Origin of the sequence: Streptomyces sp. HNM0575, assembly GCF_012726265.1 — a bacterium.
In the GTDB taxonomy this organism is placed as follows: Bacteria; Actinomycetota; Actinomycetes; order Streptomycetales; family Streptomycetaceae; genus Streptomyces.
Genome location: NZ_JAASAG010000001.1, coordinates 517,161 through 574,831, shown reverse-complemented (window position 1 = coordinate 574,831; position 57,671 = coordinate 517,161). Strand labels below are relative to the sequence as shown.

Annotated in this window: 44 protein-coding genes and 2 tRNA genes (2 of these 46 cut by a window edge); 15 read left to right on the top strand and 31 right to left on the bottom strand. The window is 72.6% G+C overall.

Annotated elements, in window-relative coordinates; genetic code table 11:
* A protein-coding gene (dnaJ, locus tag HCC61_RS02320; RefSeq protein ID WP_169133497.1) for a molecular chaperone DnaJ crosses the window boundary here: on the bottom strand, nucleotides 1-964 show its 5' portion. The gene continues 173 nt to the left of window position 1, outside the view; 964 of the gene's 1,137 nt are visible here — the first part of the coding sequence; the start codon lies at nucleotides 962-964; its stop codon lies off the left edge, out of view.
* A complete protein-coding gene (gene hrcA, locus HCC61_RS02315) occupies nucleotides 965-1,981 on the bottom strand; it encodes a heat-inducible transcriptional repressor HrcA (protein ID WP_169133496.1) in 1,017 nt (338 codons plus the stop codon).
* Between the two features lie 271 nt (nucleotides 1,982-2,252).
* Here hrcA and HCC61_RS02310 point away from each other — a divergent pair, with 271 nt between their 5' ends.
* The 3 genes from HCC61_RS02310 to hemW all read left to right on the top strand — a co-directional run bounded on the left by HCC61_RS02310 (nucleotide 2,253) and on the right by hemW (nucleotide 5,852).
* Nucleotides 2,253-3,194 (top strand): MBL fold metallo-hydrolase, encoded by a 942-nt coding sequence (locus tag HCC61_RS02310; RefSeq protein ID WP_169133495.1) that lies wholly within the window; start codon nucleotides 2,253-2,255, stop codon nucleotides 3,192-3,194.
* Nucleotides 3,195-3,205: 11 nt separating this feature from the next.
* A complete protein-coding gene (locus tag HCC61_RS02305) occupies nucleotides 3,206-4,108 on the top strand; it encodes a DUF3097 domain-containing protein (protein ID WP_169133494.1) in 903 nt (300 codons plus the stop codon).
* A gap of 505 nt (nucleotides 4,109-4,613) precedes the next feature.
* Nucleotides 4,614-5,852: a radical SAM family heme chaperone HemW gene (hemW, locus tag HCC61_RS02300; protein WP_169133493.1), complete on the top strand. Its 1,239-nt coding sequence runs from the start codon at nucleotides 4,614-4,616 to the stop codon at nucleotides 5,850-5,852.
* Nucleotides 5,853-6,348: 496 nt separating this feature from the next.
* On the opposite strand, the gene HCC61_RS02295 is transcribed toward hemW, so the two are convergent.
* From HCC61_RS02295 to lepA, 3 genes are all read right to left on the bottom strand, one after another.
* Nucleotides 6,349-8,415: a SpoIIE family protein phosphatase gene (locus HCC61_RS02295; protein WP_346776983.1), complete on the bottom strand. Its 2,067-nt coding sequence runs from the start codon at nucleotides 8,413-8,415 to the stop codon at nucleotides 6,349-6,351.
* Nucleotides 8,416-8,974: 559 nt separating this feature from the next.
* Nucleotides 8,975-10,894 (bottom strand): long-chain fatty acid--CoA ligase, encoded by a 1,920-nt coding sequence (locus tag HCC61_RS02290; RefSeq protein ID WP_169133492.1) that lies wholly within the window; start codon nucleotides 10,892-10,894, stop codon nucleotides 8,975-8,977.
* Nucleotides 10,895-11,162: 268 nt separating this feature from the next.
* A complete protein-coding gene (lepA, locus tag HCC61_RS02285; RefSeq protein ID WP_169133491.1) occupies nucleotides 11,163-13,040 on the bottom strand; it encodes a translation elongation factor 4 in 1,878 nt (625 codons plus the stop codon).
* 397 nt (nucleotides 13,041-13,437) lie between these two features.
* On the opposite strand from lepA, the gene rpsT reads away from it, so the two are divergent.
* A complete protein-coding gene (gene rpsT, locus HCC61_RS30435; protein WP_169133490.1) occupies nucleotides 13,438-13,704 on the top strand; it encodes a 30S ribosomal protein S20 in 267 nt (88 codons plus the stop codon).
* Between the two features lie 692 nt (nucleotides 13,705-14,396).
* On the opposite strand, the gene holA is transcribed toward rpsT, so the two are convergent.
* Nucleotides 14,397-15,389, bottom strand: a complete 993-nt coding sequence (holA, locus tag HCC61_RS02275; protein ID WP_169133489.1) for a DNA polymerase III subunit delta — start codon at nucleotides 15,387-15,389, stop codon at nucleotides 14,397-14,399.
* Nucleotides 15,390-15,444: 55 nt separating this feature from the next.
* Between holA and HCC61_RS02270 the strand changes: the two genes are divergently transcribed.
* Entirely contained in the window at nucleotides 15,445-15,693 is a 249-nt protein-coding gene (locus HCC61_RS02270; protein WP_169133488.1) for a hypothetical protein, read from the top strand.
* 137 nt (nucleotides 15,694-15,830) lie between these two features.
* Here HCC61_RS02270 and HCC61_RS02265 read toward each other — a convergent pair whose 3' ends face one another.
* The 5 genes from HCC61_RS02265 to HCC61_RS02245 all read right to left on the bottom strand — a co-directional run bounded on the left by HCC61_RS02265 (nucleotide 15,831) and on the right by HCC61_RS02245 (nucleotide 23,766).
* The gene (locus HCC61_RS02265) at nucleotides 15,831-18,971 is read right to left on the bottom strand and encodes a ComEC/Rec2 family competence protein (protein ID WP_240968351.1); all 3,141 of its coding nucleotides are present in this window, start codon (nucleotides 18,969-18,971) and stop codon (nucleotides 15,831-15,833) included.
* 20 nt (nucleotides 18,972-18,991) lie between these two features.
* Nucleotides 18,992-20,233: a ComEA family DNA-binding protein gene (locus tag HCC61_RS02260; protein WP_346776982.1), complete on the bottom strand. Its 1,242-nt coding sequence runs from the start codon at nucleotides 20,231-20,233 to the stop codon at nucleotides 18,992-18,994.
* 349 nt (nucleotides 20,234-20,582) lie between these two features.
* The gene (locus tag HCC61_RS02255; RefSeq protein WP_169133487.1) at nucleotides 20,583-21,467 is read right to left on the bottom strand and encodes a DegV family protein; all 885 of its coding nucleotides are present in this window, start codon (nucleotides 21,465-21,467) and stop codon (nucleotides 20,583-20,585) included.
* Nucleotides 21,468-21,487: 20 nt separating this feature from the next.
* Nucleotides 21,488-22,261 carry a hypothetical protein gene (locus HCC61_RS02250; protein ID WP_346776981.1) on the bottom strand — a complete coding sequence of 258 codons (774 nt, stop codon included), beginning with the start codon at nucleotides 22,259-22,261 and terminating at the stop codon, nucleotides 21,488-21,490.
* 242 nt (nucleotides 22,262-22,503) lie between these two features.
* On the bottom strand, nucleotides 22,504-23,766 hold the full coding sequence (locus HCC61_RS02245; protein ID WP_169133486.1) for an ROK family transcriptional regulator: 1,263 nt from the start codon (nucleotides 23,764-23,766) through the stop codon (nucleotides 22,504-22,506).
* Nucleotides 23,767-23,888: 122 nt separating this feature from the next.
* On the opposite strand from HCC61_RS02245, the gene HCC61_RS02240 reads away from it, so the two are divergent.
* The gene (locus tag HCC61_RS02240) at nucleotides 23,889-25,361 is read left to right on the top strand and encodes an APC family permease (RefSeq protein ID WP_169133485.1); all 1,473 of its coding nucleotides are present in this window, start codon (nucleotides 23,889-23,891) and stop codon (nucleotides 25,359-25,361) included.
* Entirely contained in the window at nucleotides 25,358-26,560 is a 1,203-nt protein-coding gene (locus HCC61_RS02235; RefSeq protein WP_206321939.1) for an ROK family protein, read from the top strand. Before HCC61_RS02240 ends, HCC61_RS02235 begins: the two co-directional genes overlap by 4 nt.
* On the opposite strand, the gene leuS is transcribed toward HCC61_RS02235, so the two are convergent.
* Both leuS and HCC61_RS02225 read right to left on the bottom strand, forming a co-directional pair.
* A complete protein-coding gene (gene leuS / locus HCC61_RS02230) occupies nucleotides 26,538-29,414 on the bottom strand; it encodes a leucine--tRNA ligase (protein ID WP_169133483.1) in 2,877 nt (958 codons plus the stop codon). The two genes, HCC61_RS02235 and leuS, sit on opposite strands and share 23 nt — an antisense overlap.
* Before the next feature lie 661 nt (nucleotides 29,415-30,075).
* Nucleotides 30,076-30,148 (bottom strand) — tRNA-Ala (locus tag HCC61_RS02225).
* Between HCC61_RS02225 and HCC61_RS02220 the strand changes: the two genes are divergently transcribed.
* On the top strand, nucleotides 30,116-31,798 hold the full coding sequence (locus HCC61_RS02220; RefSeq protein WP_169133482.1) for a glycosyltransferase 87 family protein: 1,683 nt from the start codon (nucleotides 30,116-30,118) through the stop codon (nucleotides 31,796-31,798). The two genes, HCC61_RS02225 and HCC61_RS02220, sit on opposite strands and share 33 nt — an antisense overlap.
* 19 nt (nucleotides 31,799-31,817) lie before the next feature.
* Here HCC61_RS02220 and HCC61_RS02215 read toward each other — a convergent pair whose 3' ends face one another.
* From HCC61_RS02215 to HCC61_RS02185, 8 genes are all read right to left on the bottom strand, one after another.
* Entirely contained in the window at nucleotides 31,818-32,051 is a 234-nt protein-coding gene (locus tag HCC61_RS02215) for a hypothetical protein (RefSeq protein WP_045863337.1), read from the bottom strand.
* Nucleotides 32,052-32,057: 6 nt separating this feature from the next.
* A complete protein-coding gene (locus HCC61_RS30430; RefSeq protein ID WP_240968350.1) occupies nucleotides 32,058-32,252 on the bottom strand; it encodes a hypothetical protein in 195 nt (64 codons plus the stop codon).
* A gap of 558 nt (nucleotides 32,253-32,810) precedes the next feature.
* Nucleotides 32,811-32,883, bottom strand: a tRNA-Ala gene (locus HCC61_RS02210).
* A 233-nt stretch (nucleotides 32,884-33,116) separates the two neighbouring features.
* Nucleotides 33,117-33,791, bottom strand: a complete 675-nt coding sequence (locus tag HCC61_RS02205; protein ID WP_346776980.1) for a histidine phosphatase family protein — start codon at nucleotides 33,789-33,791, stop codon at nucleotides 33,117-33,119.
* Nucleotides 33,788-34,261 carry a ribosome silencing factor gene (gene rsfS, locus HCC61_RS02200; RefSeq protein WP_169133481.1) on the bottom strand — a complete coding sequence of 158 codons (474 nt, stop codon included), beginning with the start codon at nucleotides 34,259-34,261 and terminating at the stop codon, nucleotides 33,788-33,790. The genes HCC61_RS02205 and rsfS overlap by 4 nt, the downstream gene beginning before the upstream one ends.
* Before the next feature lie 135 nt (nucleotides 34,262-34,396).
* Entirely contained in the window at nucleotides 34,397-36,145 is a 1,749-nt protein-coding gene (locus HCC61_RS02195) for an LCP family protein (protein ID WP_169133480.1), read from the bottom strand.
* Entirely contained in the window at nucleotides 36,142-36,768 is a 627-nt protein-coding gene (nadD, locus tag HCC61_RS02190; protein ID WP_169133479.1) for a nicotinate-nucleotide adenylyltransferase, read from the bottom strand. Before nadD ends, HCC61_RS02195 begins: the two co-directional genes overlap by 4 nt.
* A gap of 176 nt (nucleotides 36,769-36,944) precedes the next feature.
* Nucleotides 36,945-37,109 (bottom strand): hypothetical protein, encoded by a 165-nt coding sequence (locus HCC61_RS02185; protein ID WP_169133478.1) that lies wholly within the window; start codon nucleotides 37,107-37,109, stop codon nucleotides 36,945-36,947.
* Nucleotides 37,110-37,486: 377 nt separating this feature from the next.
* Between HCC61_RS02185 and HCC61_RS02180 the strand changes: the two genes are divergently transcribed.
* Nucleotides 37,487-38,641, top strand: coding sequence for a M48 family metallopeptidase (locus HCC61_RS02180; protein ID WP_169133477.1), 1,155 nt, complete (start codon nucleotides 37,487-37,489; stop codon nucleotides 38,639-38,641).
* A 132-nt stretch (nucleotides 38,642-38,773) separates the two neighbouring features.
* On the opposite strand, the gene HCC61_RS02175 is transcribed toward HCC61_RS02180, so the two are convergent.
* The 5 genes from HCC61_RS02175 to proB form a co-directional block, all read right to left on the bottom strand.
* Nucleotides 38,774-39,931, bottom strand: coding sequence for a hypothetical protein (locus HCC61_RS02175; protein WP_169133476.1), 1,158 nt, complete (start codon nucleotides 39,929-39,931; stop codon nucleotides 38,774-38,776).
* Nucleotides 39,932-40,207: 276 nt separating this feature from the next.
* Nucleotides 40,208-41,017 (bottom strand): hypothetical protein, encoded by an 810-nt coding sequence (locus HCC61_RS30425; protein WP_346777016.1) that lies wholly within the window; start codon nucleotides 41,015-41,017, stop codon nucleotides 40,208-40,210.
* A gap of 259 nt (nucleotides 41,018-41,276) precedes the next feature.
* Nucleotides 41,277-42,536: a glutamate-5-semialdehyde dehydrogenase gene (locus HCC61_RS02165; protein ID WP_169133475.1), complete on the bottom strand. Its 1,260-nt coding sequence runs from the start codon at nucleotides 42,534-42,536 to the stop codon at nucleotides 41,277-41,279.
* 278 nt (nucleotides 42,537-42,814) lie between these two features.
* Nucleotides 42,815-43,225, bottom strand: coding sequence for a hypothetical protein (locus HCC61_RS02160; RefSeq protein WP_240968420.1), 411 nt, complete (start codon nucleotides 43,223-43,225; stop codon nucleotides 42,815-42,817).
* 422 nt (nucleotides 43,226-43,647) lie between these two features.
* The gene (proB, locus tag HCC61_RS02155) at nucleotides 43,648-44,799 is read right to left on the bottom strand and encodes a glutamate 5-kinase (RefSeq protein WP_169133830.1); all 1,152 of its coding nucleotides are present in this window, start codon (nucleotides 44,797-44,799) and stop codon (nucleotides 43,648-43,650) included.
* Nucleotides 44,800-45,362: 563 nt separating this feature from the next.
* On the opposite strand from proB, the gene HCC61_RS02145 reads away from it, so the two are divergent.
* Nucleotides 45,363-47,471 (top strand): hypothetical protein, encoded by a 2,109-nt coding sequence (locus tag HCC61_RS02145; protein ID WP_169133474.1) that lies wholly within the window; start codon nucleotides 45,363-45,365, stop codon nucleotides 47,469-47,471.
* A 220-nt stretch (nucleotides 47,472-47,691) separates the two neighbouring features.
* On the opposite strand, the gene HCC61_RS30420 is transcribed toward HCC61_RS02145, so the two are convergent.
* Nucleotides 47,692-48,999, bottom strand: a complete 1,308-nt coding sequence (locus HCC61_RS30420) for an FAD-dependent monooxygenase (RefSeq protein WP_169133473.1) — start codon at nucleotides 48,997-48,999, stop codon at nucleotides 47,692-47,694.
* A gap of 102 nt (nucleotides 49,000-49,101) precedes the next feature.
* On the opposite strand from HCC61_RS30420, the gene HCC61_RS02135 reads away from it, so the two are divergent.
* From HCC61_RS02135 to HCC61_RS02125, 3 genes are all read left to right on the top strand, one after another.
* Nucleotides 49,102-49,974 carry a TetR/AcrR family transcriptional regulator gene (locus HCC61_RS02135; RefSeq protein ID WP_169133472.1) on the top strand — a complete coding sequence of 291 codons (873 nt, stop codon included), beginning with the start codon at nucleotides 49,102-49,104 and terminating at the stop codon, nucleotides 49,972-49,974.
* A 246-nt stretch (nucleotides 49,975-50,220) separates the two neighbouring features.
* The gene (locus tag HCC61_RS02130) at nucleotides 50,221-50,763 is read left to right on the top strand and encodes an ester cyclase (RefSeq protein ID WP_169133471.1); all 543 of its coding nucleotides are present in this window, start codon (nucleotides 50,221-50,223) and stop codon (nucleotides 50,761-50,763) included.
* Nucleotides 50,760-51,545, top strand: coding sequence for an MBL fold metallo-hydrolase (locus tag HCC61_RS02125; protein ID WP_169133470.1), 786 nt, complete (start codon nucleotides 50,760-50,762; stop codon nucleotides 51,543-51,545). Before HCC61_RS02130 ends, HCC61_RS02125 begins: the two co-directional genes overlap by 4 nt.
* Nucleotides 51,546-51,748: 203 nt before the next feature.
* Here the strand turns inward: HCC61_RS02125 and HCC61_RS02120 are convergent, their stop codons facing one another.
* Nucleotides 51,749-52,657 (bottom strand): LysR family transcriptional regulator, encoded by a 909-nt coding sequence (locus HCC61_RS02120; protein WP_169133469.1) that lies wholly within the window; start codon nucleotides 52,655-52,657, stop codon nucleotides 51,749-51,751.
* 237 nt (nucleotides 52,658-52,894) lie between these two features.
* Here HCC61_RS02120 and HCC61_RS02115 point away from each other — a divergent pair, with 237 nt between their 5' ends.
* Complete coding sequence (locus HCC61_RS02115) at nucleotides 52,895-53,629, top strand: type 1 glutamine amidotransferase domain-containing protein (protein ID WP_169133468.1); 735 nt, start codon at nucleotides 52,895-52,897, stop codon at nucleotides 53,627-53,629.
* A gap of 147 nt (nucleotides 53,630-53,776) precedes the next feature.
* On the top strand, nucleotides 53,777-55,384 hold the full coding sequence (locus HCC61_RS02110) for a S41 family peptidase (protein WP_169133467.1): 1,608 nt from the start codon (nucleotides 53,777-53,779) through the stop codon (nucleotides 55,382-55,384).
* Nucleotides 55,385-55,504: 120 nt separating this feature from the next.
* Here the strand turns inward: HCC61_RS02110 and HCC61_RS02105 are convergent, their stop codons facing one another.
* The 3 genes in view from HCC61_RS02105 to HCC61_RS02095 are tightly spaced (at most 23 nt apart) and all read right to left on the bottom strand, a layout consistent with a single transcriptional unit that may run on beyond the window.
* Entirely contained in the window at nucleotides 55,505-56,488 is a 984-nt protein-coding gene (locus HCC61_RS02105) for an ABC transporter substrate-binding protein (RefSeq protein WP_206321937.1), read from the bottom strand.
* A 23-nt stretch (nucleotides 56,489-56,511) separates the two neighbouring features.
* Nucleotides 56,512-57,432 (bottom strand): ABC transporter permease, encoded by a 921-nt coding sequence (locus tag HCC61_RS02100; protein WP_169133465.1) that lies wholly within the window; start codon nucleotides 57,430-57,432, stop codon nucleotides 56,512-56,514.
* On the bottom strand, nucleotides 57,429-57,671 hold the 3' portion of the coding sequence (locus HCC61_RS02095; protein WP_169133464.1) for an ABC transporter ATP-binding protein. Its footprint extends 687 nt past the window's final position; 243 of the gene's 930 nt are visible here — the last part of the coding sequence; its start codon lies beyond the right edge, outside the window; the stop codon is at nucleotides 57,429-57,431. Before HCC61_RS02095 ends, HCC61_RS02100 begins: the two co-directional genes overlap by 4 nt.

Below are 57,671 nucleotides of genomic sequence, written 5' to 3'. Positions count from 1 at the left end.
CGCGTCCACCGCCCCGCAGATGCGTGACGCCGCGCTCGTGCAGCGGGATCGACTGCCCGGACTGAGTGCCCGGTCTGATGTCGACCTCCTCCATGCCGTCCAGCGTCTCCAGCGGCACCTTCGTGCCGAGCGCGGCGGCCGTCATCGGGATGGTGACCGTGCAGTGCAGGTCGTCGCCGCGGCGCTGGAAGGTCGGATGCTGGGTCTCGTGGATCTCCACGTACAGGTCGCCGGCGGGGCCGCCGCCGGGGCCGACCTCGCCCTCGCCCGCGAGCTGGATGCGGGTGCCGTTGTCGACACCGGCGGGGATCTTCACCGTCAGGCTGCGCCGCGAGCGGACGCGCCCGTCGCCCGCGCACTCCGGGCAGGGCGTGGGCACGACCGTGCCGAAGCCCTGGCACTGCGGGCAGGGACGCGACGTCATGACCTGCCCCAGGAAGGAGCGCGTGACCTGGGAGACCTCTCCCCTGCCGCGGCACATGTCGCAGGTCTGCGCCGAGGTGCCGGGCGCCGCGCCCTCCCCGTTGCAGGTGTTGCAGACGATGGCCGTGTCGACCTGGATGTCCTTCGTCGTGCCGAACGCGGACTCGTCCAGCTCGATGTCGAGCCGGATCATGGCGTCCTGGCCGCGCCGCGTACGGGACCTCGGGCCGCGCTGCGAGGCGGTGCCGAAGAAGGCGTCCATGATGTCGGAGAAGTTGCCGAAGCCACCGGCTCCGCCGAAGCCGCCCGCTCCGCCGCCGGCACCGGCCGCCGGGTCGCCGCCGAGGTCGTAGACCTGCTTCTTCTGCGGGTCGGAGAGGATCTCGTAGGCGGTGTTGATCTCCTTGAACCGCTCCTGCGTCTTCGGGTCGGGATTGACGTCAGGATGCAGCTCGCGCGCAAGCCTGCGGAAGGCCTTCTTGATGTCGTCCTGCGAGGCGTCGCGCTGCACGCCGAGGACCGCGTAGTAGTCCGTCGCCACTTACGACTCCGCGAGGATCTGTCCGACGTACCGTGCCACTGCGCGTACCGCTCCCATCGTTCCGGGGTAGTCCATGCGGGTCGGTCCGACCACGCCGAGCTTGGCGACTGCTTCGTCGCCCGAACCGTAGCCGACCGAAACCACCGATGTGGAACTCAGTCCTTCGTGGACGTTCTCATGCCCGATTCGTACCGTCATGCCCGGGTCCTTCGCCTCCCCGAGCAGCTTCAGCAGCACGACCTGCTCCTCCAGCGCCTCCAGTACGGGCCGGATGGTGAGCGGGAAGTCGTGGCCGAAGCGGGTGAGGTTGGAGGTGCCGCCGATGATCAGCCGCTCCTCGGTCTCCTCGACAAGGGTCTCCAGCAGGGTCGCGAGCACCGTCGAGACCGTGCCGCGGTCGTCGCCCTCGAAGGCGTCCGGCAGGTCCTGCACGAGGGACGGCACCTCCGTGAAGCGCTCGCCCACCACACGGCTGTTGAGCCGCGCCCGCAGATCCGCCAGCGCCGAGTCGCCGATGGGCGACTGGCAGTCGATGAGCCGCTGCTCGACCCGGCCGGTGTCGGTGATCAGCACCAGCATCAGACGGGCGGGCGCGAGGGAGAGCAGCTCCACATGACGCACCGTCGAGCGCGTCAGCGACGGGTACTGCACGACGGCGACCTGACGGGTCAGCTGCGCCAGCAGCCGCACCGTGCGCCCCACGACGTCGTCGAGGTCGACGGCGCCCTCCAGGAAGTTCTGGATCGCGCGGCGCTCGGGAGACGACAGCGGCTTGACGCCCGCCAGCTTGTCGACGAACAGCCTGTACCCCTTGTCGGTGGGGATGCGCCCGGCGCTCGTGTGCGGCTGCGCGATGTAGCCCTCCTCTTCGAGGGCCGACATGTCGTTGCGCACCGTGGCCGGGGAGACCTGGAGATTGTGCCGCTCGGTGAGCGCCTTGGAGCCGACGGGCTCCTCCGTGCCGACATAGTCCTGAACGATCGCGCGCAGCACCTCGAGCCTGCGTTCGCTCAGCATCGCGCACCTCCCGTCCGGTCTTGTCCGCCCTGCCCGCGCCCGTGCGCCTGCGGCCTGCGCCACGTGGGCGCCGACGGGTCTCGCTTCCCCGTCGTCCCCGGCGTCTCCGGAACCTCTCGCGTCTCCGGCGTCTCCCTGGCACTCTCGCCGATGGAGTGCCAGATCCCGCTGGCTAAGTGTACGGCCGGTTGCCATGGCGTGGGCAAGAGCCGTAAGCACCGACCGTATCGCGGGGGCGCGATGCGGCGGTACGTCCCAGTAACGTCTTCGCATGGGCGGGAACAGCGACGGACACGGCGGATTCGGCGGGTTCGCCGGGGAAGGCGGGCGCCCCGTGGGCGACCGGCCGGAGGACCGCGAGGGCGCCGTCGAGGGCGCCGACCAAGGTGACGGTGAAGGTGACGGCGAGGGTGACGGCGAGGGCGAGAGCCTGTGGGAGGACCTCGCGCCCGGAGTCGTACGGCGCAGGCTGCCCCACTGGGACGCGACGGTCGGTGCGGTGCGCGGCTCGTCGGGCGTGCTCGTCGTCGACACCGGCTCGGGCGTCGAGGAGGGCACCCGGATCCGCGACGGTCTCCGCGGCCTCTTCGGGCGCCCGGTGACGCACGCCGTGCTCACCCACTCCCACTTCGACCACGTCCTCGGCACGGCCGCCTTCGAGGGTGCCCATGTGTACGGGGCGCAGGGCCTGGCCGCCCATCTCGCGGGCGCACGCGAGGAGTTGCGGCAGGACGCGGTACGGCACGGGATGGCCGGCGAGCGGGCGGAGGAGTCTGCGGCCCGGCTCGTACCGCCGCGGCACGGCGTATCGGAGGAGCTGACGCTGACCCTCGGGGAGCGCACGGTGCGGCTGGTGAACATGGGGGCGGCGCACAGCGCCTACGACCTGGCGGTGATCGTGGACGGGGGCCGTGGGGACGGGGGGCCTGGTGACGGTGACGGGGCTGAGGCCGGGGCCGGGGCCGGGGCCAGGCGGGACGGCCGGGCCCGTCGGGACCGCCGGGTCGTCTTCTGCGGCGATCTCGTCGAGGAGTCCGGGGAGCCGCAGGCCGGTCCCGACGCGAGCCCCGCGCGCTGGCCGGACGCCCTGGACCGGCTGCTGGCGCTCGGCGGCGAGGACGCGCTGTACGTGCCGGGCCACGGTGCCGTAGTCGGCGCAGATTTCGTACGCGCCCAACGGGACGTCCTGGCACGCCGGTTCGGAACGTCGTGAAGAATGCCGCCATGCGCAGCCGTTCTTACGACCCCGATCTGACCCCGCCCTGGAAGCGGCGGCGGCCGGTGCCCGAGGTGCCCGCCGAGGCCGATCTGGTGGTGGAGGAGATCACCACCGGCTTCTGCGGAGCGGTGATCCGTACGGAGAAGACCGCCGAGGGGCCCACGGTCACCCTGGAGGACCGCTTCGGCAAGCACCGCGTCTTCCCGATGGAGCCCGGCGGGTTCCTGCTGGAGGGGAGGACGGTCACGCTCGTACGGCCGGGGACGGGGGCTCCCAGCGCCGGAGCGGACTCCGCCTCCGGACCGGGCTCCGGAGCGGCCGGAGCCGCGGCAGCCATCGGGACCGGGACGGGGACCGCGCGGCGCACGGCGTCCGGCTCCATCGCCGTCCCCGGCGCGCGGGCGCGCGTGGCACGCGCGGGCCGCATCTATGTGGAGGGGCGGCACGACGCCGAACTCGTCGAGAAGGTCTGGGGCGACGACCTCCGCATCGAAGGTGTCGTCGTCGAATACCTGGAGGGCGTCGACGATCTCCCCGCCGTCGTACGGGACTTCGGGCCGGGCCCGGACGCCCGCCTGGGTGTGCTCGTCGACCATCTCGTGCCGGGCTCCAAGGAGTCCCGCATCGCGGCGGAGGTCACGGACGAGCACGTACTGGTGGTCGGCCACCCGTACATCGACATCTGGGAGGCCGTGAAGCCCTCCTCTGCCGGAATCGACGCCTGGCCGAAGGTGCCTCACGGGCAGGACTGGAAGACGGGCGTGTGCCGCGCCCTGGGCTGGCCCGAGAACACGGGCGCGGCCTGGCAGCGGATCCTTCGCGGCGTACGCGACTACCGGGACCTGGAACCGGAACTGCTGGGCCGCGTGGAACGGCTCATCGACCACGTGACGGTGGGCTTCTCGTAAGGGCCAGCGGGGACGCAGAGGCGGCGGCCGACGGCGGACCCGGGATACGGAACCGCCGCACGCTGCGGCGGACTCGCCCCGGGACACCCGCTGTGGCTCCGCACCATGCGGGGCAGCCGTCGCCGCCCGGGCCGCAGTTCCGCACAGGCCCGGGGTGCATGCCGGGTCCGTCCGCACGAGCCAACGTGCGCCCGGCGGGGCCGGGGCGGCGCAATCCCCGGTGCCCAGCCGGCACGACCGTGCCCCGCACACAAGCAGCGCCTCCCTCACCGCCGGGTGCCAGAGGGACGAACGACGGGCCGTACGGGCATGTCTCCCGCCCGCCCGTACGCGGAGACCACGCAGGCCGCGTCGGGCAGCCGCTGCGGGCCTGAGCACTGGGTGCAAGCGCACGGGAAGGCCGGAGACGTACGCTCACGCCCTGCCCCGCGGCGGCAGCCGCACACACCGGCCGCCCGAAGCCCGGCGCCGTGAGGCGCCCACCGCATCGCGGACAATGGGACGCATGCCCTCCGCACTGCCCGACGGCGAGCCCGTGCCCGAAAGCGGCGCGCTGCCGCCCCACGCCCTCGTGGGCCGCGAGTCGCGTCCGCTCGGCTTCTACCTGCACGTGCCGTACTGCGCGACCCGTTGCGGCTACTGCGACTTCAACACCTACACGTCGGCCGAGCTGCGCGGCTCCGGCGGCGTACTCGCCTCGCGGGAGAACTACGCGGCCACCCTGAGCGACGAGATCCGGCTCGCACGCAAGGTGCTCGGCGACGACCCGCGCCCCGCCGCCACGGTCTTCGTCGGCGGCGGCACCCCCACGCTGCTGCCTCCCGAGGACCTGGGGGCGATGCTCGCGGCCGTACGCGACGAGTTCGGGCTGGCGGCGGACGCGGAGGTGACCACCGAGGCCAATCCCGAATCGGTCGGCCCCCGGTACCTGGAACGGCTGCGCGAGGCCGGGTTCAACCGGATCTCGTTCGGCATGCAGAGCGCACGCCCGCACGTGCTGCGCGTACTGGACCGCACCCACACGCCCGGCCGTCCCGAGGCGTGCGTGGCGGAGGCGCGGGCCGCCGGTTTCGCACACGTCAACCTCGACCTGATCTACGGCACCCCCGGCGAGAGCGACGACGACTGGCGCGCCTCGCTGGAGAGCGCGCTCGCCGCGGGCCCGGACCACGTCTCGGCGTACGCGCTGATCGTCGAGGAGGGCACTCAGCTCGCCCGCCGCATCCGCCGCGGCGAGGTGCCCCCGACGGACGACGACGTGCACGCGGACCGCTACCTCATCGCGGACGAGCTGCTGACGGCGGCCGGGATGACCTGGTACGAGGTCTCCAACTGGGCGTCGGCCTCGGACGGTTCGGCCCGCTGCCGCCACAACGAGCTGTACTGGACGGGAGCCGACTGGTGGGGCGCCGGACCGGGAGCGCACTCCCACGCGGGCGGGGTCCGCTGGTGGAACGTGAAGCATCCGGCCGCCTACGCGCAGGCCCTCGCCGAGGGCCGCTCCCCCGGCGCGGGCCGCGAGGTGCTCACGGCCGAGGACAGGCGCGTCGAACGCATCCTGCTGGAACTGCGCCTCGCGACCGGCTGCCCGCTCGGCCTGCTGACGCCCGACGGCGCGGCCGCGTCCCGCCGCGCACTAGCCGACGGTCTCCTGGAGCCGGGCCCGTACGAGGAGGGCCGTGCGGTGCTGACGCTGCGCGGCCGTCTGCTGGCGGACGCGGTCGTCCGCGACCTCGTCGACTGAGCCCACCGAACCGTCCCGCAACCGCCCAGCGCCGCGCACCAACCACCGTGACACCTACGGCAATTGACCGCCGTACGGCCACAACAGCACCGCAAGCGGCATACCCGGCACGACGCCACCCGCGCCGCCAAACACCGCGCACCGAGCGCCAACCACCGTGACACCTATGGCAGTTGACCGCCGCACGGCAGCCGAACCGTACGAACACGACAGCACCGTAAGCGGCACGCTTGGCACGGCGTCCCCGCAACCGCCAAACACCGCGCGCCGCGCGCCAACCACCGTGACACCTACGGCAGTCGAGCGCCGTACGGCAGCCGAACCGTACGAACACGACAGCACCGCAAGCGGCATACCCGGCACGCCGTCATCCGCGCCGCCAACCACCGCGCACCAACCACCCTGACACCTACGGCAATTGAGCGCCGCACGGCAGCCGAGCCGTACGGCGCCGCACCGTAAGCGGCATGCCGGGCGCGGCAGCGCCCCGGCGCGCTCAGCCGCCGCCCGTCGCCTGGAGCACCAGCAGTGCCAGGTCGTCCGCCGCCGCTCCGGCGCCGAACGCGTGGACCGCGCGGCGGATCCGTTCCGCCGTCTGTGCCGCGTCGAGGCCGCCGCAGTCGGCGAGCACGGCCGCGAGACCGTCCTCGTCGTCGAACTGCCGCTGCCCGCTGCGGCGTTCGGTGACTCCGTCGGTGACGCACAGCAGCGTCTCCCCGGGCTCCAGTACGACGCTCTGGCTCCCGTAGCGGACGTTCTCCTCGACGCCGAGGAGGAGTTGGGGCTCGGCCGCCGCCCGTACCTTCCCCGACACGTCACGCACCAGGGGCAGCGGATGCCCGGCGCACACCAGCGTGCAGAGGCTGCCGCCGCCCTCGGACGCGGGCCGCGGCGTCAACTCGCCGTAGATCATGGTCAGAAAGCGGGTCTGCTCGCCCACCTCGCGGTTGAGCCGGTCCATGACCTCGGTGACGCCGTGGCCCTCGCGGGCCAGCAGCCGCAGCACGGGGCGGGCGAGACCGGTCACGACGGCGGCCTCGGGGCCGTTGCCGCACACGTCTCCGAGCGCGAACCGCCAGCGCCCGTCCGGCCCTTCGAAGAAGTCGTAGAAGTCGCCGCCCGCCCAGGAGCCCTCGCCGGCCGGTTCGTAGACGACGGCCGTCTCCACCCCCGGCACGGCGACGTCGCCGGACGGCAGCAGCCCGCGCTGGAGCACCCGGCTGATGGTGGCCTGCCGCGTGTAGCGGCGGGCGGAGAGCACGGCCTGGGCCACGCGCCGCGCGAAGTCCTCGACGATGCCTACGACTTCGCCGGGGATGCGGACCAGTCCCGCCCGTCCGATGACCAGCGCGCCCACGTTCCGTCCGCCGACGACGAGCGGGCAGCCGGCCGCCGCGCCGCCCGGACCGTACGCGGACGCCTTGCCGGGCCAGGTCCACGGGACGGCCCTGCCGCGCGGGGTGCGGCCGTCGAACTCCGGCGGTGTCCTGGTCAGTTCGGCACGCAGCTCGTCCATCCGCTCCTCCTGCGTGTGCCATACGCGGGAGAGGCGCAGCGGTGCGCCCGTGTCGGGGTCGGCGAGCCACACGGCGCACCAGTCTGCGAACCGTGGCACGAGCAACTGGCAGGCCAGGGAGGCGACTCGGTCCTCGTCGGTCTGTCCGGCGAGCAGGTCGGAGGCCTCGGCGAGGAAGGAGAGGATGCCGCGGGCGGTCCAGTCGGGGTCGTGCGGGCGTACGACCCCGGCGGAACGCTGCTCGGGGGCGAGGCTGCCGGTGAGGCCGCCGCCGGGACCGGGCGTCGCGGGCTCCTCGGGCGTCCCCGGCTCACCGGGCGTTCCGGGCTCTCCGCGTGTTCCGGGATCTCCGGGCGTCCCGGGCTCCTCGGGACCGGAAGCGGCCTCCGGCACGTCCGCCCGTGCCTCCGCCCGTACACCGCCCGCATCCGGGCCCGGGACGAGGTCCGCGGAGGGGGGCAAAGGCGCCCGTGGCGGCTCCCCGGAGCGGCTCGGAAGCCGGAACCAGACCGTCTTGCCGTCCCGCCGGTAGGTGACGCCCCACTCTCCGGCGAGAGCGGCGACCAGCCGCAGCCCCTGACGCCTGCGGGCACCGGGAGGCCCGTCGCCGGCGGCGTCCGCGTCCTCCCCCGCGCCGACCGTGTCCACGGCGCGGGTCGGGTGCCCGTCCGCGGCCTCGAAGGCGATGGCACCGCCCTCGTGCCGGCACTCCAGGCGCACCGACGTGCCCGCGTGCACGACGGCGTTCGTCACCAACTCGCTTGCCAGCAGCGTCACATCGTCCGTGGTGGCGGACGGAACCTCCCAGTCGCGCAGCGCCGTACGCACGAAGTCGCGTGCCGCGGAGGGCGCCCGCGCGTTCCCCGCCAACGACGCCCGCACCACGGCGGATCCCGCGGATCCCGCGGCGCCGCGCGCCCCGCGGTCCGCTCCGTCTCCCGCCCGGTCTCCAGCTCCGTCGTCGGCTGTGCCACCGGCGGTCTCGTCCACCACTTCGAGGACTTCCCCCCACCACGTCGTCGACGTCCCCACAGTGCGTGCCCCCACCACTTGTCCGATTGCTCCCCACGGGACTAACGCAAGGGTGACAGACTGAGCTGATCCATATGCATCCGGTGACGAAAACCGACGAGACGGCACGCGCGTGAGTGATGAGGCGTCCGAGCGTCCGTGAGGCGTCCCGCGGCGGCACGGGCGGGGAGCGTACGCCCGTCCCCCACCAGGGGACCAGCGCTCCGTGCGCCCCGCGGCCCTCTGTGCGCCCTCATCGCGCCCCGTACGAGGGCCGGTTCACCGGCCGGGCGGCCGTGGTCGCGGGCGCCGTGTGCCGTGGCCGCAAGTGGCCACGGATTCTGCGAGCCGTGGCCAGGACGTGTGGACGGGCTCCGTACACGCAGTGGAAGCGCTTGCGCAGTCGCGGCTCGGATCAACTGCTGAGGGACAGCGATCACATGGCGCCCGGCGGCCCCAAGCCGAAGGCCCGTGCGGCACGCAGACGTGCCGCACGGGCCTTCGTGAGCTTCGGCCTCGGACGCGGACCGCGGACCTCGACCCTGTGGGTATCCGTGTCCGCGTCCGAGGAAGCCACCGACGGGCCGCCGGGGGCTCAGCCTTCGCGCGTCCCCGCGTACATCTCCTCGATGAGGTGCCCGAACTCCCGCTCCACCACAGGCCTCTTGAGCTTGAGGCTGGGCGTCAGCTCGCCGTGCTCGATGTCCAGGTCGCGCGGCAGGACGCGGAACTTCTTGATGGTCTGCCAGCGCTGGAGCGTGCCGTTCAGCTCCTCGACGTAGCCGTCGACCATCTGCCGCACCTCGTCGCTGGTGACGACGTCCGGGTACGGCTTGCCCTTCAGCGTCTCCTGCTCCTCCGCCCACGCGGTGAGGCTCGGCTCGTCCAGCGCGATGAGCGCCGTGCAGAAGTTGCGGTCGGCGCCGTGCACCAGGATGTTGGAGACGTACGGGCACAGGGCCTTGAACTGGCCCTCGACCTCGGCGGGCGCGATGTACTTGCCGCCCGAGGTCTTGATCAGGTCCTTCTTGCGGTCGGTGATCCGCAGGTAGCCGTCCTCCGACAGCTCGCCGATGTCACCGGTGTGGAACCAGCCGTCGGACTCCAGGACTTCGGCCGTCTTCTCCGGCAGCCCGTGGTAGCCCTCCATGATCCCGGGACCGCGCAGCAGGATCTCCCCGTCGTCGGCGATCCGGACCTCGGTGCCGGCGAGCGGCTTGCCGACGGTGCCGGTGCGGTATGCCTCGGCCGGGTTGACGAAGCTCGCGGCGGAGGACTCGGTGAGCCCGTAGCCCTCCAGGATGTGGATGCCGGCGCCGGCGAAGAAGTAGCCGATGTCGGGTGCCAGCGCGGCCGAGCCGGAGACACAGGCGCGCAGCCGTCCGCCGAAGGCCTCGCGGAGCTTGGCGTAGACGAGCCGGTCGGCGACCGCGTGCTTGGCCTTCAGGCCCGCGGGCGCGGTGGCGTTGCCCGTACGGCGGAAGTTCTCCTGCGTGACCTTGGCGTACTCGCGGGCGACACCCGCCGCCCACTGGAAGATCTTGTACTTGGCGGCGCCCCCGGCCTTCGCCTTGTTGGCGACGCCGTTGTAGACCTTCTCGAAGATGCGGGGCACGGCGGCCATGTACGTCGGCTGCACGACCGGCAGATTCTCGATGATCTTGTCGATGCGGCCGTCGACGGCGGTCACGTGGCCGACCTCGATCTGCCCCGCGGTGAGGACCTTGCCGAAGACGTGGGCCAGCGGCAGCCACAGGTACTGCACGTCCTCGTTCGTCACCAGGCCCGACTGCGAGATGGCCTTCGCCATGTACGCCCAGCAGTCGTGCGGCAGCCGGACGCCCTTGGGCTTGCCGGTGGTGCCCGAGGTGTAGATGAGCGTGGCGAGCTGGTCCGAACGCAGCGCCGCCACCCTGTTCTTGACCGCCTCGGAGTCCTCCAGCAGATGGTCGCTGCCGCGCCTGGTCAGCTCGGCGAGGCTGATCACCCAGCCGTCGGGGTCGCCGTGCTCCGGGCCCGTGCCGGCGGGGGAGCCGGTCTCGGTCTCCGGGCCGGCGTCGATGAGCACCACGTGCTTGAGACCGGGCAGCTCCGCTCGGCGCTGGCGCACCTTCTCCAGCTGCTCGACGTCCTCCGCGATCAGTACGCGGCTGTCGGAGTCGGCGAGGATGTAGGCGGTCTCCTCGACGTTGGTGCTCGGGTAGACGGTGGTGGTGGCGGCGCCCGCGCACAGGATTCCGAGGTCGGCCAGGATCCAGTCGACCCGGGTGCTGGAGGCGATGGCCACCCGCTCCTCGGGCACGACGCCGAGGGTGATCAGTCCGGCAGCTATGCCGAAGACGCGCTGAGCGGCCTGTCCCCAGGTGTAGCTGCGCCAGTCGTCCGGGCCCTCGCCGGCGGCGGACGGCACCGGATAGCGGTAGGCCTCGGCGTCCGGGGTGGCCTCGACCCTTTCCAGGAAGAGTGTCGCCACGGAGGGCGGCCGGTTTTCGATAAGGGGTTGTGTGTCGCTCACGACATCCTCCGCTGGCCCGCACCTTATTGGTCGGTGTGATTTGCGTGGGGTGGGGGTGAGTGCTTGTTGACTCACGAGTAACTAGAAGCAGCGGCCAGCCTAGAGGCCGTTGCTTCCCAACGTAAGGGGGTCGTCGCCCGGAACCCCCCGATCACCTCGCGATCGTCACAGGCTCCCCAGGAAACACAGAGAGACGGGCCGCGAACGACCCGTCTCACCCTGTTTCTGAATCTTTTCAGGGCCGCTCAAGTAGCCCTTTCGTTATTTTTCATTTCCTGGCTTTGGCGCCGTCGGCCCCGGTGCCGCCGCCATCGGTGGACAGTGCGGCGATGAACGCCTCCTGCGGCACCTCGACGCGGCCGACGACCTTCATCCGCTTCTTGCCTTCCTTCTGCTTCTCCAGCAGCTTCCGCTTACGCGAGATGTCACCGCCGTAGCACTTCGCGAGCACGTCCTTGCGGATCGCGCGCACGGTCTCGCGGGCGATGATCCGCGCCCCGATCGCCGCCTGGATGGGCACCTCGAACTGCTGCCGCGGAATGAGCTCGCGCAGCTTGTTCGCCATGCGGGAGCCGTACGAGTACGCCTTGTCCTTGTGGACGATCGCCGAGAACGCGTCCACCTGGTCGCCCTGGAGCAGGATGTCGACCTTCACCAGGTCCGCGCTCTGCTCGCCCGTGGGCTCGTAGTCCAGCGAGGCGTAGCCGCGCGTACGGGACTTCAGGGCGTCGAAGAAGTCGAAGACGATCTCGGCGAGCGGCAGGGTGTAGCGCAGCTCCACGCGGTCCTCGGAGAGGTAGTCCATGCCCTGGAGCGCGCCGCGCCGCGACTGGCACAACTCCATGATCGCGCCGACGAATTCACTGGGCGCGATGAGCGTGGCCCGTACGACCGGCTCGTGGACCTGGTCGATCTTGCCGGTGGGGAACTCGCTGGGATTGGTGACGGTGTGCTCCGTGCCGTCCTCCATCTCCACGCGGTAGACGACGTTGGGCGCGGTGGCGATCAGATCGAGGCCGAACTCCCGCTCCAGACGGGCCCGGATGACCTCCAGGTGCAGCAGCCCGAGGAAGCCCACGCGGAAGCCGAAGCCGAGCGCCACGGAGTTCTCCGGCTCGTACGTCAGCGCCGCGTCGTTGAGCTGGAGCTTGTCCAGGGCGTCGCGCAGCTCGGGGTAGTCGGAGCCGTCCAGCGGATACAGCCCGGAGAAGACCATCGGCTTCGGGTCCTTGTAGCCGGGCAGCTCCTCCTCGGCGCCCTTGGTGAGACTCGTCACGGTGTCGCCGACCTTGGACTGGCGCACGTCCTTCACACCGGTGATCAGATAGCCGACCTCGCCGACCGCGAGACCGTCGGCGGCCGTCATCTCCGGTGAGTTGGTGCCGATCTCCAGCAGCTCGTGGGTGGCGCCCGTGGACATCATCCTGATGCGCTCGCGCCTGCCGAGGCGGCCGTCGACGACCTTGATGTACGTGACGACGCCGCGGTACGCGTCGTACACCGAGTCGAAGATCATCGCGCGGGCGGGGGCCTCGGCGACGCCGACGGGCTGGGGCACCTGCCGGACCACCTCGTCGAGCAGGTCCTCGACGCCCTCGCCGGTCTTCGCGGAGACCTTCAGCACGTCCTCCACCTCGCAGCCGATGAGATGCGCCAGTTCCGCGGCGAACTTCTCCGGCTGGGCGGCCGGCAGATCGATCTTGTTCAGCACCGGGATGATGGTGAGATCGTGCTCCATCGCCAGATAGAGGTTGGCGAGGGTCTGCGCCTCGATCCCCTGCGCGGCGTCGACCAGCAGGATGCACCCCTCGCAGGCGGCGAGGGAGCGGGAGACCTCGTAGGTGAAGTCGACGTGGCCCGGGGTGTCGATCATGTTCAGGATGTACGGGGTCTCCCGGGCCTCCTTGGGGGCCCAGGGCATGCGTACGGCCTGCGACTTGATCGTGATGCCGCGCTCACGCTCGATGTCCATGCGGTCGAGGTACTGGGCGCGCATCAGCCGGTCCTCGACGATGCCGGTCAGCTGGAGCATCCGGTCGGCGAGCGTCGACTTGCCGTGGTCGATGTGCGCGATGATGCAGAAGTTACGGATCAGCGCCGGGTCGGTGCGGCTCGGCTCCGGCACGTTCGAAGGGGTCGCGGGCACTCAGTGTCCTGTCGGGTCTGTCGTCGGGTCGGCGGGAAGGCCCCGGCCGCGAAGGGCCTCACCGGCGAGGGCCTGCGTGAGGCGCCGGGAGGGTCCTTCGGAAGGCTCTTCCGGAGGCACTTCGGGAAGCTCTCGTACGAATACGCAGCCCCCATGGTCCCATGCGCGGGCGATGCGGACCGGATTGGGAGGCCACGGGGCCTGCTGGTAGCCTGACCGACTGTGCCTCGTGCGCTCCGCGGCCTCCCGGACGGGAACGGACCGGGACCACACCGCCGACGGGCCGGTACGAGACCGGCGCCGGGCGCCGGCAGCGGAAGCCCCACGGCAGAAGCTCGGGCGGAAGCTCACGACGGCACGGAAGGCACCATCACCGAACCCGTAAAGGCTCTTTTTCGTGGCGAACATCAAGTCCCAGATCAAGCGGATCAGGACCAACGAGAAGGCGCGGCTGCGCAACAAGTCGGTCAAGTCGGAGATCAAGACGGCGATCCGCCGCACTCACGAGGCGGTCGCCGCCGGCGACGAGGCGAAGGCCGACGAGGCGCAGCGCGCCGCCGGCCGCAAGCTCGACAAGGCCGTCAGCAAGGGCGTGCTGCACAAGAACAACGCGGCCAACAAGAAGTCCGCGCTCGCCAAGCGCGTCCTCAGCCTCAAGGGCTGACCCTGGCCTCAAGGGCCGACCCTCGGGGGCTCCCTCCCGGGGCGTCCCTCAGGGCTGACCGCCCCTTTGCCGGTGCGGGTCCCACGGGCCCTCTCACTCCGTTCCGTACCGGCTGCGCTGCCTCACGGCGTGACCTCTCACGCCGTGGACCACGCGCCGCACGCGGCCTGCGTTCGCCACGCGGGTGCGGCGCGGGAGATCGCTTCGCGATCGCTCACAGCAACACCGGACGACGAAGGCCCCGCCACGCTTTCCCCAGCGACCGCGGGGCCTTCGGTGTGCGTGGGTGTAGGCGGATTCGGTGTGGGGGCGGGCGTGGGCGCCTTGGGCGTGCGGGTGCGGGCGGTTTCGGTGTACGGGTGCGGGCGGCTGTCAGCGGTGTCAGCGCATGTGGGCGCGGGTGGGCCGGTGTTGGCCGGGTGCGGGCCTGGACGGACGCGGCGGGGACGGCTGTCCCCGGGGCTGGCTGGTTGCCGGGCCGACGCTGGCACTTCGCGACGCCCGCCTCCGGCGTACAGCCTCCGCTTACGAACTCACGACGTACGGCCGCGGGACCGCACCGCCGTCGCCGAGTCGGGCGCCGGGTCGGTCGGCGGGAGACAGTCAGGTACGAACGCGGACGCGAACGGACGCGAACGGGCGGGCTGCGCCGGGCCGTTCGTTCGCAGCGCGGCAGCATGCCCCGCGTCCCCTCAGCGAGAACGGGCCGCCTGCGCCACGGCGATCACGGCCCGCTCCAGCGCGTACTCCGGGTCGTCGCCGCCGCCCTTGACCGCCTCGTCGGCCGCCGCGACCGCGCGCAGCGCCGAGGAGACGCCGTCCGCGGACCAGCCCCGCATCTGCTGCCGGACCCTGTCGATCTTCCATGGCGGCATGCCCAGTTCGCGCGCGAGGTCGCCGGGGCGCATGCCGCGGGGCGCGGAGGCGAGCTTGCCGATGCTGCGTACACCCTGCGCCAGGGCGCTGGTGATCAGCACCGGGGCGACGCCCGTGGACATCGCCCAGCGCAGCGTCTCCAGCGCTTCAGCAGCACGCCCCTCCACCGCGCGGTCGGCGACCGCGAAGCCGGAGGCCTCGGCCCTGCCCGTGTAGTAACGCGCGACGACGGCGTCGTCGATGGTGCCCTCGACGTCCGACACCAGCTGTGAGCAGGCGGAGGACAGCTCCCGCAGATCGCTGCCGACCGCGTCGACGAGGGCCTGGCACGCCTCCGGCGTCGCCGAGCGGCCGAGCCCCCGGAACTCGCCCCGCACGAACGCCAGTCGGTCTGCCGGCTTGGTGAGCTTGGCGCAGGCGACCTCTCGTGCGCCTGCCTTGCGTGCCGCGTCGAGCAGCCCCTTGCCCTTGGCGCCGCCGGCGTGCAGCAGCACCAGCGTGATCTCCTCGGCCGGGGCGCCGAGATACGACTTCACGTCCTTGACCGAATCCGCGGACAGATCCTGGGAGTCGTGGACCGCGACGACCTTGCGCTCGGCGAAGAGGGACGGACTGGTCAACTCGTCCAGCGTGCCCGGCTGAAGGTCCGCGGCGGCAAGCTCGCGCACATCGGTGTCCGGGTCGGCCGCACGCGCGGCGTCGGTCACCTGCCGCACCGCCCGCTCCAGCAGCAGCTCCTCCTGCCCCACCGCGAGGGTGACGGGAGCCAGCGGGTCGTCCGTCGTCGTCTTCTTCCGCGTACCAGCCATCGCCGACCAGCATCCCACGCCGCACCGACACCTCCGCCTGGCGCAGAATGCCGGTGTGACGGACGTACGACACATCCTGGTGCTGCCCGACCGCGACGCGGCCGAGGAGGTCGCCGAGGAGTTGGCGCAGCGCTTCGAAGGGCCCCATGCGGAGCCGCAGTTGGTGCGCGAGGCGCTCGCCGGTGAGGACGACGCCGAGGACGCGCAGTGGCTGGTGGTCCTGGAGAGCCCGGAGGCGCGCTACGACCCGGAGCTGCTGGACGCACTCGCGGGAGAGTACGACGGCTGGCTGGAGCGGGACTGACCGGCCGCCCGGAGGACAACAGACAGGCGGGGCAGGCGGGTTAGGCGGGGCAGGCCTTCACGCTGGTCACGCCCTTTCAGGCAGCTCGGACGGCTCCGGCGGTCGGACCGCTCCGGCGGGTCAGGCGGGCAGGCGGATCACGGAGGTTCGCCGGAAGCGGGGCCGGTCGGTACGGGACCGGTCGGTGCGGGACCGGCACGGGCGGGGCCGCCGACGGGCGCCGTGCGCTCGCTCACCACGGCTGGGCCGTCCTGCGCCGCACCGGTCCCGTTCGCTTCCCCGGGACGTGCTCGGGCGCCGGGGTGCCCGCTGCCCGTGACCGCCAGCGCGCCGTGCCGGTCGGTGCGGCGGACGACGGCGCCCAGGGCACGCAGCGCGGCCACCGTACGCGGCGCGGGATGCCCGTACGGATTGTCCGCGCCACAGCTGATCAGGGCGATGCGCGGACGCAGCCGCTCCAGCAGCCGGGCGTCCTGGTAGGCGGAACCATGGTGGGGGACCTTCAGCACGTCCACGGACGGCAGCGCCGGGTAGGCGCTCAACAGGCCGCTCTGTGCGTCCGGTTCGAGATCCCCCGGCAGCAGCAGCGACATGCCGCCCGTGTGGAAGAGCAGCGTGACGCTCGCGTCGTTGGGCCCCTCCGGCCGCTCCGCGGACCCGGCGGCTCCCGGCGGACCCGGCCACAGCGCCTGCCAGGAAAGCTCCCCCGCACGGCGCCGCTCGCCCGCCATGGCGCCGGTCACGGGAATCCCGGCCCGTCCGGCCGTACGGCGCACGAACTCCGCCTGTCCCGGCGGCTCTTGGAGCGTCGTCGTCTGGATCGCCCCGACGCTGCGCCCCTTCAGCACGCCCGGAAGCCCGGCGACATGGTCCGCGTGGAAGTGCGTCAGCACGAGCAGCGGTACGGAGTCGACACCGAGGGTGCGCAGACACCGGTCGACTGCCTGCGGGTCCGGGCCCGCGTCGACGACGACCGCCGTGTGCGGCCTGCCCGTGGCGAGCGCCAGCGCGTCGCCCTGTCCCACGTCGCACGCCACGAGCCGCCAGCCCGAGGGCGGCCAGCCCGTCAACGGCCGTACGAGCGGCACCGGTCGGACCAGGGCGAGCAGCAGGAGCAGCGCGCACGCGGCACATAGCCACGGACGTGCGAGCAGCGCGGACAGCCGGGTGATCCGGGCCAGCAGCAGCATCGCGACCGTGAGCGCGACGAGGAGCAGCGCGCCCGCCCAGCCGCCGGGCCAGCCGATCTCCGCGCCCGGAAGCCCCGCTCCGGTGCGGCCCAGCAGCGCGACGCCCTCCGCGGGCCAACTCGCCAGCCACGCAAGGGACTCGGCGAGCGGTATCGCGAACGGCGCTGCCGCCAGGGCCGCGAAGCCCAGCACTGTCGCGGGAGCCACCGCGAACTCCGCGAGCAGATTGCACGGCACGGCCACGAGGCTCACGTGCGACGCCAGCACGACCACCACCGGAGCGCACACGACCTGCGCCGCGCCGGCGGCGGCCAACGCCTCCGCGAGACGTCCGTTGACGCCCCTGCGGCGCAGGGCCGCGCTCCAGCGCGGTGCGAGCGTGAGCAGTGCGCCGGTGGCGAGCACCGACAGCAGAAAGCCGAAGTCGAGCGCGAGCCACGGGTCGTACAGCACGAGCAGCAGCACCGCGGCGGACAGCGCCGGCAGCAGCGAGCGCCTGCGCCCCGTGACGAGGGCGAGGAGCGTGATCAGTCCGCACGCCGCAGCCCGTATGACGCTCGGGTCGGGACGGCACACGACGACGAACGCGAGGGTCAGCAGCGCGCCGAGCGCGGCCGTGGCGCGCAGTGGGACGCCCAGCCTCGGGGCGAGGCCGCGCCGCTCGGCGAGATGGGCCGTCCCCGGCGGCCCGATGAGCACGGCCAGCATGATCGTGAGATTGGCACCGCTGACCGCGAGCAGATGCATCATGTCCGTGGCGCGGAAGGCCTGTTCGAGATCGGGGCGCAGCCGGGAGGTGTCTCCCACTACGAGGCCCGGCAGCAGACCGCGCGCGTCCCCGTCGAGGCCGCGGGTCGCTTCCCGCAGCCCCGCGCGGAGAGCGCCCGCCCCTCGCTGGAGGGCCGTCGGCCCCCGGACGACGGGTGGCGGCCCGTCGGCCCGCAGCCGCACCACCGCCGCGATGTCCTGTCCGTATCCCGTGCGCAGGGGTGACGCGAGCCGGGCTTCCGACCTCAGACCGGTGGAGGGCAGCAGCCGCTGCCAGCGCGCCGGCGGCGGCCCGTCCCGCTGCTGTACGACGACGAGCACCGGCGCACGTACGGCACGGTCCACGAGCCCCGCGTGATCCCGGTCGCCGGGAAAGCCGCGACCACCGCGACCGGGGCCGGAGACGGACGAGGCCCGCGCGGTGACGTGGGTGACCTCGGCGCGGAAGAGCAGCGCACCCGGCGTCTGGCGAGCGCCTCGCACCTGCGGCCGGGTCCGCCGCGGGTCCTCCGTGACGGTCAACTCCACGGTCGCCGTGGCGTGTTGCTCCGCGAGGTGCGGCAACGGCCCACGCCGCAGATCTGCCGCGTGCAGCGCCGCCACGGTGGCGCCCGCCGCCGCGCACAGCAGCGCCGCCGCGGTCGTGACGAGCAGACCGGGACGCACGCCGCCGGTACGCCGGCCGGTACGCGCTCCGGGTCGCGGCGCCGCCGCCCGCGCCTCCGAACGGGACGGAGACCCCCGCCGCCCGGACGGTGAGCGTTGCCACGCGGGCGCCGAGCCCTGATGCCCCGACGCAGACCCCTGCTGCCCGGACCCCCGTCGCCCGGACCCCTGCTGCCCGGACCCCCGCCGCCCGGACCCCTGCGGCCCGGAGCGCGACCGTTGCCACGCGGACGCCGAGCCCTGATGCCCCGACGCAAACCCCAGGCAGCCGGACCCCCGCCGCCCGGACGGTGAGCGTTGCCACGCGGGCGCTGAGCCCTGGTGCCCCGACGCGGACCCCTGCTGCCCGGACCCCGGCCGCCCGGAGCGCGACCGCCGGCGCCCGGCTCCCGCCCGTACGAGCAGACCGGCCGCAGCCGACGCACACGCGGCGATCCCCGCCACGGCCGCCCGCCCCGTCACGCCCAGCGCCAGCGCGGCACCCGCCCACGCGGCCAGCGCCAGCGGCACGAGCCGCAGGTCGGCCGTCTCCTCCCGCGTCGGGGCTCCGGCGCCGGTCGGCCCGGCGGCCGTCGCCGGTGCGTCTCCCGCGGCTTCCTCCGCCGTCGCACCGGCGGCGCTCGCGGCCTGCCCCGTGCCACGGGAACCGTCCATGGCGGGCGGCCCTCCACCGCTCACGGGCCCACCTTCGGCTCGATGTCGGCGAAGCGGCCGTCGCCGATGCCGTCGACCTCCTTGAGCTGGTCGACCGATGTGAAACCGCCGTGCTCCTCCCGGTACTCCACGATGTGCTGGGCGAGCACCGGGCCGACGCCCGGAAGCGTCTCCAACTGCGCCGCCGTGGCCGAGCTGAGGCTGACCGGCCCGCCTGGCGGGGCACCGGCCGCCCCGGCCGCAGCCGCGCCGTCGTCCGGACCCGCGCCTCCGCCGCCCTTCGCTCCTGGCCGGGCGCCGCTCCCCGACGCCGCGCCCGCGCCCGCCGGGCCTCCCGCGACGATCTGCTCGCCGTCGACGATGCGCCGGGCCCGGTTCAGACCGCTGAGGTCCGTGCCGGGACGTACGCCGCCCGCGGCTCTCAGCGCGTCGGCGACCCTCGCGCCGTTCGCCAACTTGTAGACGCCCGGCTTGCGCACCTTGCCGCCGACGTCCACCACCAGCCGCTTGCCCGGGAGTTGAGCGGCGGCGTGCCCCGCCCCCGGCGTACGGCCCGCAGCGGCGGGCTCCCCGCCGGAGCCCTCGGCCGCCGACTCCACCGCCGGGGCCCGCACGGTCTCCGGGCGCCCCGTCCAGAAGTGGTGAACCGCGAATCCGACGGCGACGACGAGCACGACAGCGAGCGCGAGCAGCGTCCTCGGCTCGATGCCGCAGCGCAACTGCACCCACAGCGGCAGCCGTTCCCACAGGGCGAGCCTCGTCCGCTCACTCCTCGCGAGCGGTCCGGACTCCCTTGCGCAGCCCCCGGCTCGCTCGCCGTCCCCGTACCCGGCAGGCGGAGCGGCAGCCCGATCCGTCCCAGGCCCCTCGTACACCGGGACACCCTCGGGGACCGTCCGCGCCTCGCGCACCGTGTGCGCCTCCCACGCCGCATACGTCTCCCGCGCCGCGGCACGGCGCTCCCGCCCCCTCCGTACGGCAGCCCTGGCGCTGGCCACGGCGGCGGCACGCGGCAGCACCCCCGCCCCGGACGGGCCGCGGCCGGCGTCCGGCGGCCCTCCGGAACCGAGTGGTCCGAGGCCGTCGGCACCGTCCCCGGTCTCGGCGTCGGCACCGCCCCCGGCCTCACCTCCTCCCCCGGCATCGCTTCCTCCCCCGCTCTCGCCTCCGCCCCAGGCCGAGGTCTCATCACCGGACGGCTCGGCGCCACCGCCCGGCAAGTAACCGTCATCGAGCAGCACCGCCGCACGCTCACCGGGCACGGACGGCGCACCGCCCTGCCCCTCCGGACCTGCACGGGGCGCCGCCCGGCGCCCACGCGCCACCGTCGGGGGACGGCCCGGCGGCCTGCCGGATCTCCGGCGATGACGCCTGGCCTCAGCCCGGTGCGGCGACGAGATCGCTCGCGAAGGGTCGGCTCGCGAGGAGGCCGTACGGGAGAAGCCCGCACGGGAGGAAGCCCGGCGGGAAGGAGCGCGGGAGGGCGCGGCACGGAAGGAGACGAGGCGGGATCGGGTGCTCATGCCGAACGACGGTAGAGACGGCCCGGCCCCTGAAGTGATCTTGCTGAATTTCCGTGGACAACCGCTCAGTTGTGGATATCCCCGTCGCTCACTTCAGCGATACGACCGTGCCCAGCAGCCCCGGCCCCGTATGCGCACCGATCACCGCACCGACCTCGCTCACATGCAACTCCCCCAGCCCCGGCACCCGTTCACGCAGGTGCTCCGCGAGCTGGTCGGCACGCTCCTGCGCGGCGAGATGATGCACCGCGATGTCGACGTTCGCGTCTCCCGCGCGCTCCACGACGATCTCCTCCAGCCGCGCGATCGCCTTCGACGCCGTCCGCACCTTCTCCAGCATCCCGATGCGCCCGTCGGCCAGCTCCAGCAGCGGCTTGACGGCCAGCGCCGATCCGAGGAGCTTCTGCGCCGCACCGATGCGCCCGCCGCGGCGAAGGTAGTCGAGGGTGTCGACGTAGAAGTACGCGGAGATCCCCTCGGCCCGCTTCTCCGCCGCGGCCACGGCCTCCTCCAGCGAACCGCCGCCCTCGGCCGTACGGGCCGCCTCCAGAGCGCAGAACCCCAGGGCCATGGCCACCACGCCGCTGTCCACGACCCGCACCGGCACGGGAGCGTCGCGCGCCGCCAGCACCGCCGCGTCGTAGGTCCCCGAGATCTCGCTGGACAGATGGAGCGATACGACGCCGTCCGCGCCCGCCTCCGCCGCCGCGCGGTAACGCTCCGCGAAGACGGCCGGACTGGGCCTGGACGTGGTCACGGCGCGGCGCTCGCGCAGCGCCTCGGCGAGCGAGCGCGCCGAGATCTCCGTGCCCTCCTCGAGCGCCCTGTCCCCGAGCACCACCGTCAGCGGGACCACGTCGATCCGGTGCTGGGCCAGCGCGGACGGCGGGAGGTAGGCGGTGGAGTCGGTGACGATCGCGACCTGGGAGGACGAGGCCCGGGAAGAGGTGGTGCGGGAGGTGGTGCGGGACATGAAGGGAGGCTACCGCCGACTCAGGCGGCGCTCTGCGGACGGCCCTTCCTCATCTTGGGCGCATCGCGTGGCGCGTCGCCGCCGCGCGGAGCCGCCTCCGTACGGCCGCCGCGGTCGCGGCCCTCGCCCCCCTCGATGCCGCGCCCCGTCTCACGGCCGCACTCACGCGAGATCTCGCGCTCGGCCTCACGCCCGATCTCGCCCTCGAGGCCGCGTCCGCGTCCGCCGCGTTCGTACGTGCCCGTCCCGCCGGCGTCCCAGTGGCGCAGGGCTCCCGCCTCGATCTCGATCTGCTCGCTCAGGGCGTCGAGCCCTTCGGCGTCGTGCCGGCCGGCACGGTCCTGCGCCGCGAAGCGCAGGGAGTCCGCGGACTCCTTGATCCGTGCGACGCGTGCCCGCAGCCCGGGCATGAGGGAGGCCGTACGCGCCCGGTCCGGCTCCTTGTCCATCAGCAGCTGCATCTCACCGTCGAGCTGCCGCGCGTGCTCGTGGAGACGGTTGAGCAGGCCGAGGGCCTCCTGGAGTGAAGGGTCCCGGGCGAGGTCGGCCTCGAGGGCCCGGCGTGTGCCTTCGATGGAGGAGCGCAACTCCAGCCGCCGGCGGGCCAGTTCGCCGACGGTGCCGGGCTGGGCGCTGCGGGCGCGCAGCGCGGTCTCCTCGACCGTACGGCGGACCTGGGTGCCCGTGCGCTCGACTCCGCGCTGGACCGCCCGCACCGTCCGTACCGTGACGAGGACGCCGAGGGTCACGAAGAGTACGAAGAACAGCGCCATGACGCCGATGACGAATTCCACGAGCAAGCTCCTTCATCCGTCCGCGAGCCGTCTTCCTCCAGCGTAAACGGACCCGCCGGGCCGTACGTTCCGGAGAACCCGGCCGTCTCCCTGACCCGTCCCGTAGGGGCCGGGCCCCACCGCCGGGCCCTCCCCACCGAGCGAGCGCTCCCCCGCCGGGCCCTCGCCACCGGAGCGGCCGGAGCCGTCGCCCCCGGGGCCCTCCCCGCCGTCGCCGCGTCATACCGCCGCGGCCCGCCGCATCACGACCCGTTGACGGGCGCGGGCGCGTTCCCGCAGTAGCGCTCGAAGATGCTGGAGTGGGCGATCTGCCGGGCGTGGGCGATGCCGCCCAGGACGGCCGCTTCCTCGCCGACGGCGGAGACCGCGAGTTCGGGCAGCGGCAGCGGTACGAGTTCGGTGAGGCGTTCGCGGAGCGGTTCCAGCAGGAACTCCGCGTGACCGCCGACTCCTCCGCCGAGCACCACGAGTTCGGGGTCGACGGTCGCGACGACCGATACGAGCGCCCGTGCCAGCAGGTCGGTCTCGCGCGCCACCGCCGCCCGGGCCCGTGGGTCACCGGCCCGGGCGGCAGCGAAGACGTCGCCGGCCGACTCCGCGCCTGCCAGGCCCGCGCTTCGCGCCGCGGCCACGATGGCATCCGCGGCGGCTGCGCTCTCCAGCTCGCCGCGCGTCCACCGGGCCTCGCCGTCCTGTTCCGCTTCGGCACCGGGCGGCTCCGCACCGGAGGACTCCGCACCGGTCGCCCCGTCCACCAGCAGGAAGGCGATCTCACCGGCCGCGCCGTGCGCCCCGCGGTGCAGCCGCCCGTCGATCACGGTGCCCATGCCGATGCCGCTGCCGACAGACAGGTAGACGAAGTCCCGTACGTCACGGCCGAGTCCGGCCGCCTGCTCGCCCAGCGCCGCGAGGTCGATGTCGTTCTCGAAGACCACCCGGTCCCCCAGCTCCTCCGCGAGCAGGGCCACCATCGCGGGCCGGTCCCAGCCGGGAAGGTTGGAGGCGAGCCGGACCCGGCGGGTGGCCGGATCGAAGACGCCGGGGCTGCCGACCACGATGCTCAGCACGTCCGTGAGCGGCGTGCCGTGCTCCGCGAGCAGGCCGTCGACGAGACGGCTGATCTGCCGTACCAGCCGGGTGGAGTCCGAGACCTCGGAGCGCTCGCGGCCCCGTGCCACCACCTCGCCGCCCAGGTCCGCAAGCACCAGCTTGGTCCAGCGCACCCCCACGTCGACGCTCACGATCCAGCCGGCGCGCGCCTCGGGCTCCCAGAGCCGGGCCGCGCGGCCGGCCTGTCCCGAACGCACTCCGGTCTGCCGCACCAGCCCGCCGTCCTGGAGGTTGGCCAGCGCGAGGTTGACGGTGGGACGGGAGAGACCGGTGTCGGCGGCCAACTGCGGTACGGAGACGGGGGCCTGGTCGTGAAGACGGGTCAGGACGGCCCACTCGTTGGCACGCCGCATGCTCGTCGGGCCGCGCATCGCATCGGGTGCCCTCGTCGCCATGGCGGCCATCCTCTCACCGGTCCGCGAGAAAACACCGCGCCCGGCTCTTGTATTTGAAAAGAAGTCTTCTTTACGTTGCCTGAGGACCCGAGCGAAGCGCAGCGACAGCGAGGAGAGGTCCCATGACCGACACCGGAAGCGTCAGCGGCGGGCTGGTACGCCGCGTCGGCCTGTTCCAGGCCACCGCCCTGAACATGAGCCAGATGGTCGGCGTGGGCCCCTTCATCACGATTCCGCTGATGGTCGGCGCCTTCGGCGGGCCGCAGGCGGTCGTCGGCTTCGTGGCGGGCGCGCTGCTGGCACTCCTGGACGGGCTGGTCTGGGCCGAGTTGGGCGCCGCGATGCCCGGCGCGGGCGGTACGTACGTGTACGTGCGCGAGGCCTTCCAGTACCGGACCGGCAAGCTGATGCCGTTCCTCTTCGTGTGGACGGCGATCCTCTTCATACCGCTGATCATGTCGACGGGCGTGATCGGACTCGTCCAGTACCTGGGCTACTTGTGGCCCTCGATGGGCCAGACCGCCGGCGACCTGGTCGGCGTCGGAGTCGTCGCCCTGGTCATGCTGCTGCTGTGGCGCCGCATCGAGTCGATAGCGAAGCTGACCACCGTCATGTGGGGCGTCATGCTGCTCGCGGTGGTGCTGGTGCTGGCCGCGGCCTACACCAACTTCGACCCGAGCCTGGCCTTCGACTACCCGAAGGGCGCCTTCGACGTCCTCGACGGCGGCTTCTGGGCCGGCTTCGCGGGCGGCCTCGCGATCGGCGTCTACGACTACCTCGGCTACAACACCGCCGCGTATCTCGGCAGCGAGATCAAGGACCCGGGACGGATCATGCCCCGGGCGATCATCTACTCCGTGCTCGGCGTCCTGTGCATCTACCTGCTGCTCCAGATCGGGTCCGTGGGCGCGATCGACTGGCACCGGATGACCGACCCGGACTCGGTCGCCTCCACGTCCGTGGCCTCCGCGGTGCTGGAGAGCGCCTGGGGCCGGGGCGTCGCGGACGTCGCCACCGTGCTGATCCTGATCACCGCCTTCGCCTCGGTCTTCGCGGGGCTGCTGGCCGGCTCGCGGGTGCCGTACGACGCCGCACGTGACGGGGTCTTCTACCGCAGGTACGCCACCCTCCACCCGCGCCACCGCTTCCCGGTGCTCGGGCTGATCACCATGGGCGTCATCACGACCGCGGGCTTCCTCATCGGCCGCCATACGGACCTTCAGACCCTGATCCAGCTGCTCACCACCGTGATGGTGCTGGTGCAGACGCTGTCGCAGATCGTCGCCCTGACGGTGCTGCGACGGCGGCAGCCGCAGCTGCGCCGGCCGTACCGGATGTGGCTCTATCCGCTGCCGAGCATCCTCGCCTTCGCGGGCTGGACCTTCATGTACGGCGCCTCGGACCACAACGCTCCCGGCAGGCACCCCATCGAATGGTCGCTGGCCTGGCTCGCCCTCGGGATGCTCGCCTTCGCGCTGTGGGCCCGCAAGGAACGGACATGGCCCTTCGGCGACAAGGAGATACGGGAGCAGTACCTGGACGCGCAGCGGGCCGGGGAGGAAGGCGAACCGGAGCCGGGAAAGGTCTCTTCTTGAGCGACGGGGGCGGAGAGAACGGCGGGAACGGCGGCGGCCACGAGCACGGGCAGGAGTACGGCCGCGAGCACGGGCCCGGGTACGGATCCGTCCGCGAAGACGCAGGCGGAACCGGGAGGGCCCCTGCCGGCTCCGGCTCAGGCTCAGGCTCCGGCTCCGGCTCCGGCTTCGTGCTCGCCATCGACATCGGCGGTACGAAGACGGACCTGGCGACCGTGGCACCGGACGGCACGCTGCTGCACCGCGCCACCACCGCCACCCGGGCCTCCGACGGCGCGGCGCACGTCGTGCGGCGCGCGGTGCTGCGGGGCCGTGAACTGGCCGCGGAGACGGAGGAGGAGCTGCGTGAGCCGCTGCTCGCGGTGGGCGCCGTGTGCGTGGGCATCGTCCGGGACGAGCGGCTCATGCTGGCACCCAACCTCCCCGGCGGCGAGACCCTGGCGCTGGCCGCCACCGTCCGGGAGGGGTTCGCGGGTGCGCGTGCGGGCGGGCGCCGCGGCGGGCCGCCCGTACCGGTGGCCGTCGGCAACGACGTGAAGGCGGCGGCGCTGGCCGAGGCCCGTTGGGGCGGCCTGGCCGGTGCGCGCTGCGGGATCTTCCTGAACCTCGGCACCGGACTGGCGGCGTCGGTCGTCCTCGACGGGCGGGTGCTGGACGGCGCGCACGGCGCCGCCGGCGAGATCGGCTACCAGCTGCTGGACCGGAACGACATCCCGGCCCCCGGCGGCGGCACCTCCGGCCCCGGCACCGGCGCCGATGCGTCAACTACGCCTGAACGGGCGCCGCTTGAGGAGTTCGTATCGGGACGCGCACTCGCCGAGCGCGGCTCCCGGCTGCTGGGCCGCCGGGCCGACACTGCCCAGGTGTTCGAAGCGGCCGTGCTCAAGCCGGAGTTGGGGCGGCTCGTGGACGAGGCCGTAGACACCCTCGCGATGCACACCGCCAATCTCGCCGTCGCCCTCGACCCCGACCGCGTCGTGGTCGGCGGCGGCCTGCTCCGCGCCCGTCACCGCATCCTCCCGCGGCTGGCGGAGGTGCTGAACAGCACGGTCCCCTTCCCCCCGCAGGTGCGCCGCGCGCACTTCCCCTACGAGGCGCCCCTGCACGGAGCGGCCGTCCTCGCGCTGGACGCCGCGGGCGCCGACGCGGGGCGGGACCGCTCCGCCAGGGACCGGTTCACTGGGCCGGAACGACGTTGACCAGCTTGGGCGCCCGCACGATCACCTTCCGGATGCCGGCACCGCCCAGCGCCCCCACGATCGCGGGCTCGGCCAGCGCCTGCGCCTCCAGATCGGCCTCCGAGATGGACGGCGAGACCTCCAGCCGTGCCTTGACCTTGCCCTTGACCTGCACCACGCACGTCACCGTCTCGTCGACCAGGTACGCGGGGTCGGCCACGGGGAAGTCCTCGTAGACGACGCTCTCCTCGTGGCCCAGCCGCCGCCACAGCTCCTCGGCGATGTGCGGAGCCAGCGGCGCGATCAGCAGCACCAGCCGCTCGGCGACCGAACGCGGCACCTCACGCACCTTGGTGACGTGGTTGTTCAGCTCGGTGATCTTCGCGATGGCGGTGTTGAAGCGCAGCGCCGCCAGGTCCTGGCCGACGCCGTCGATCGCCTTGTGCAGCGCCCGCAGCGTCTCCTCGTCGGGCTCGGCGTCGACGACGGTGACCTCGCCGGTCGTCTCGTCGACGACGTTGCGCCACAGCCGCTGCAACAGCCGGTACTGCCCGACGACTGCACGCGTGTCCCACGGCCTGGAGACGTCCAGCGGCCCCATCGCCATCTCGTACAGACGCAGCGTGTCCGCGCCGTACTCGGCGCAGATCTCGTCCGGAGTGACCGCGTTCTTCAGGGACTTGCCCATCTTGCCCAGCAGCCGGCCGACCCGCTCGCCCTTGTGGAAGTACGCGCCGTCGGCCTCCTCGACCTCGGCGGCCGGCACGGCGATGCCCCGGCTGTCGCGGTAGACGTACGCCTGGATCATGCCCTGGTTGTACAGCCTGTGGAACGGCTCGGCCGACGAGACGTGCCCCAGGTCGTAGAGCACCTTCGACCAGAAGCGCGCGTACAGCAGGTGCAGCACCGCGTGTTCGGCGCCGCCCACGTACAGGTCGACACCGCCGTGCGGGATGCCCTCGCGGGGGCCCATCCAGTAGCGCTCGACGTCGGGGTCGACCAGCCGCTCACGGTTGTGCGGGTCCAGGTAGCGCAGCTCGTACCAGCACGAACCCGCCCAGTTCGGCATGGTGTTGGTCTCCCGGCGGAAGCGCCGCGGGCCCTTGCCGTCGCCCAGGTCCAGGGTGACGTTCACCCACTCCTCGTTGCGCGACAGCGGGGTCTCGGGGACGGTCTGGGCGTCGTCCGGCTCGAAGACGCGCGGCGAGTAGTCGTCCACCTCGGGCAGTTGCAGCGGCAGCATCGACTCGGGCAGCGAGTGCGCCACGCCGTCCTCGTCGTACAGGATCGGGAACGGCTCGCCCCAGTAGCGCTGGCGGCTGAACAGCCAGTCGCGCAGGCGGTAGTTGACCGTGCCCTCGCCGATGCCCTCGCTCTCCAGCCACTCGGTCATCCGCGCCTTGGCCTCGGTCACGCCCAGGCCGTCCAGACTGACGCCGTCCGACGCGGAGTTGACGATCTTCGCGTCGTACGAGACGAACGCCTCGTCCCACTCGGCCGTGTCCGTGCCGCGCCCGTCCGTCGGCTCCACCACGCAGCGCACCGGCAGCTCGAAGGCGCGCGCGAAGGCGAAGTCCCGGTGGTCGTGGGCCGGGACGGCCATGATCGCGCCCGTGCCGTACCCCATCAGCACATAGTCGGCGACGAAGACGGGGACGCGCTCGCCGCTGACGGGGTTCGTGGCGTAGGCGCCCGTGAAGACGCCGGTCTTGTCCTTGGCCTCGGCCTGCCGCTCGACGTCCGACTTGGCCGCTGCCTGCGCCCTGTACGCGGCGACGGCCGCGGCGGGGTCGGCGTGACCGCCCGTCCACACCTCGTGGGTGCCCTCGGGCCACTGGACGGGCACGACGCTGTCCACCAGGGGGTGTTCGGGAGCCAGCACCATGTACGTCGCCCCGAACAGGGTGTCCTGGCGGGTGGTGAAGACCTCGATCCTGCCGTCGCCCAGCGGGAAGTCGATGCGGGCGCCTTCGCTACGGCCGATCCAGTTGCGCTGCTGCAACTTGATGGCCTCGGGCCAGTCCAGGCCCTCCAGGTCGGACAGCAGCCGGTCCGCGTAGGCGGTGATGCGCATGTTCCACTGGCGCAACTCCGCCTTGAACACCGGGTAGTTGCCGCGCTCGGAGCGGCCCTCCGCCGTGACCTCCTCGTTCGCCAGTACGGTGCCCAGACCGGGGCACCAGTTGACGGGGGCGTCGGAGGCGTAGGCCAGCCGGTACTCGCCCAGGACCTCGGCCCGCTGCACGGCGTTCAGCTCGTCCCAGCGCGCGAAGCCGTCCGGCGTCTCACGCCCGCCCGACTCGAACTGCCCCACCAGCTCGTCGATCGGACGAGCCCTCCCGGCCTCGTCGTCGTACCAGGAGTTGAAGATCTGGAGGAAGATCCACTGGGTCCACTTGTAGTAGTCGGGGTCGATCGTCGCGAAACCGCGGCGCTGGTCGTGGCCCAGGCCCAGGCGGCGCAGCTGAGCCTTCATCTGGACGATGTTGGCCTCGGTGGAGGCCCGAGGGTGCGTGCCGGTCTGCACGGCGTACTGCTCGGCGGGCAGGCCGAAGGCGTCGAAGCCCAGCGTGTGCAGCACGTTGTGCCCGGTCATCCGCTGGAAGCGGGCGAAGACGTCGGTGGCGATGTACCCCAGCGGATGGCCCACGTGCAGGCCCGCGCCCGAAGGGTACGGAAACATGTCCATGATGAACTTCTTGGGCCTGGCCACCGTCGCCGGGTCGCCGGACAGATCGCCGTCGCCGGGGTTCGGCGCCTCGTACGTGCCCTGCTTGTCCCAGAAGTCCTGCCAGCGCGCCTCGATGTCGGCGGCCAGTGCCGCCGTGTAGCGATGGGGGGCCGCGCTCTCCGCGGCAGTCGTGGTCTCGGTCATCGTCCTCAAAGCTCCATCGGTCGTCTCTGCCGAGCACAAATGAAAAATCCCCTCGCACAGGAGGGGACGCCGCGCCGATTCCGGTCCGTCTCACCGGGGACCGGGACTGATCAGCGCGGCCGGCTAAGCAGAAGGCGTACGGCACGCATGCGGTCAGGGTACCGCAAGGGCGACGGGCCTTCACCCGCGATCCCCCGCAGCCCGCCCGCACCTCGGCCCGGCTGCCAACTCCCTACGACAGCAGGCGAGTTGCCCCACCCCGGCGCCCCCGCGACACCCACCTCACGTGACCCAGCTCACTCCGACGAGCCCGCCTCGGAAGCCGCTCCCCGCACCGCACAACCGGCAACGGCACGGCAAGGGAGCCCAGGGAAAGCCACCCTCAACGCCGACCCACCGGGGCGCAGGGGGCGAAGCCCCCGCAGGGGAAAGCGGAAAACGGCGCGCACCCCGAGGGGCAGCCGGGGGAAAGCCACAATCGACGCGAACCCCGAGGGGAACGGCAGGGGGCGAAGCCCCCGCCCAAAGGGGGGTGCCGGGGGCGAAGCCCCCGCCGGGGGTGCGGGTGGCGGAGCCCCCGCCCCGCGCGGCGAAGCCGCGCAAAAACAACGAGAGCGACCCGGTCCGCGCCTTCCGCGGACACATGTCGCCCTCGCACTCGTGGAGCTAAGGAGAATCGAACTCCTGACCTCTTGCATGCCATGCAAGCGCTCTACCAACTGAGCTATAGCCCCGAAATCGATCCGCCCGGGGTCGGGCCCCGCAGCGGCGTCGCCAACCTTACACGGCCGCTGCCACGTTCCGCCAAATCGGTTTCCCGCCGCCTCACGAGCCCCGGGCACGGCCGGCGGCCCGGCGGGTACTGTCGACGCCCGCCGTCCCCGAAGCCCCCGACTCCCGGAGCACGCACCGCCGTGAGCGCCTTGCCGCAGTCCGCACAGAGCCGGTCCCGACAGAGCGGGATCCGCGGCCGCAGCGCGCTGGCAGCACGTGCGCTGGAGCGGCCGGTGCTGATCGCCTCGGGTGTCTGCCTGCTCTCGTTCGCCGCGTTCTGGACTGCACAGCGGGCGACGGGCGTCTCGATGATCGACCTCATGGTCTACCGGGCGGAGGGCTGGACCGTACGCACCGGCGGCGATCTCTACGCGATGCGCGCCACCTACGCGGATCTGCCGACCACGTATCCGCCTTTCGCGGCACTGCTGTTCATGCCGTTGACGCTGCTGGACGTCGCGGACATGCGGACCCTGGGGACCGCGGGGAACCTCGTGCTGCTCGTGGCGGTCGTCCATCTCTCCCTGCGGCTGATCGGTGACCGACCCCGTCCCTTCCGTTCCTCCCGTTCCTCGCTCCTCTCCCGCCTCGCCAACGGCCCGCACCGGCCGTCCCTTCCGCGCCCCGCGGCCACGCTGCTGATCTCATCGGCCGCCGTGTGGTGCGAGCCGCTGTGGACGACGCTCCGGTACGGGCAGATCAATCTGCTGATGACCGTGCTCGTGCTGTGGGACCTCTCGCGCCGCCCTGGGCACCGCTTCTCGGGGGCGGGCATCGGTGTCGCGGCGGGCATCAAGCTCACGCCGGCGCTGTTCGCGGTCTTCCTCGCCCTGCACGGCACGGTACGGGCCGTACGGCGGCGGCGCGGCACGAGCGATACCGACGGTGAGGGCGTGCGCAATCCCGAACTGCGCCGATTCGCCGTCGCCGCGGGCACGTTCACGGGTACGGCGCTGCTGGGCGCACTGGTGCTGCCGTACGACTCGCGCCGCTTCTGGTTCCACGTGCTGTTCCGTTCGGAGCGCGTGGGACATGCGGAGATCACCGACAACCAGTCGCTGCGCGGTGTCGTGGCGCGGCTGCTGCACACCGGCGATCCGGGCGGCCCGTGGCTCGTGCTCGCCGTGCTCGTGGCGCTGGCGGGTCTGGCGGTCGCCGTCGCGGCGGCCTCGGCCGACCGCCGCCGGCTGCCGTACGCCCCCGCGTGGGCGGCCATGGTGTGCGCGGTGACGGCCCTGCTGGTGAGCCCCGTCTCGTGGTCGCATCACTGGGTGTGGTGCGTACCGCTTGTGCTGCTGCTCTGCGCGGAGGCCCTGACCCGTGAACGTGCCCTGTTCTGGGCGGTGTCGGCGGGTGCGGCGGCGCTGCTCTTCTGCTCGTACGCGGTGTGGCTGGTCCCGCACGGCGTCACGGGACCGGTGAAGCCCGAACTCCACCAGTCGGGCGGCCAGATGGCGCTCTCGGCGCTCTATCCGGCTGGCGGCCTGGCCTTCCTGGCGCTGGCCGCGGTGGTGTCGCTACGGGCGCTGCGCGGGCGGTCACCGTACGAAGCAGACGGGGCGGACGGGGCGGACTGCGCGGCCGACCGGCCGCAGGCAGGGGCGAGTTGAAGTTGACAGGCCGGTGCCGTCAGGCCGTCGCGAAGGAGTAGAAGCGCTTCAGGGTGCAGTGCTCGTCGAGGAGACGTCCGTAGATGGGCTCGCCGTCGAGTTCGCGGTAGGTCTCGATCGGGTCGCCCTTTATGATCAGCGCCCGCGCGCAGTCCTCGCACCAGTACTGGAACTCGGGGTTGACCGGCTCCATGTCGCGGACGATGGGCGTACCACTGCCGCACCAGTCGCACTTCCGGCTGTGTGCACCCATCAGTCATCAGCCCCAGCTGTGGCCGCAGGTCGTGCACACGTAGGAAACTCCTCCATTGTCGCCGAGCATCTGGGCAACGTCCGATGAACCGCATGCCGGACACAGCAACGTCCTTGTCGATACCGCTGTTCGACCGGCGGCGGGACCCGTGCGCAAGCGGACCGGCTGCCGACCGGCCTCGGCGAGGAGCACTGCCGACATCGCACACGTCCCTCCCCTCGGCCCTCCCCCCTACCGGCCATCACGATTCTGCCACGTTCTCCCATTGCACAGGAGGCCCGGTCGGCGTCAGGGGTGCGGACCGCGTCAGGAGGCGCCAGCCTCACAGAATCGACGGGGCCAGGAGGATTCCGGTTCCGGACGTCTCAGAGGTTTATCCCCCTCGGGCCCGCCCCCGGAAACGACGCCCGGCCCAACAGGCCGCGCAGAACCCGAACTTCCGCCCGATGAAGCCGAAATCAACCCGAACTCCCCACGCGGACGACCGCGGTGACGCCCCGGCTCGAAGAAAGCCAGAAACGACGCGCACCCTCAAAGGGGACGCAAGGGGCGAAGTCACGCCAGGGAAAGCCAGAAACGACGCGAACCCCGAGGGGGACGGCAGGGGGCGAAGCCCCCCGCCCAAAGGGGGTGCCGGGGGCGAAGCCCCCGCCGGGGGTGCGGGTGGCGGAGCCCCCGCCCCGCGCGGCGAAGCCGCGCAAAAGCAACGAGAGCGACCCGCTCCGCGCCTTCCGCGGACACATGTCGCCCTCGCACTCGTGGAGCTAAGGAGAATCGAACTCCTGACCTCTTGCATGCCATGCAAGCGCTCTACCAACTGAGCTATAGCCCCGGGCAGTTCACGGATTCCGGCGTACGCTCCGCGCTCCGCGGTCCGCCTCGTGAACGGGAGGAAGCCTAACCGGTGACCAGGCCGGATGGGAAATCAGCGGGAGCGGAGGTCAGGCCCCGCACAGGGTCACGCCCGCGGGCTGCCTGCCCGGCCACGGCCGGCCACCGACGGCCGTCAGTCGTCGTCAGCCGCCAACTGCCGCCCGGCCGCCGTCAGTCGTCAGTCCTCAGTCGTCAGTCGTCGTCGCCGAGCACCGGCTGCGGCAGCGTGCCCGCGTTGTGCTCCAGCAGCCGCCAGCCCCGTGCCCCCTCGCCCAGCACGGACCAGCAGCAGTTGGAGAGCCCGCCCAGCGCCTCCCACGTATGGGGAACGAGCCCCAGCAGGCGCCCGATGGTCGTACGGATCGTGCCGCCGTGGCTCACGACGACCAGCGTGCCGCCCGGTGGGAGCTTCTCCACGTTCCGCTCGACCAGGGGGGCGGCGCGGTCGGCGACCTCGGTCTCCAGCTCGCCGCCGCCCCGCCGTACGGGCTCGCCGCGCTTCCACGCCGCGTACTCGTCGCCGTAGCGCTCGACGATCTCCTCGTGCGTCAGGCCCTGCCACGCACCGGCGTACGTCTCGCGCAGCGCTTCGTCGTGCGTGACGTCGAGGCCGGTGATCGAGGCCAGTTCGGCGGCTGTGGCGGCCGTGCGCCGCAGGTCGGAGGCGAGGATCGCGTCCGGCCGGAGTGCCGCCAGGAGGCGGGCGGCGCGGCGTGCCTGCTCCAGTCCCGCGGGGGTCAGCTCGATGTCGGTGGAGCCCTGGAAGCGGCGCTCTAGATTCCAGGCGGTCTGGCCGTGCCGCCACAGAACGATCCTGCGGTCGCGGCGGACGGGCGGTGCGGGAGTCACGGCGGGCTGCGCCGTCACCGGGGACCGTCGCTTCCGCCGTACGGACCGCCGGACGGGTCGCCGTCCTGGCCGCCGGACGCCGCCTCACGCGCGGCGTGCTCGCGGTCCTTGCCGCGGGTGGCCTTGGCGTCCTCGGGCAGGTCGAGCTCGGGGCAGTCCTTCCAGAGCCGTTCCAGCGCGTAGAAGACCCGCTCCTCGCTGTGCTGCACGTGCACCACGATGTCGACGAAGTCGAGCAGCACCCAGCGCCCGTCCCGCTCGCCCTCGCGGCGGGCGGGCTTGACGCCCTGCTCCTTCAGCAGCCGCTCCTCGATCTCGTCGACGATGGCTTTGACCTGCCGGTCGTTGGGCGCGGAGGCCAGCAGGAAGGCGTCGGTGATGGCGAGGACGTCGCTGACGTCGTAGGCGACGATGTCGTGCGCGAGCTTGTCCGCCGCGGCCTGGGCGGCGGCCTCGATCAGCTCGGTGGAACGGTCCGTGACGGTCACAGGCAAGGCTTTCGAATCGGAGGCGGAGGTCACATCCGACGGCCGCACCTGACAGCCGTGCCGGGCCGCCGGGTACGCCGGTCGTATGTACGTATGCGTGTCAGGGACCAGGATCTCACGCCTGCCCGCGGGCTCTCACTCCTTGTAGTCCCTGCCCAGCACGACCGTCACATCGGCGTTCGCCGCGCCCTTGCCCTTGCTGACCGCGCTGCCCGGCAGTCCGAGCGTCTTGGCCACTTCGTCCGCCTTGGCCTTGTACTTGCCGTCGGCGTACGTCACCTGGGAGCGGGCCTGCGCCTTGCTGCCGGCGCCGCCCTTGACCACGGTGTAGCCGCTGTTGACGAGGTCGGCGGAGGCGGAGTCGTCGCTGCCGCGGTCGCCGCTGGCGTTGACGATCTTCACCCTGGGCGCCGCGTCCGGGTCGGTGTTCTTGACCGTGCCGCCCAGCACCTGCTTCACCAGGCCGTCGCTCGTGCTCGGGCTGAGCGTGCCGTTGGCCCTGACCGGCAGCACCTGCGTCCGGTACGAGCCGTCCTTGGCCTGGCTCGCCAGCTTCGCCAGCGAGGCTCCCAGCTCCGGCTCGGGCAGCGACGGGTCCGGGATCTGGCCGAGGGTCTCGACGGTCTTGGTCGCCGACTTGGAGTCGCTGGAGAGCTTCCGCAGCGTCTGGTGCATGACCTCGCCGAAGCGCTCCAGCTGGCGGGTCTGCGGCTCGCCCCTGCCGCGGTACGTGGCGTAGGCGACGGCCGCGCGCCCGTCCAGGACCTGGGCCTTGCCGCGCTCTACGAGCGGCTTGTCGCCCTTCTTCTCGCCGGGCACGGTGGCGTTCGCGTCGACCTTGACGCCGCCCACCAGCTCGACGAGGTTCTCCAGGTACGGGGTGTCCAGGCGCCAGCTGCCCTTGATGTCGGCGCCCAGCAGCGTGCCGAGGGCGTCCCTGGTGGCGGCCGTGCCCTCGTCCTCGACGGCCTTGGCGAGGGTGGTCGTGGTGCCGTTCTCGCCTGAGACGGCAAGGGAGTTGGGGAGCAGCACGGTGTTGCCGCGCTTGGCGTCGGCGTTGTCGACGAGCAGGGCCGTGGAGCTGCCGCCGCCGTCAAGTGAGCGCAGATGTACGACGATCACGTCGCGCTGCTGGCCCGCCGCCGTGGCAGCACCGCCCTTGCCCTCGCCGAGGCCGGGCAGCTTGCCCGCGTACCAGAGGTATCCGAGACCGCCCGCGGCGATCATGACGAGGGCCACGACGAGGGTGACCACGCGGTTGCGGCCGCGGCGCTTGGCCTCCTCGCGGCGCTCGGTGCGGCTCTCGCTGAACTTGAGCCAGTCGATGACGTCTTCGGAGTCGTCGGTGTTCTCCTCCACGAAGGAGAACTCCTCCGTGTGGTATCCGTCGCCGCCCTGACCGGCGGCGCCGCCCTGGCCGGGCCCGCCCGGGACTCCCGCGCGGGCACCGGGGGCGGACGGCTGCTGCTGCGCGTCCTGCTGGGGGATCCACTGCTGCTGGGACTGGTGCTGGCCCTGGTGCTGCTGGGGCTGCTGTGCCGGAGCGGGGGCCTGCTGTGCCTGCGGGGCCTGCTGCCCGTACGTGCCGTAGCCGTCGTAGGTCTCGTAGCGGCCGGAGTTCCCGTAGCCGCCGGAGGCGTCGTATCCGTACCCCTGCGGCTCGGACTGCTGTGACTGGGGCGGCTGCTGGGGCGGCTGCTGGGGCGGCTGCGGTGTCTGCTGCCCTGGCTGCTGTCCGGGCTGCTGCCGCGTCCCTTGCGGTCCGCCGTCCTCGTAGCCGTACACGGGCTGCCCGTACTCGTCGTAGCCGAGGAACCGGGGCTGCTGCTCGGGCTGGGCGCCCTGCCCCTGTCCGTACGGGTCGTAGCCGTAGCGCTCGTTCATGACTGGGGCGCCTCCTCCCCGTACAGCCCCCGCTTGTTGATGTAGCGCACCACACCGTCCGGCACCAGATACCAGACGGGGTCGCCCCTGCGCACCCGTGCGCGGCAGTCCGTGGAGGAGATGGCCAGCGCCGGCACCTCCACGAGCGAGACCCCGCCGTCCGGCAGGCCCGGGTCGGTCAGGGTGTGACCGGGGCGGGTGGCGCCGATGAAGTGGGCGAGGGAGAAGAGTTCGTCGGCGTCGCGCCAGCCGAGGATCTGGGCGAGGGCGTCGGCACCGGTGATGAAGAAGAGGTCGGTGTCCGGGTTGGCGGCCCGCAGATCACGCAGGGTGTCGATGGTGTACGTACGGCCGCCGCGGTCGATGTCGATGCGGCTGACGGAGAACTGCGGGTTGGAGGCCGTGGCGATGACCGTCATCAGATAGCGGTCCTCGGCGGGCGAGACCTGCTGGTGGGTCTTCTGCCACGGCTGCCCGGTGGGCACGAAGACCACCTCGTCGAGGTGGAAACGCGTGGCCACCTCGCTCGCGGCGACGAGGTGCCCGTGGTGGACCGGGTCGAACGTCCCGCCCATCACTCCCAGCCGCCGCTTGCCGGTGCCGGGCACTATGTCCTCTCCCATGCCCGCCGACCTTATCCCCTCGGCCCTCGCTCCGCTGCTCCGCCTGTACGACGCGGAGGACCCGCCGGACGGCACGGGCGGACGCCCCGGCGGGCGTGCCCGCGGAGCACCGCTTACGGCGACGACGCGGCGCCCGCGCCCGGCGTGCTCCCGCTCGTGCCCGGCGTGCTCCGGGGTCAGCGGTCCCGGTTGAAGCGGGTGGTGATCCACAGCAGCAGGAGCAGGGCCAGCAGGGCACCGCCGCCGGTGATGAAGGGGAGCACCGGGTCGTGCTCGGAGTGCTCGCTGCCCTCGGAGGCCAGGGTGGCGAAGGCGTGGTGTGCGGCGCTGGGAAGCATCATCGTCGGCAGGACCTATCCACGTGTGGGCCGGACAGTACGTCGTGTGCTGGACATCGTAAGCGGGGCCCTTCCGCGCGCTCACGCCACCTCTCGCTTGCGCCGGCCTCGTTGGCCCCGACTCGTCGTCCCGGCTTCGCACTTCCTCCTCCCGATCCTCCCCGGATCCCCCCGATTCCGCTTGGTTCACCGGCGTTCTGCGGCGTTCTCCGTCGTTCTCCGGCGTTCTCCTCAGTAACGCAACCCTCCGGGGCCCCTGTGACGTCTCCTCCCCACGTCCGGGTCCCTACCGGACGCGTTCGCCCCGGGCATCCGGTTCCGAGCGCCTAGGCTGAACTCGACCCACCGTGAACGGTGATGAAAGCGACAGGGGGAACGCGATGAGCGACAACGCAGGCACCGAGCGGCTGCCCGGCCGCAACCGGCGCCGCTTCCCGGGGATCTCCTCCCGGACCTACGAACATCCCTCGGACCGCTCGGCGCTCGTCGCGTTGCGCAAACTCAGCGGTTTCGACTCGGTCTTCAAGGCACTGAGCGGACTGGTGACGGAGCGCAGCCTCCGGCTGCTCTTCCTCGCCAACTCGGTACGCGTCAACGACGAGCAGTTCGCGCACCTCAACTCGATGCTGCGGGACGCCTGTTACATACTGGACCTGGAGAAGGTCCCGCCGATGTACGTGAGTCAGGACCCGAAGCCGAACGCCATGTGCATCGGCCTCGACGCTCCCGTCATCGTCCTCACCACCGGCCTCGTCGAGCTGCTCGACGAGGAGGAGATGCGCGCGGTCATCGGCCACGAGGTGGGCCACGCCCTCTCGGGCCACGCCGTCTACCGCACGATCCTGCTGTTCCTGACCAACCTCGCCCTCAAGGTCGCCTGGATCCCGCTCGGGAACGTCGCGATCATGGCGATAGTGACGGCGCTGCGCGAGTGGTTCCGCAAGTCGGAGCTGTCGGCTGACCGTGCGGGGCTGCTCGTCGGGCAGGACCTGAACGCCTCGCTGCGCGCTCTGATGAAGCTCGCGGGCGGCAACCACCTGCACGAGATGAACGTCGACTCCTTCCTCGCGCAGGCCGAGGAGTACGAGTCGGGCGGCGACATCCGGGACTCCGTACTGAAGATCATGAACGTGCTGCCACGGAGCCACCCCTTCACAGCGGTGCGCGCCGCGGAGCTGAAGAAGTGGGCCGAGAGCCGCGACTACCAGCGCATCATGGACGGCCACTACGACAAGCGTGAGGACGACAAGCAGACCTCGGTCTCCGAGTCGTTCAAGCAGTCGGCGGGCCACTACACCGAGTCGTTCAAGAACAGCAAGGACCCGCTGATGGGTCTCGTACGCGACATCGCCGGCGGCGCGGGCGACCTGGGCGGCAAGCTGCGCGACACCTTCACCGGAAGGAACGCCGGCGGCGACGGGCCCGGATCGGGCTCCGGTTCCGGCTCCGGCTCCGGCTCCGGCTCCGGTTCCGGCGACAGCGGCGGCGGCGGCGCAAACGGCAACGGCAGCACGGGGAGCGGCAGTTCGGCCTGAGAGCGGCGCCGCCCAGGCGGCGACCACGGCACGCCGCACATCCGCCCGCACGAGCCCGGCACGAGGGAGTACGTACCCGCGTACCGGCCGCCCGCTCCGGCACCCGCCGGACGGACCGACCGGACCGGAGCGCTAGCTGTCCTTCGCCGCCGGGCTCGGCTGTGAGCTGCTGGAGAGCACACCGCACAGGGAGGCCGACGACCGTCCGCGCGCGTACGGGTCGGTGCCCGCCGCGCTGTCGTCCTTGGCCTTCTCACCGGCGAGCAGCGGCTCCAGCGCGTCCGACATGTCGGCGGAGCAGGGCAGCGGCCCGGCCCGCATCGACACCTGCTGCACCCTCAGTTGCTGCCGCCGGAGGTCCTCGCGGTCGATCTGGAAGCGCACTTCGCGCCGCACGGTGAACAGGGAGGACTTCGCCTCGGCCTGCTTGCCGTCGCCCTCCTCGGTGGCCCGCACCGCGTACACGAAGGCGTGGTCGGCGACGACCTCCAGCGCGTCCGCTCCCGATTCCTGCACCGTCATCGCGCCGTTGACGCGGATCCGGGAGTCGGCGAGCGTCGTCTTCGACGGGTCGAAGCGGACCATCCAGCCGGTCGCGGAGTGCCGGCCGTCGTTGCGCGGATGGTCGGTGCTCTGGTCGAACTGCTCCTGCTGCGCCGGGTCGAGCATTATCCGCACGTCGCGGACGGCGTTGCCGCTGAGCACGGACGGGTCGAGCGAGCTGGTGACGACGTACTCCTTGGCGGCCGTCAGCGCGGACAGCACCTGGCTCTCGGAGAAGTGCCGAGTGCGCCGCGCGGGCGGCAGCGTCACGCCGTCGGCCCCGGCACGGAAATGGGCGGCAGGGCTGTGCTTGTAGAGGTCGTCGGGGGTGCCGCCGGGCACCTCGTCGCGGGGGGCGAGCGGCAGCAGGGCGTTGCGCATCGGTTCGGGAGGCGGGTCGGCCGGTGCCTGGTACGGGTTGCGGATGCCCATGTAGATCGCCGTGCCGAAGGCGAGGACGATCAGCAGCACCAGGACGATGCCCTGGCGCGAGGCGGTGATGGACTCCCGTCCGTAGGGCGTGTTCAGCTCGGCGTCGGCGGCGTCCCCGGCGAGCGGGTAGGAGCGGTTGCGCACGGCTGCGTGACCCTCGTCCTCCATGCGCTCGCGCGCGGAGAACTCCTGTAGCCGGGCAGCCTTGATGAAGGACTCGTCGAAGACGACGGATCGATAGTCGTCGCGATACTCGTCGTCGCCCCCGGAGGCGTCGTCGGGTGTTCCCTCTGGGGGATTGCCTCGCCCGGCCATACCAACAGAGTAGGTCCGCCCGGCCGTCCGTAAACGCTTCGGTGCGGGGGTAAACCGACCGATTCGCGTGTTCGTGAACGACTCGTCGCCGTGACGTGAAGAGACCGTGACCGTACGGGCCGCATTCGGCGCTTCGCGCGAGGGCCGCGCCCGCCTTCGTGAGCAGCGTGAACGTGACCGCGAACGGGGCGGAACGGGCGGCTCCAGCGGTCTTCCGGCGTACGGACCGCGATCTTCCGGCGTACGGACCGTCCAGCGGTCCGGGGGGGCGGGCGGTCAGCCGGTGCCCGGCTGCACCGGGATGCCCGGCAGCCGCTGCTGTGCTCCCTCGTGCCCCTTGCCCGAGGAGTCGACGCCCGTCGTCGCGGGCGGCGGTGTGGGGTCCTGGCGCTGCTGCGACGTACCGCGGTACACGGCGCCGAGCGCGAGGGCGACCATGCCGATGCCCATCACCAGGGCGAGCAGCCACGCCACGGGCCGCTGCCAGCGGGCGTGACCGCGGTAGGGGCGGCGGTGCGTGGAGGCGCCGTGCCTGGCGTGTGCGGGGCGCGGCCTGCGGAAGTCGGAGCCGTGCTCCTCGCCGAGGTCGAAACGGGGGTCGTAGCGGCGCCCGGGACCGAAGCGGATGTACTGCCCGTACTGGTCGTACTGGTCGAAGGGGGCGAAGCGGCCGTACTGGTACGCGGTCCAACGCCCGGTGTCCCCGAAGGAGTTGTGATCGTACGGGCCGTACGGCTCATACCGGCCCGGCCCGTGGGACTCGTAGTGGTCGTACTCCTCGCCGTCGCCCGGCTCCAGGTACTCGGTGTAGTCGGAGCGGTCGAACCGGCCTTCGTCGTCGTCCTCGTCGTCCGCTTCCTCCGGCCCGGCCAGGCCGTCCAGGCGTTCCGGGCCCTCGTGGCCCTCGTGGCCGCCGGGGTCGTCGCCGAAGCCGAACTCGCCGTCCGCGCCCGGCCCGTAGCCGTAGCCGTCCTCGAAGCCGCGGGCGGTCTCGCTCTCGGGATGCGACTGGGCGGCCGCCAATATGCGTTCCACGGCGGTGGGCTCGTGCACGGGTGCTGACCGTACGAAGTCCTCGTCGAGCACCAGGGCGGCGAACTCCTCGTCCGCGGCCCCGTAGTGGTACTCGGGCTCGTCACCGTCCGGGAACGGCAGGCCCCCCACGTCGTCCGGCACGCTGTCAGCGTAGACCTTTGCGGTCAATAAGGGCAGGGAGAAGCGGGATTCCATCACAAGAGCAATAACCGCAGGCCGCCGGGGCGCACTTGTGCCCTTGCCTGTCCCCACGAGGTGCGGGGGCCCGGTCCCGGCGGACCGCCGTGGGCGGTCCCGTGTCCGCCGCCGCTCAGCGCGTGTGGCCGTCCCCGGTCACCACGTACTTCGTCGACGTGAGCTCCGGCAGGCCCATCGGGCCGCGCGCGTGCAGCTTCTGCGTGGAGATGCCGATCTCCGCTCCGAATCCGAACTGGCCGCCGTCGGTGAAGCGCGTCGACGCGTTGACCATCACGGCCGTCGAGTCGACGAGCGCGGTGAACCGGCGGGCCGCGGCGGTGTCGCGGGTGACGATCGCCTCCGTGTGGCCCGAGGTCCACTCGCGGATGTGCCGTACCGCGGCGTCCAGTGACGGCACGACGGCCGCGGCGATGTCGTACGAGAGGTACTCGGTGCCCCAGTCCTCCTCCGTCGCCGGAACGACCTCCGGGCCCGCCTTCTGCCACGCCTCGTCGCCGTGCACCGTCACGCCTGCCTCGGCGAGGGCCGCCACCGCGCGCGGCAGGAACTCCCCCGCCACTCCTTCGTGTACGAGCACGGTCTCGGCGGCGTTGCAGACGCTGGGGCGCTGCGCCTTGGAGTTGACGAGGACGGCGAGGGCCGTGTCGATGTCGGCGGCCTCGTCGACGTACACGTGGCAGTTGCCCACGCCGGTCTCGATGACGGGGACGGTGGACTCCTCGACCACGGAGCGGATCAGCGAGGCGCCGCCGCGCGGGATCAGCACGTCCACCAGGCCGCGTGCGCGCATGAGTTCGCGGACGCTGTCGCGGCTCTCGCCGGGCACGAGCTGCACGGCGTCGGCGGGCACTCCGGCGCCCGCGACGGCGTCGCGCAGCACCTCGACGAGCGCGCCGTTGGAGGCGTACGCGGACGAGGAGCCGCGCAGCAGCACGGCGTTGCCGGACTTCAGGCACAGCGCGGCGGCGTCGACGGTGACGTTGGGGCGTGCCTCGTAGATGATGCCGACGACCCCGAGGGGCACGCGGATCTGGCGCAGTTCGAGCCCGTTGGGCAGCGTCGAGCCGCGCAGGACCTCGCCGACGGGGTCGGGGAGGGCCACGACGTCGCGCACGTCGGAGGCGATGGCCGCGATGCGCTCGGGGGTGAGCGTGAGCCGGTCCACGATGGCGTCCGGGGTGCCGGCGGCGCGGGCCTTGTCCACGTCGGCCGCGTTGGCGGCGACGATCTCGTCGGTGCGGGCGGTGAGCGCGTCGGCGACCGCGAGCAGGGCCGCGTCGCGGACCGTGCGCGGCAGCGGGGCGAGCTCGGCGGCGGCCTCCTTGGCGCGGCGGGCGGTCTCGGTGACGGGCGAATTCTGCGGTGCGCTCATGGTCCCGAGCTTAACGACGGGCGGGTCACGGACGGCGTGCCGTCCCAGGGTGCGGGACGGGCCCCGGACGAGAGCGGGCCCCGGACGAGAGCGGGGCCCGGCCGGGGGCGAGGCGCAGGCGGGAGCGCGGCCCTGGACGAGAGCCGGGCGGGGCCGGAGGGATGCCCCGGCGGGAGGGGCGGGCTGCGGGACCGAACTCGACCCGGACGGGAACCGGACCCGGCCGGAGAGGGCCCCGGCCAAGGGGCGCCTCGGTCAGAAGGGCCCGGAGACCTCGGTCAGAAGGGGTGGACGCCCATCGACGCTGCGGGCGGCGGGCCGTACCCCTCGGCCACCCGCTGCTGATACGTCGCGCGGCCGATGACCTCCAGGCCGACGATCTCCCACGGAGGCAGCTTCGCCGACGTACGGTGCTCGCCCCACAGCCGCAGGGCGACGGCGGCGGCGTCGTGCAGGTCTCGGGCCTCTTCCCAGTAGCGGATCTCGGCGTGATCGTTCGCGTACCGGCTGTTCAGCAGAAAGGGGTGGTCGTAGGCGAGCTGCTCCAGGGCCCGCCGCACCTCCTTGAGGGGGGCCTCCTTGCCGGCGACGCTCAGCGTGATGTGCCACAGCCGGGCGTGGTCGCGCCTGTCCGCATCCGCGCCGCCCGTACGTGATTCGGCCCGCTGCTCGGTGTCAACGCTGACCAGCCGTCTCACGGTTGGCCTCCTCGTCCGGTGAGATGCTCAGAGTCCGGGCGCCGTCGGCCTGCCGCACGACCCCCTGTACAAAGTTGACCAGCCCGGGACCGGCCGCGTGGCCGTTTTCCGGAAGGTCTCCGCGGAAAGGCTTGTCTTTTCCGCGAGGCGATGACGGTTCGGACACCACTCCCCCGTCCTCTGCACGAACCATTCACGCGGGGTGCGGACCGAGGGCGTGCGTCCGCACCCGAGCGCTGCCGTAGGGGTGCGCGTGCCCCGTTTGCGGGCGGCTACCCGTGAGTTGGGGGCCCGCTTTCCGTTCCCCTTCTCCGGCCCTCGTTCCGGCCCATGTTCCGGCCCCGTTCCGGCCCATGTTCCGGTCCTGTTGCCGCACCGCCGGGCGGAGTCGCCGCCGACTGCCGAGCGCACGCTCAGGAGTCGAGAAGCACCAGGTCGTCCCGGTGCACGATCTCCCGCTCGTACGCGGGCCCCAGTTCGCGCGCCAGCTCCGGCGTGGAGCGGCCCAGCAGCTGCGGGATCTCCTTGGCGTCGAAATTGACCAGGCCGCGGGCCACTGCGACGCCCCGCTCGTCGCGCAGCTCGACGGGGTCGCCGGCCGCGAACTCGCCCTCGACGCCCGCGATTCCGGCCGCCAGCAGCGACATCCGCCGCTGCACCACGGCCCGTACTGCGCCGTCGTCCAGCGTCAGCGCACCCCGCGGCGTCGACGCGTGCGCCAGCCACAGCAGCCGGCCGGCGGCGCGGCGGCCCGTGCGGTGGAAGTACGTGCCGGTGCGGCGGCCCGCGAGCGCGTCCGCCGCGTGCGTGGCCGAGGCCAGCACCACCGGGACTCCCGCCGCCGCGGCGATGCGCGCGGCCTCCACCTTGGTCACCATGCCGCCGCTGCCGACGCCCGCGCTGCCCGCACTGCCGATCTCCACGCCGTCCAGATCGCGGGGACTCGTGACCTCGGTGATCCGGGAGGTGCCGGGGGACGCGGGATCGCCGTCGTAGAGGCCGTCGACGTCGGAGAGCAGCACCAGCAGGTCCGCCCGTACGAGATGGGCGACGAGCGCGGCGAGACGGTCGTTGTCGCCGAAGCGGATCTCCTCCGTGGCGACGGTGTCGTTCTCGTTGACGACGGGCACGGCGCCCATCGCGAGCAGCTGCTCCAGGGTGCGGTACGCGTTGCGGTAGTGCGCGCGGCGGCTGGTGTCGTCGGAGGTGAGCAGCACCTGGCCGACTCGGCGCCCGTAGCGCGCGAACGACGCGGTGTAGCGGGCGACCAGCAGCCCCTGTCCGACGCTCGCGGCGGCCTGCTGGCGCGCGAGGTCGCGGGGCCGCTTCGGCAGACCCAGCGGTGCGAGGCCGGCGGCGATGGCGCCGGAGGAGACCAGCACGATCTCCCGCTGCGGTGCGCCGCCTCCCGAGCCGCTCCGGCCCCTCGGGCCGCCGCCGTCCGCCGCGGCGTGCTTGGCCAGTACGTCGACGAGGGCGTCGACACGGTCCGCGTCGAGACCGCCCGCGGCCGTGGTGAGGGAGGAGGAGCCGACCTTGACGACGATGCGCCGGGCGTCCGCCACGTCGGCCCGCACCCGCTCCTCACGTCCGGCGTCCGTGCCGGGCTCCCACGGCTCCGCCGGACCCGGACCCGGACCCGGACCCGGGCCGGGACCCGGTCCTGCCGCCGTGCCGCCGCTCACGTCCCGCCGCCCGTCTGTTCCTTCTGTCACGCCTGTGCTTTCCCGTTCCCGTTCTCGTTCCCGTTCTCGTTCCCGTTCGCTTCGGGTACGTCCGGCAGGTCCCGGAGCCTCCCGTCTTCCTGGAAGCTCCCCTGGGACCGGCATCCGTGAGTCCGCCGGATTCCCTTGCGTCACGGGCGTCCCGTACGTTTTCGGCCTGCCGCTCCGCCCCATCGCGCGGGCCCGCTCCGCAATCTACGGGAGTGCCCTTCCACGCCGCTCGTCCGTTCCGACCAGTGGACGGGGGGGGATAATGACCTTTGTCCGCGTATCACCTCAGGACACCCCGACGCAGATTGTCACCGGCCCTGTGCCCGGCATACGGTCAGTGGTCGACCACGGCCGCCACCCCCACCGGCCGGTTTCCAGCCCGACCCTCGATCTCCTGCCAGGAGTCCAGTCCCGTGCCCTCTGCCGGTCTCTCCCCCCGACGCGCCGTCCAGCTGACGGCGCTGCTCGCGCTGACGGTCTTCTACGCCGCGCAGCTCGCGGGCGCGCTGCTGCCGAACGTGCCCGTCTTCATCGTCGCCTCATTGGCGGGGATCTCGCTCGACATCTATCTCACGCACAGGCAGCCCGGTCTGCTCGCCCTGCTCGGCAAGGTCCGCTTCGACGTCACCACACGCCAGCTGCTGCGCGACATGCTGATCGTCATCGGCCTGGTCCGCATCCCCGACGTGCCGCCGGACATCGAGCGCCCCCTGACGCTTCTGCTGCTCGTCGCGTACGCCGCGCACTTCCTCTGCCAGGGCGTCGCCCAGTTCGTGCGCCGCAGCCGTACGCTGCCGATCCTCACGCGCAACATCGACGCGTCCGACCTGCGGCTAACCATCTCGCCGCCGCGTCTGCTGGCCCGGCAGCCAAGCCGCCGTCTGCTGCGCTTCTCGATCCCCGGCACGGTCGGCCTGATGCTGACCGCGGGCCTCGATGACGAGGTCTGGGGCATCGTCGGCCTCGGCCTGAGCGTCGCGCTGTCCCTGGGCGGCGCCGTCTACCTGGGCACCTGGATGCTGCCGAAGAAGCGCCACGCGAACGAGCAGCAGACGCTGGAGTGGCTGGACCGCTGGCTCGCCAAGTACAAGCCGACGGTGGGCATGTACTTCTCGGGCGGCACGACCTCCGCGTACCAGGCGAACATGTGGCTCTCCACGCTCGCCGAGCTCGACGGCAACCCCATCATCGTGCTGCGCGAGCGCTTCATGGTGCAGAAGATCGACGCCACCGACGTCCCGATCATCTGCATCCCGAAGGTCGCGCACCTGATGCACCTGGAGCACTCGACGCTGAAGGTGATGCTGCACCCGGCGAACTCCGGCAAGACCTCGCAGGTGCTGCGCATCCCCACCGTCAAGCACTCCTTCATCAACCACGGGGAGAGCGACAAGCTCTCCTCCTGCAACCCGTACGCGAAGGCCTACGACGAGGTCTGGGTCGCGGGCCCCGCCGCCCGCGAGCGCTACCAGCTCGCCGACATCGGCGTCGACGACCGCGACGTGGTCGAGGTGGGCCGCCCGCAGCTCTCCCCGATCGAGCCGTCCTCGGGCCCGCCGAAGGGCGCGTACACCACCGTGCTGTACGCCCCCACCTGGGAGGGCTGGACGAACGACCCGGGCAACACCTCGGTCATCCTCGCCGGCGAGAACATCGTCCGCGCGCTGCTGGAGGACCCGGGCGTGCGGCTGCTGTACAAGCCGCACCCGATGACGGGATCCGTCGACCCGCGCGCGGGCGCCGCCAACGCCCGCATCCAGGAGATGATCACCGAGGCCAACTCCAGGCGCTCCGGGGAGCGTCCCGGCCCCGAGGCCGCGGCCGAACTGGAGCGCTGCGCACGGCAGTTGGACGAGCTGACCACCACCGCCTTCCGCCGTGGCGCGGACGAGGTGGAGAAGATGATGCTCCAGTCCACGCCGGAGGCGGACCGCGCGGAGCGGGTCGCGGCGGCGACGGCCGAGTGGGAGGCCGCCAACTGGGCCTCGTTCCCGGAGTGGGAGCACCAGATCATCACCGGTCCGCGGCCGGGGATCTACACCTGCTTCAACCAGTCCGACCTGCTGATCTCCGACGTCTCGTCCGTCGTCTCGGACTACCTGACGAGCGAGAAGCCCTACGCCGTGGCCAACACCAGCGGCCTGAGCGCGGACGAGTTCCGGGCGGGCTTCCCGACCGTGCGGGCGGCGGCGATCCTCTCGCCCGAGGCGAAGGAGATCCCGGCGCTGCTGGAGACCGTGCGGGACCCGGAGAAGGACACCCTCGCCGAGGCGCGTGCGGAGCTGAAGGTCCACCTACTCGGCCCGGCGGAACCGCCGTCGATGACGCGCTTCAACCAGGCCGTCATCGCGCTGTGCGAGGCCACGGTCGCCCGTAACGAGCGGGTGGAGCGCCGTACGAACGAGATCCCGGGCCAGCGTGAGACGGAGGCCCAGGAGGCGGCGGAGGAAGCCGAGTTGGAGGCTCCGGTGAACGGCGGCACGTCGGCCGATCCGGAGGACGCCGACCAGGTCACGGCCTGACGGTCCGGCCGTACGGCCGTGCACGGCTGCTCACGAGAAGGTCCCGGAAGGCTCAGCGCCTTCCGGGACCTTCGCCGTACGGGGCTTCGCCGTACGGGCCTCGTGTACGGGAGCGTTCGTGAACGGGCTTCCGTCGTGCGGGATTTCCTGAACGGGCCTCCGCCGTACGGGACTTCGTGAACGGGCGTCCGTCGTGGGGGCCCGCCGTCGTGCGGGGGTCTCAGTGGTGGACGGCGCCCGGTCCGGCGGCGTAGTCGGGCAGTTCGACGGTGCTGCTGACCTTCTTGCCCACGCTGATCATCGCGCCCATGAAGACCGGCCTGGAGAGCAGGGCGTTGCGGAAGCGCATGCCCGCGCGGGTGCGCGGGGCGAGGAACTTGCCCACGCGGGCGCCCCCTTGGCGGCAGCCCCTCGCATAGGAACGCAGCCTGCTCTCGTACCGGTCGAAGGCGGCACGGTGGTCGCCGTCCGCGCGGGCGAGCTCTCCCGCCAGAACATATGCGGCGACGATCGCGCTGCCCGTGCCCATCCCGCCGATGGCGGCGCCGCAGGCCGCGTCCCCGAGCAGGGCGATGCGGCCCTTGGACCAGTGCGGCACCTCCGACCTGCTGATCGAGTCGAAGTACAGCTCGGGTCCGGGCGCCTCGTCCGGGGCGGCCGGGGAGGCCGGGGAGGCCGGGGAGGCCGGGGAGGCCGGGGAAGACGGTGAGGCCGGGGAAGTCGTGGAAGCCGGGGAGCACGTGCCAAGGGAGTCCAGGATCCGCGGGACCTCCCAACCCATGCCGGAGAGCGCGTCGTTGATGATCCTCCTGTGCTGCGAGGGGTCCCGGCGGTCGTAGTCCAGCCGGGGCGAGGCGAACATCGCCATGGCACCGGCCCGCCGGGGGTCGCGGTGGTCGGCGGCGACGGCGGCCATGCGGCCCGGCTGGTTGTGCGCCAGCGAACCGTGCGTCACGCCCCAGCTGTTGGCGAGCTGCCATACGGCGACGTAGTAGCCGAGGTGGCGCACGTACTGCTCCTCGGGCCCGAACGCCAGCCGGCGCACCTGTGAGTGCAGCCCGTCCGCACCGATGACCAGGCCGAACTCCCGTTCCGGGCCGTGCCGGAACTCCGCCCGCACCCCGGAGGCGGTCTCGGTGAGCCGGGTGATCGTGTCGCCGAAGACGTACTCGGTGCCGGGCAGGCTGTGTTCGTAGAGCACTTTCGCCAAGTCGCCCCTCAGCACCTCCAGATCGCCGCCCGCGAAATCGGAGGGCAGGTCCAGCAGCGTCCTGCCGCCCTCGTCGACGAACCGGATCGGGCTCCCGGCGGTCCGGATGCGGCGCAACTCGGGCAGTACGCCCATGCGTTGCAGCACGGTGAAGTGCGTATCGCCGCGGAAGTCCACGGCCTGGCCGCCGCCGCGGAGCGCCGGAGCCAGCTCGACGACGGTGGGCTCGAAACCGTACTCGCGCAGCCAGTAGGCCAGCGCCGGCCCGGCGATGCTCGCGCCCGAGATGAGGACCGTCCTGTTCCCGGCCTTGTTCATGGCCTTCCCCCTCCTAAAGAAACCGTATCCGGCGGACACGGTTAATCAACTGTGTACCATGGACACGGTTTTGGCGTCGAAGAGACCTGATGAGCGGAGCGCATGGGCGGGAGCGACGGGAGCGGGGACGGCCGGGCCAGGGCCGACGGGGCCGGGGGCGCCGGGGCCGGGGGCGCCGGGGCGAGCGGTGAAGGCCGGGGCGGGCCCGGCGCACGCCGCTCGCACGCCGAGACGGCGCGGCTGCTGTGGGGCTCCCCGCGCACCCGTGGACGCGGCCCCAGACCGGGACTCGACCTCGGCGACATCGCGCGCGCCGGTATCGACGTGGCCGGGGCCGAGGGCCTGGCGGCCGTCTCGATGCAGCGCGTCGCGGCAGGTCTCGGCGTCACCAAGATGGCGCTGTACCGGTACGTGCCGGGCAAGAGCGAACTGGTCGCACTGATGGTGGACGCCGCCATCGGCCCCTATCCGGAGGGCGGCGGCCCCTGTGGCGGCTGGAGGGCCCAACTGACCGCGTGGGCACAGGAGTTGATCGCCGTCTTCCAGCGTCACCCGTGGGTGCTCGACGGCACCGTCGGGGCGCGTCCCATCGGCCCCTCGGAGCTCAGCTGGATGGAGCGCCCCGTCGCCGCCCTCGGCGGCACCCCGCTGAGCGGTGCCGAACGCCTGGACGCGGCGGTGCTGTTGGTCGGTCACGCCCGCAGCATCAGCGAGCAGGCGCGTGCGTCGACGCCCGGGGCGAGCCAGGAGGGCGAGCTGAGCACCGTGCTGACGGAGCTGATCCAGGCACAGGGCGACCGCTGTCCCGCCCTGGCGGCGGCCCTCGGGTCGGCGGCGGAGCGGCGCGAAGAGATGGACCAGGCATGGGAGTTCGGCCTGGAACGCATCCTCGACGGACTCGCGGTGCTGATCGAGCGGCGCGAGGGCCGAGATCGCGAACGCTCAGGTCGCGAACGCTCAGGAAGCGAAGGCTGAGGACGCAGGGGCTGAGGACGGGGAGCCAAGCACGGGAGAGCGCTCGGACGCCGCCGGTGCGGGGATCCGCGTACGGCTGCTGTGACGCCCGCACCGAACCCCGGCGCTGATCGCCGACTCCGTCCGCGCGAACCCCTGGTCAACAGGCACCCCCGCCAACTCCCGTACACTCTGGGCCCCTTCGGCCCGGCACGGCGACCCCACCGTCCCGATGCCCGCTCCCCCCACGAAACCGAGGCAGACCCGATGACCACCGAGGCCCTTCGCGCGGCCCGCCAGAAGCTGGTGCTGGACCACTTCCACGACGAGGTGCGCCAGGACTGGGACCAGGTCCTGTCGACCTTCCCGCACCCGCACTACGAGCTGATACCGACCATGACCGTCCACGACGGGGACGGCGAGGTCCGCGGGTACTACCACGACACCCGGATCGCCTTCCCCGACCAGGACCACGAGATCATCGCCCTGCGGCACAGCGACGACGCCGTGATCGTCGAGTTCTGGCTGATGGGCACCCACCGGGGCCCGCTCGGCGCGATCCCGCCCACCGGCAGCCGCTTCCGGGTCCGTATGACGGCGTACTTCATCTTCGACGCCGGGGAGAACCTGGTCTGTGAGCGCGTCTACTTCGACAGCCTCACCATGCTGAAGCAGCTGATCGGCGGCATCGACAGGAAGAATCCCCGCAACTGGCCGCTGCTCGTGCGCTGCCTGCGGGGGCTGCTCAGGATGTCCGGGGAGCCCCCGCACCCCGGCCTGGTCGACACCCCCACGGCGGACCTGCCGTGAAGGTCCATCACCTCGACTGCGGCACCATGCGGCCTCCCGGGGCTCAACTGGTGTGCCACGTACTGCTGTTGGAGACCGCGGGCGGGCTCGTACTGGTCGACTCCGGCTTCGGGCTCCAGGACGTCGCCGACCCGGCCCAGAGACTGGGACCGGTGCGCCACTACGTCCGGCCGGTCCTGGACCCCCGGCAGACCGCGGCCCACCAGGTCGAACGGCTGGGCTTCCGGCGGGAGGACGTACGGCACATCGTCCTCACCCACCTCGACGTGGACCACGCCGGAGGGCTGGCCGACTTCCCCCGGGCGTCGGTCCACCTCACCTCGGCCGAGGCCCGAGGGGCGATCCACTCCCCCGGACCCCGCGAACGACTGCGCTTCCGGCCGGCCCAGTGGTCCCACGGCCCCCGGCTGGTCGAGCACAGTCCCGACGGGGAGGCCTGGCGGGGCTTCGCCGCCGCACGGGAACTCGACTCCGTCGCCCCGGGCCTGGTACTCCTCGCCCTGCCCGGCCACACCCGTGGTCACGCCGGGGTGGCCGTCGACACCGGCGCCCACTGGCTGCTGCACGCCGGAGACGCCTTCTACCACCGGGGCACCCTGGACGGCAGCGGGGGCGTGCCGGTCTCCCTGCGGGCCATGGAGGCGGCGGTGGCACACGGCCCGCGGCGGGTGCGCGACAACCACGCGCGTCTGCGTGAGCTGTACCGGCGCGGGGAGCCCGACCTGCGGATCGTGTGCTCCCACGACCCCACGCTGTACGAGCAGGCGCGCGGAGAGACCTGACCGGACCCAACGGCACCGGGAACCAACGGCACCGGGGTCCAACGGCACCGGAGCCCAACGTCCCCGGCCGGGTGGGCTGTCGGCGTACGCACCCGTCCTCTACGACCGGCACCGGCCGGTTCGCGACCGCCGCGCGGTGGTTCGGACCGGCGCCGGTCACCGACCTCCCGATCACCGACCTCCCCGAACAGCACGCCTAACGCCTAGAGCAGCTCCCACTCGCGTGAGCGCTCCGTGAGCTGGCGGTGCACGACGGCCGCGGCGGGGTTGGCGGGCCCGCCGCCGCGGGTCGCCAGATAGAGGGTGTTCAGCGGGCGTACCGCGGGCTGGTGCAGGGTCTCCACGGAGCCCGCGGCGATCGCCGGTTCGGCCAGGTAGCGCGGCAGTACGGAGACTCCTGCGCCCGCCACCACCGCGGCCAGCACAGCCCGCAGATCGGGGACGGTGACGGCGACGGGATTGGGCGGGCGGCGGCCGAACTCGCTGCGCCAGTAGCGGCGGACGATGGGCAGCTCCTCCCCGTACGCCACGAGCGGCAGATGCGCCAGCGCACGGACCGGCTCCTCGGCGAGGTGGCCGTGGTCGACCGTGCGGGCGAGGGCGGGCGGTCCGACGAGTACGAACTCCTCGTCGGCGAAGGGCGTCGCCGAGATGTTCTCCAGGCGGGGCCGCACCGAGGAGACCACGAGGTCGACGCGGGCGGCCGCGAGCGCCGCCAGCAGTTCCTCCGCGAGCCCGAGAGTGATCCTCAGCCGCAGGCCGCGGGCCGTGAGCGGAGCGAGCGCGGGAACGACGCGGAGGGCCATCAGATCGGACGGGCCCGCCAGATGCACCGTGCCGCGGTGTGCCCGGCCCGCCTCGTCGTCGGCGCCGAGCGCGTCGTGGAGTTCGTCGAGGTGGGTGCCGATCCGGCGGGCCAGCTCATAGGCGCGCTCGGTGGGAACGGCGCCGCGGCGTGAGCGCCGGAACAGGGGCTCGCCGATCTGTTCTTCGAGGCGGGCGAGCCGGCCGCTCACCGCGGGCTGGCTCACTCCGCGCCGGGCGGCGGCGGCCGTGATCGAACCGCCGCGGTAGATCTCCAGAAAGGTCGAGAGCAGATCGAGATCCGGCATGCGCGCTCCTCCGAACCGGCGGCAGTCACAGGGCGGCGGCCCCAAGAAGGCGGCCGCAAGAAGGCGGTCATAAGAAAAGCAGCCATAAGAAAACTGATGACTGCGCCCAGGTTAGTGGAGGAATTCCGAGGGCTGCGAGTGTTGAGGTGGGCGACGCACGGACACCTGCGCAAGCAGACGCACACCTGCGCAAGCAACGGATCCGACGACGACGAAGCGAGAGAAGGAAGATCCGCCATGGCAAAGATCCTGATGGTCGTCTCCGCGGCCGACCGCCTCACACTGGCCGACGGCACGACCCACCCCACCGGCTACTGGGCCGAGGAGGTCGCCGTCTCGCACCGCGCGCTGCGCGAAGCGGGCTTCGACGTCGACATCGCGACGCCCGGCGGTGCGCAGCCCACCGTGGACGCGATCAGCCTCGACGAACGCGGCGGCGTGGACGAGTCCGCAGCCACGGAGTTCCGCACGTATCTCGACTCCCTGGCCGACGAGTTGGCGAAGCCGCTGGCCCTCGCCGACGTGGCGGCCGACGACTACGACGCCGTCTACGTACCCGGCGGCCACGGCCCCATGGAGGACCTCGCGCACGACGCCGACCTCGGCCGGATCCTCATCGCCCACGACCGGGCGGGAAAGGTCGTCGCGGCGCTGTGCCACGGCCCGGCAGGCATCCTCAGCGCGAGCGGTGCGAGCGGGGAGAGCCGTGACACCGGTGCCGGTTTCGCCTTCGCGGGGCGCAGGCTGACCGTCTTCTCCGACGAGGAGGAGCGGCAGGGCGGCCTCGGCGAGGCGGTGCCGTACTTCGTGGAGAGCAGGCTCCGCGATCTCGGCGCGATCGTCGAGACCGGTCCCGCCTGGGCGAGCAAGGTAGTGGCCGACGGCAACCTGGTCACCGGGCAGAACCCGCAGTCCAGCGCCGACACCGCGCGCCGGGTGGTCGAGCTGCTCAAGGAGCGCGCCGTGGCGTGACCACCGCCGCTGCTCGCCCATGCGGCCCGCGGCCCGGGGGCTTCCCCCACCCCCGGGCGGCGGGCCGCCGGATGTCGCCGCCCCGTCGTCCCCGTCGATCCTGGTCCCTACGACGGCAGTTCACCGACCGACGGGGGAGACACGAGCATGCAGTTCGAGGGAGCCGAGGGGGCCGGGCACGGCACCGGGCGCGACGGCGAGGGCGGGACCGGGCACGGCACCGGGCACCGCGGCGAGAGCGGCACCGGGCACGGCGGCAGGCGGGTACGCGCGGCCACGGCCGTCGCCGCGCTGCTCGCCGTCGCGGCGGGGGTGGCGCTGCCCGCGGCGCAGGCCGCTCAGCCACAGCAGCACGGCCCGGGCGCCGGGCCTACGGAGGCTCCCGTGGGCATGTGGCGCATGGACGGCTACGGCACCGTCCTGGCCGTCGCGCACAACCGGGTCCGCGAGTACCAGACCACCGACTCGGGCTGTCTGAAGGGGACTTCGTCGAAGCGCGTACGCGGCGACGCGGCGGCCCGCTACAAGAGCGCCGACGGGCAGACCTTCACTCTGCGCCGCGAACAGGGGCCGTGGGACCGGCCCACCCGGCACCGTACGGACCAGGCGAACCGGGCGCATCGGGCGGAGGGTTCGGGCCGGGCCGCCCGCGCGGACCGGGCGTCGATGCACATCGACGGCTCACCGGGCGACCGCCGCCTGCGGCGCATCGAGGCGCTGCCCGCCGCCTGCGTCCGCGACGTCCCGGACGACCCGGTGCACACCTTCGACGTGTTCTGGCAGACCTTCGAGGAGAACTACCCGTTCTTCGAGGCGAAGGGCGTCGACTGGCACGCCGTGCGCGAGCATTGGCGTCCGCGCATCGATTCGAGGACGACCCCGGCCCGGCTCTTCGCCGTCTTCCGCAAGATGGTCGCGCCGCTCCACGACGCACACGTGGCGGTGCTCGCCGGCGACACCGGCACCTTCGGCCGGGTGCGTCCCGGCACCGAGATGCCGACTCCCGAACTCGACGCCAAGGTACGGAAGTTCATCGAGGAGCGGGACCTGAGGGGCGGCAGGCTGCGGCAGTTCGCGGGCGGCCGCATCGGCTACGCCCGACTGCCGGGCGGGCGCGGCTACCTCCGCGTGTCCGGCTTCACCGGCTACACGGAGGACGGTTCGTACGAGGCGGACCGCGCGGAGCTGCGCCGCGCACTCGACGCCGTGCTCACGCCTGAGCGCACCGCCCGCCTGAAGGGCCTCGTCCTCGACCTCCGCGTCAACGGCGGCGGTTCGGACAGCCTGGGCCTGGAGCTGGCGGCCAGGCTCACCGGCGGCCCGTACTTCGCGTACGCCAAGGCCGCGCGCAACGACCCCGCCGACCCCGGCCGCTTCACCCGCCCCCAGCCCTCGTACGTACGTCCCGCTCCCGGACGCCCCCGGTACACGGGGCCCGTCGCCGTGCTGACCGGCGGCTCCACCCTCAGCGCGGGCGAGACCTTCACCCAGGCGCTGATGGAGCGTCCCGGACGGACCGTGCGGATCGGGCAGCACACCCAGGGCGTCTTCTCCGACACGATGGAGCGCCGTCTGCCCAACGGCTGGAGCTTCCTGCTCCCGAACGAGGAGTTCCGCACCCGCGACGGACGTACCTTCGACGGCAAGGGCATTCCGCCGCACATCTCCGAACCGGTCTTCACGCACGGCGAGTTCGAGCACGACCGCGACTCCGCCTTCGACCGGGCGGTCGCGGAGCTGCGCGAAGCCGGGTGAGCGCGCGCGGCGGCGCGCACCCCGCGCGGCCCCACCGCCGCGGCCCGCGCGCCGCCGCACCGGGCAGCCCGCCTTTCGGAGCCGCTCTTCAAGCCACCTTTCGGCCCCCGACCGTCACCGTCAGCGCGTCATGTCCTCGATCGCCACCGGCTCCCCCTTGAGCAGCCCCGCCTCCCGGTAGGCGTCCTGCTGCTTCGACAACTGCCGTTCGTCCACGGTCAGTCGGGGACTCCACTGGTAGGGCGGGGTCTTGCGCAGCACGCCGGCCTCCTGGCCGGTGGCCTCGGCGAGGATGCCGACATTCTTCGGCGACGTCCTCCCCTTGCCCTGGAGGTCGGCGGCGCCCTTGCGCAGAGCCGCGAGGAACTTCGCCGAGGTGTCCATGCCCGCGAAGTCGCTGCCGAGGATCAGGCCGGTGGCGACCGTGCCCTTCGGCGGTACGGCCAACGCCTCGGCCACGCCTGCCTCTTCCATGGCCGTGGTGAACGGCGCGGGCGGCAGCGCCGCGTCCACGCCGCCGTCGGCGAGAGCGGTGCGCATGTCGGGGATCGGGACGTTCACCACCTTCACGTCCTTGAGCCTCAGGCCCGACTTCCGCAGGATGACGTCCAGTTGGTAGCCGCCCGCCGCTCCGGGGCCGCCCGCGACGGCGACCTTGCGGCCCCGCAGATCAGCGGGGTCGTCGACCTTTCCCGAGTCGGCCAGGCGCTTGGAGACCTCCAGGGCCGTGGGCGAGGGGTCCTCGCCGGTCGACGCGCCCATGGACGCGGCGACCTTCACCTTCAAGCCCTCGGAGACCCCGTTGAACAGACCGGCGGAGAAGCCCGCGACGACCGCCTCCACGTTCCCGTACGCGGCCAGCGGCACCGCGTCCTGACCGGCCTTCACCTTCTGGAGCCGGACGTCGATGCCCTGCTCCTTGAAGTAGCCCTTGGCCTGGGCGAGATACAGCGGGGCGAAGAGCGTGGACGGCACGTGGGCGACCCGTACGGTCCCGCTCGCGGCACCCCCGGCCGATCCCCCTTCACCGTCCTGTCCGGGGCCGCCGCCGCCCGCACATGCGGTGGCGGCCAGGCCGAGCGTGCCAAGTGCCAGTAACAGCAAGCGAATCGGCGTACGACGACGAGTCATGACCGAGAGGATCCCTTTCGGAAGAAGGATGCCGGCGAGCCGGTGCGGCGACCGCTCCGCCACGGCATCGCCGCCCGTCCCGCCAGCGACACCGCCCCGGAGAAGACCGCGCCCAGCAGCGCCACGCACATCAGACCGGCGTACATCCGGTCGGGCTGGAAGAGCGTCCACGAGTTCCAGATCAGATAGCCCAGCCCGCGCTCCGACGCCACGAACTCCACGGCCACCACCACGACGACGCTGAGCCCCGTGGCCGTACGCAGCCCCGTCAGCACGCCCGGCAGCGCACCGGGCACCAGCACGAAGCGCAGCAGCCGCAGGCCCGAAGCGCCGTACGCGCGGGCCGACTCCAGCAGCCGCGGATCGATCTGCCGCACGCCCGCAGCCGTGTTGATCTGGAGCACGAAGAAGACGGTGACGGCGACCGACAGCACTCTCGGCGTCTCGGTCAGCCCGAACACCAGCAGGAGCAGCGGCAGCGTGGCGATCTTCGGCACGGCGTACAGCGCCGAGAACAGCGGCCCGAAGGCGGCGCTCAGGGTGCGCGAGACCCCCATCACGAAACCGGCGAGCGCCCCGGTCGCCGCTCCGAGCGCATAGCCGGGCAGCAGCCGCCACAGGGTCGCGGCGGTGTGCGTGCCCAGTTCGCCGGAGGAGGCGAGGGCGGCGGTACGGGCGGCGATGCGCGTCGGCGCCGGGAAGAAGACGGTGTCGACCGCGCCCGCCCGCGCCGCCGACTCCCAGGCGGCGAGCAGCAGTACGGGCACCGCGAGGCCCAGTGCCGCCCGCCGCCACGCGCCGCGCCGGGCCCGGGCTGCGACGGCCCGTGCGGCCTCCGCGTGCGCTGCGGCGACGTCCGTACGGGCGGCGGCGGACGCGGCGTTACGCACGGGAGGCGGCGGGCCGGTGCGGCTCATGCGGCGCCCGCTCCCGCTCGCGGGTCCGCGCCGTAGCCGGAGCCGGAGCCGGCACCGTAGCCGGAGTCCGCGCCATAGCCGGAGGCCGCACCGTGGCCGGGGTCCGCGCCCGCGCCCGCCCCTGTCCCCAGACCCACGCTCACCTGGTCGCGCAGCTCGTCCCAGACCCGCGCCCGCAGCCGCCCGAACTCCGGGCCGTCCTGGATGCCCGGATCCCGCGGCCTGGGGAACGGCACCTC

Coding starts and splice junctions, on each gene's coding strand:
- hrcA (WP_169133496.1), bottom strand. CDS start 1,981: ATGCTGAGCGAACGCAGGCTCGAGGTGCTGCGCGCGATCGTTCAGGAC.
- HCC61_RS02310 (WP_169133495.1), top strand. CDS start 2,253: ATGGGCGGGAACAGCGACGGACACGGCGGATTCGGCGGGTTCGCCGGG.
- HCC61_RS02305 (WP_169133494.1), top strand. CDS start 3,206: ATGCGCAGCCGTTCTTACGACCCCGATCTGACCCCGCCCTGGAAGCGG.
- hemW (WP_169133493.1), top strand. CDS start 4,614: ATGCCCTCCGCACTGCCCGACGGCGAGCCCGTGCCCGAAAGCGGCGCG.
- holA (WP_169133489.1), bottom strand. CDS start 15,389: ATGGCTGGTACGCGGAAGAAGACGACGACGGACGACCCGCTGGCTCCC.
- HCC61_RS02265 (WP_240968351.1), bottom strand. CDS start 18,971: ATGGACGGTTCCCGTGGCACGGGGCAGGCCGCGAGCGCCGCCGGTGCG.
- HCC61_RS02255 (WP_169133487.1), bottom strand. CDS start 21,467: ATGTCCCGCACCACCTCCCGCACCACCTCTTCCCGGGCCTCGTCCTCC.
- HCC61_RS02245 (WP_169133486.1), bottom strand. CDS start 23,766: ATGGCGACGAGGGCACCCGATGCGATGCGCGGCCCGACGAGCATGCGG.
- HCC61_RS02240 (WP_169133485.1), top strand. CDS start 23,889: ATGACCGACACCGGAAGCGTCAGCGGCGGGCTGGTACGCCGCGTCGGC.
- leuS (WP_169133483.1), bottom strand. CDS start 29,414: ATGACCGAGACCACGACTGCCGCGGAGAGCGCGGCCCCCCATCGCTAC.
- HCC61_RS02220 (WP_169133482.1), top strand. CDS start 30,116: ATGCAAGCGCTCTACCAACTGAGCTATAGCCCCGAAATCGATCCGCCC.
- HCC61_RS02215 (WP_045863337.1), bottom strand. CDS start 32,051: ATGGGTGCACACAGCCGGAAGTGCGACTGGTGCGGCAGTGGTACGCCC.
- HCC61_RS30430 (WP_240968350.1), bottom strand. CDS start 32,252: ATGTCGGCAGTGCTCCTCGCCGAGGCCGGTCGGCAGCCGGTCCGCTTG.
- HCC61_RS02195 (WP_169133480.1), bottom strand. CDS start 36,145: ATGAACGAGCGCTACGGCTACGACCCGTACGGACAGGGGCAGGGCGCC.
- nadD (WP_169133479.1), bottom strand. CDS start 36,768: ATGGGAGAGGACATAGTGCCCGGCACCGGCAAGCGGCGGCTGGGAGTG.
- HCC61_RS02185 (WP_169133478.1), bottom strand. CDS start 37,109: ATGATGCTTCCCAGCGCCGCACACCACGCCTTCGCCACCCTGGCCTCC.
- HCC61_RS02180 (WP_169133477.1), top strand. CDS start 37,487: ATGAGCGACAACGCAGGCACCGAGCGGCTGCCCGGCCGCAACCGGCGC.
- HCC61_RS02175 (WP_169133476.1), bottom strand. CDS start 39,931: ATGGCCGGGCGAGGCAATCCCCCAGAGGGAACACCCGACGACGCCTCC.
- HCC61_RS02165 (WP_169133475.1), bottom strand. CDS start 42,536: ATGAGCGCACCGCAGAATTCGCCCGTCACCGAGACCGCCCGCCGCGCC.
- HCC61_RS30420 (WP_169133473.1), bottom strand. CDS start 48,999: ATGAACAAGGCCGGGAACAGGACGGTCCTCATCTCGGGCGCGAGCATC.
- HCC61_RS02135 (WP_169133472.1), top strand. CDS start 49,102: ATGGGCGGGAGCGACGGGAGCGGGGACGGCCGGGCCAGGGCCGACGGG.
- HCC61_RS02130 (WP_169133471.1), top strand. CDS start 50,221: ATGACCACCGAGGCCCTTCGCGCGGCCCGCCAGAAGCTGGTGCTGGAC.
- HCC61_RS02120 (WP_169133469.1), bottom strand. CDS start 52,657: ATGCCGGATCTCGATCTGCTCTCGACCTTTCTGGAGATCTACCGCGGC.
- HCC61_RS02115 (WP_169133468.1), top strand. CDS start 52,895: ATGGCAAAGATCCTGATGGTCGTCTCCGCGGCCGACCGCCTCACACTG.
- HCC61_RS02110 (WP_169133467.1), top strand. CDS start 53,777: ATGCAGTTCGAGGGAGCCGAGGGGGCCGGGCACGGCACCGGGCGCGAC.
- HCC61_RS02100 (WP_169133465.1), bottom strand. CDS start 57,432: ATGAGCCGCACCGGCCCGCCGCCTCCCGTGCGTAACGCCGCGTCCGCC.